General features: G+C 64.2%; 56 protein-coding genes, 1 tRNA gene and 3 pseudogenes (2 of these 60 running past the window's edge). 23 read left to right on the forward strand and 37 right to left on the reverse strand.

Features of this window, described 5'->3' with window-relative positions:
• On the forward strand, positions 1-532 hold the 3' portion of the coding sequence (locus QHC78_RS02960) for a UbiD family decarboxylase (protein ID WP_319742384.1). The gene continues 887 nt to the left of window position 1, outside the view; only the last 532 of its 1,419 coding nucleotides appear in the window; its start codon lies off the left edge, out of view; its stop codon occupies positions 530-532.
• A 165-nt stretch (positions 533-697) separates the two neighbouring features.
• The gene (locus tag QHC78_RS02965; RefSeq protein WP_319742385.1) at positions 698-1,666 is read left to right on the forward strand and encodes a Bug family tripartite tricarboxylate transporter substrate binding protein; all 969 of its coding nucleotides are present in this window, start codon (positions 698-700) and stop codon (positions 1,664-1,666) included.
• A gap of 71 nt (positions 1,667-1,737) precedes the next feature.
• Here QHC78_RS02965 and QHC78_RS02970 read toward each other — a convergent pair whose 3' ends face one another.
• From QHC78_RS02970 to QHC78_RS02995, 6 genes and pseudogenes are all read right to left on the reverse strand, one after another.
• Positions 1,738-2,721: a Bug family tripartite tricarboxylate transporter substrate binding protein gene (locus QHC78_RS02970; RefSeq protein ID WP_319742386.1), complete on the reverse strand. Its 984-nt coding sequence runs from the start codon at positions 2,719-2,721 to the stop codon at positions 1,738-1,740.
• A gap of 87 nt (positions 2,722-2,808) precedes the next feature.
• The gene (locus tag QHC78_RS02975) at positions 2,809-3,840 is read right to left on the reverse strand and encodes an isopenicillin N synthase family dioxygenase (RefSeq protein ID WP_319742387.1); all 1,032 of its coding nucleotides are present in this window, start codon (positions 3,838-3,840) and stop codon (positions 2,809-2,811) included.
• An 81-nt stretch (positions 3,841-3,921) separates the two neighbouring features.
• Positions 3,922-4,305, reverse strand: a complete 384-nt coding sequence (locus tag QHC78_RS02980) for a carboxymuconolactone decarboxylase family protein (protein WP_319742388.1) — start codon at positions 4,303-4,305, stop codon at positions 3,922-3,924.
• Positions 4,306-4,334: 29 nt separating this feature from the next.
• The gene (locus QHC78_RS02985) at positions 4,335-5,018 is read right to left on the reverse strand and encodes a 4-hydroxyphenylacetate 3-hydroxylase C-terminal domain-containing protein (RefSeq protein ID WP_319742737.1); all 684 of its coding nucleotides are present in this window, start codon (positions 5,016-5,018) and stop codon (positions 4,335-4,337) included.
• Positions 5,007-5,846: pseudogene (locus QHC78_RS02990) on the reverse strand (4-hydroxyphenylacetate 3-hydroxylase N-terminal domain-containing protein); the annotation flags it as partial. The pseudogene QHC78_RS02990 and the gene QHC78_RS02985, both read right to left, overlap by 12 nt.
• A gap of 18 nt (positions 5,847-5,864) precedes the next feature.
• Complete coding sequence (locus QHC78_RS02995; protein WP_319742389.1) at positions 5,865-6,341, reverse strand: flavin reductase family protein; 477 nt, start codon at positions 6,339-6,341, stop codon at positions 5,865-5,867.
• A 195-nt stretch (positions 6,342-6,536) separates the two neighbouring features.
• On the opposite strand from QHC78_RS02995, the gene QHC78_RS03000 reads away from it, so the two are divergent.
• A complete protein-coding gene (locus QHC78_RS03000) occupies positions 6,537-7,076 on the forward strand; it encodes a MarR family winged helix-turn-helix transcriptional regulator (protein ID WP_319742390.1) in 540 nt (179 codons plus the stop codon).
• Here QHC78_RS03000 and QHC78_RS03005 read toward each other — a convergent pair.
• From QHC78_RS03005 to QHC78_RS03015, 3 genes are all read right to left on the reverse strand, one after another.
• Positions 7,066-8,244, reverse strand: a complete 1,179-nt coding sequence (locus QHC78_RS03005) for a GGDEF domain-containing protein (RefSeq protein WP_319742391.1) — start codon at positions 8,242-8,244, stop codon at positions 7,066-7,068. The genes QHC78_RS03000 and QHC78_RS03005 overlap by 11 nt on opposite strands.
• A 113-nt stretch (positions 8,245-8,357) precedes the next feature.
• Complete coding sequence (locus tag QHC78_RS03010) at positions 8,358-9,284, reverse strand: creatininase family protein (RefSeq protein ID WP_319742392.1); 927 nt, start codon at positions 9,282-9,284, stop codon at positions 8,358-8,360.
• A gap of 162 nt (positions 9,285-9,446) precedes the next feature.
• The gene (locus tag QHC78_RS03015) at positions 9,447-10,397 is read right to left on the reverse strand and encodes a LysR family transcriptional regulator (protein ID WP_319742393.1); all 951 of its coding nucleotides are present in this window, start codon (positions 10,395-10,397) and stop codon (positions 9,447-9,449) included.
• A gap of 91 nt (positions 10,398-10,488) precedes the next feature.
• Between QHC78_RS03015 and QHC78_RS03020 the strand changes: the two genes are divergently transcribed.
• From QHC78_RS03020 to QHC78_RS03030, 3 genes are all read left to right on the forward strand, one after another.
• A complete protein-coding gene (locus QHC78_RS03020; RefSeq protein WP_319742394.1) occupies positions 10,489-11,511 on the forward strand; it encodes an isopenicillin N synthase family dioxygenase in 1,023 nt (340 codons plus the stop codon).
• Positions 11,512-11,545: 34 nt separating this feature from the next.
• Positions 11,546-12,526, forward strand: coding sequence for a tripartite tricarboxylate transporter substrate binding protein (locus QHC78_RS03025; protein WP_319742395.1), 981 nt, complete (start codon positions 11,546-11,548; stop codon positions 12,524-12,526).
• Between the two features lie 77 nt (positions 12,527-12,603).
• Positions 12,604-12,915: a hypothetical protein gene (locus QHC78_RS03030; RefSeq protein ID WP_319742396.1), complete on the forward strand. Its 312-nt coding sequence runs from the start codon at positions 12,604-12,606 to the stop codon at positions 12,913-12,915.
• An 18-nt stretch (positions 12,916-12,933) separates the two neighbouring features.
• Here the strand turns inward: QHC78_RS03030 and QHC78_RS03035 are convergent, their stop codons facing one another.
• The 5 genes from QHC78_RS03035 to QHC78_RS03055 all read right to left on the reverse strand — a co-directional run bounded on the left by QHC78_RS03035 (position 12,934) and on the right by QHC78_RS03055 (position 20,239).
• Complete coding sequence (locus QHC78_RS03035) at positions 12,934-13,488, reverse strand: cohesin domain-containing protein (RefSeq protein WP_319742397.1); 555 nt, start codon at positions 13,486-13,488, stop codon at positions 12,934-12,936.
• A gap of 124 nt (positions 13,489-13,612) precedes the next feature.
• Complete coding sequence (locus QHC78_RS03040; protein WP_319742398.1) at positions 13,613-15,928, reverse strand: PKD domain-containing protein; 2,316 nt, start codon at positions 15,926-15,928, stop codon at positions 13,613-13,615.
• Positions 15,929-16,722: 794 nt separating this feature from the next.
• Positions 16,723-17,400 (reverse strand): isochorismatase family protein, encoded by a 678-nt coding sequence (locus QHC78_RS03045; protein ID WP_319742399.1) that lies wholly within the window; start codon positions 17,398-17,400, stop codon positions 16,723-16,725.
• Positions 17,401-17,440: 40 nt separating this feature from the next.
• Positions 17,441-18,619 carry an ABC transporter substrate-binding protein gene (locus QHC78_RS03050; RefSeq protein ID WP_319742400.1) on the reverse strand — a complete coding sequence of 393 codons (1,179 nt, stop codon included), beginning with the start codon at positions 18,617-18,619 and terminating at the stop codon, positions 17,441-17,443.
• A gap of 216 nt (positions 18,620-18,835) precedes the next feature.
• Positions 18,836-20,239: an amidase gene (locus QHC78_RS03055; RefSeq protein ID WP_319742401.1), complete on the reverse strand. Its 1,404-nt coding sequence runs from the start codon at positions 20,237-20,239 to the stop codon at positions 18,836-18,838.
• A 105-nt stretch (positions 20,240-20,344) separates the two neighbouring features.
• Here QHC78_RS03055 and QHC78_RS03060 point away from each other — a divergent pair, with 105 nt between their 5' ends.
• The 4 genes from QHC78_RS03060 to QHC78_RS03075 are packed head-to-tail and all read left to right on the forward strand — an operon-like array spanning position 20,345 to position 23,161.
• Positions 20,345-20,659 carry a hypothetical protein gene (locus tag QHC78_RS03060; protein ID WP_319742402.1) on the forward strand — a complete coding sequence of 105 codons (315 nt, stop codon included), beginning with the start codon at positions 20,345-20,347 and terminating at the stop codon, positions 20,657-20,659.
• Complete coding sequence (locus QHC78_RS03065; RefSeq protein WP_319742403.1) at positions 20,652-21,464, forward strand: DODA-type extradiol aromatic ring-opening family dioxygenase; 813 nt, start codon at positions 20,652-20,654, stop codon at positions 21,462-21,464. The genes QHC78_RS03060 and QHC78_RS03065 overlap by 8 nt, the downstream gene beginning before the upstream one ends.
• The gene (locus tag QHC78_RS03070) at positions 21,461-22,354 is read left to right on the forward strand and encodes an ABC transporter substrate-binding protein (protein ID WP_319742404.1); all 894 of its coding nucleotides are present in this window, start codon (positions 21,461-21,463) and stop codon (positions 22,352-22,354) included. Before QHC78_RS03065 ends, QHC78_RS03070 begins: the two co-directional genes overlap by 4 nt.
• 27 nt (positions 22,355-22,381) lie before the next feature.
• Positions 22,382-23,161 (forward strand): SDR family oxidoreductase, encoded by a 780-nt coding sequence (locus tag QHC78_RS03075; protein ID WP_319742405.1) that lies wholly within the window; start codon positions 22,382-22,384, stop codon positions 23,159-23,161.
• Between the two features lie 30 nt (positions 23,162-23,191).
• On the opposite strand, the gene QHC78_RS03080 is transcribed toward QHC78_RS03075, so the two are convergent.
• From QHC78_RS03080 to QHC78_RS03090, 3 genes are all read right to left on the reverse strand, one after another.
• Positions 23,192-23,695 carry a MarR family winged helix-turn-helix transcriptional regulator gene (locus tag QHC78_RS03080; protein WP_319742406.1) on the reverse strand — a complete coding sequence of 168 codons (504 nt, stop codon included), beginning with the start codon at positions 23,693-23,695 and terminating at the stop codon, positions 23,192-23,194.
• 75 nt (positions 23,696-23,770) lie between these two features.
• Positions 23,771-24,808 carry an aromatic ring-hydroxylating dioxygenase subunit alpha gene (locus tag QHC78_RS03085; protein WP_319742407.1) on the reverse strand — a complete coding sequence of 346 codons (1,038 nt, stop codon included), beginning with the start codon at positions 24,806-24,808 and terminating at the stop codon, positions 23,771-23,773.
• 109 nt (positions 24,809-24,917) lie between these two features.
• Positions 24,918-25,898, reverse strand: a complete 981-nt coding sequence (locus tag QHC78_RS03090) for a Bug family tripartite tricarboxylate transporter substrate binding protein (RefSeq protein WP_413816412.1) — start codon at positions 25,896-25,898, stop codon at positions 24,918-24,920.
• Positions 25,899-26,308: 410 nt separating this feature from the next.
• Between QHC78_RS03090 and QHC78_RS03095 the strand changes: the two genes are divergently transcribed.
• A complete protein-coding gene (locus QHC78_RS03095; protein WP_495886034.1) occupies positions 26,309-26,452 on the forward strand; it encodes a peptide-methionine (R)-S-oxide reductase in 144 nt (47 codons plus the stop codon).
• Positions 26,453-26,567: 115 nt separating this feature from the next.
• Here QHC78_RS03095 and QHC78_RS03100 read toward each other — a convergent pair whose 3' ends face one another.
• Positions 26,568-27,272 carry a glutathione S-transferase family protein gene (locus tag QHC78_RS03100; RefSeq protein WP_319742409.1) on the reverse strand — a complete coding sequence of 235 codons (705 nt, stop codon included), beginning with the start codon at positions 27,270-27,272 and terminating at the stop codon, positions 26,568-26,570.
• 163 nt (positions 27,273-27,435) lie between these two features.
• Here QHC78_RS03100 and QHC78_RS03105 point away from each other — a divergent pair, with 163 nt between their 5' ends.
• Together QHC78_RS03105 and QHC78_RS03110 are read left to right on the forward strand one after the other, a co-directional pair.
• Positions 27,436-28,053: a TetR/AcrR family transcriptional regulator gene (locus QHC78_RS03105; protein WP_319742410.1), complete on the forward strand. Its 618-nt coding sequence runs from the start codon at positions 27,436-27,438 to the stop codon at positions 28,051-28,053.
• On the forward strand, positions 28,046-28,753 hold the full coding sequence (locus tag QHC78_RS03110; RefSeq protein WP_319742411.1) for a glutathione binding-like protein: 708 nt from the start codon (positions 28,046-28,048) through the stop codon (positions 28,751-28,753). The genes QHC78_RS03105 and QHC78_RS03110 overlap by 8 nt, the downstream gene beginning before the upstream one ends.
• Before the next feature lie 208 nt (positions 28,754-28,961).
• On the opposite strand, the gene QHC78_RS03115 is transcribed toward QHC78_RS03110, so the two are convergent.
• From QHC78_RS03115 to QHC78_RS03145, 7 genes are all read right to left on the reverse strand, one after another.
• Positions 28,962-29,879: a LysR family transcriptional regulator gene (locus QHC78_RS03115; protein ID WP_296465283.1), complete on the reverse strand. Its 918-nt coding sequence runs from the start codon at positions 29,877-29,879 to the stop codon at positions 28,962-28,964.
• A gap of 118 nt (positions 29,880-29,997) precedes the next feature.
• Entirely contained in the window at positions 29,998-30,666 is a 669-nt protein-coding gene (locus tag QHC78_RS03120) for a phosphatase PAP2 family protein (RefSeq protein ID WP_296465285.1), read from the reverse strand.
• Positions 30,663-31,046 carry a diacylglycerol kinase gene (locus QHC78_RS03125; protein ID WP_296465287.1) on the reverse strand — a complete coding sequence of 128 codons (384 nt, stop codon included), beginning with the start codon at positions 31,044-31,046 and terminating at the stop codon, positions 30,663-30,665. Before QHC78_RS03125 ends, QHC78_RS03120 begins: the two co-directional genes overlap by 4 nt.
• The gene (locus QHC78_RS03130; protein ID WP_296465289.1) at positions 31,043-32,743 is read right to left on the reverse strand and encodes a phosphoethanolamine transferase; all 1,701 of its coding nucleotides are present in this window, start codon (positions 32,741-32,743) and stop codon (positions 31,043-31,045) included. Before QHC78_RS03130 ends, QHC78_RS03125 begins: the two co-directional genes overlap by 4 nt.
• On the reverse strand, positions 32,740-33,489 hold the full coding sequence (locus QHC78_RS03135) for a phosphatase PAP2 family protein (RefSeq protein WP_296465291.1): 750 nt from the start codon (positions 33,487-33,489) through the stop codon (positions 32,740-32,742). Before QHC78_RS03135 ends, QHC78_RS03130 begins: the two co-directional genes overlap by 4 nt.
• A gap of 80 nt (positions 33,490-33,569) precedes the next feature.
• A complete protein-coding gene (locus tag QHC78_RS03140) occupies positions 33,570-34,907 on the reverse strand; it encodes a sensor histidine kinase (protein ID WP_319742412.1) in 1,338 nt (445 codons plus the stop codon).
• Entirely contained in the window at positions 34,904-35,593 is a 690-nt protein-coding gene (locus tag QHC78_RS03145; protein WP_296465328.1) for a response regulator transcription factor, read from the reverse strand. Before QHC78_RS03145 ends, QHC78_RS03140 begins: the two co-directional genes overlap by 4 nt.
• Before the next feature lie 374 nt (positions 35,594-35,967).
• Between QHC78_RS03145 and QHC78_RS03150 the strand changes: the two genes are divergently transcribed.
• Together QHC78_RS03150 and QHC78_RS03155 are read left to right on the forward strand one after the other, a co-directional pair.
• Positions 35,968-36,123: an EamA family transporter gene (locus QHC78_RS03150; protein WP_296465331.1), complete on the forward strand. Its 156-nt coding sequence runs from the start codon at positions 35,968-35,970 to the stop codon at positions 36,121-36,123.
• A gap of 632 nt (positions 36,124-36,755) precedes the next feature.
• A pseudogene (locus tag QHC78_RS03155) lies at positions 36,756-36,926 on the forward strand (LysR family transcriptional regulator); the annotation flags it as partial.
• Between the two features lie 20 nt (positions 36,927-36,946).
• Here QHC78_RS03155 and QHC78_RS21185 read toward each other — a convergent pair.
• Positions 36,947-37,096: pseudogene (locus QHC78_RS21185) on the reverse strand (DUF3742 family protein); the annotation flags it as partial.
• 198 nt (positions 37,097-37,294) lie between these two features.
• On the opposite strand from QHC78_RS21185, the gene QHC78_RS03165 reads away from it, so the two are divergent.
• The 3 genes from QHC78_RS03165 to mobH all read left to right on the forward strand — a co-directional run bounded on the left by QHC78_RS03165 (position 37,295) and on the right by mobH (position 41,031).
• Complete coding sequence (locus QHC78_RS03165) at positions 37,295-38,053, forward strand: type IV toxin-antitoxin system AbiEi family antitoxin domain-containing protein (protein ID WP_164926676.1); 759 nt, start codon at positions 37,295-37,297, stop codon at positions 38,051-38,053.
• Entirely contained in the window at positions 38,046-38,966 is a 921-nt protein-coding gene (locus tag QHC78_RS03170; protein ID WP_319742413.1) for a nucleotidyl transferase AbiEii/AbiGii toxin family protein, read from the forward strand. Before QHC78_RS03165 ends, QHC78_RS03170 begins: the two co-directional genes overlap by 8 nt.
• Positions 38,967-39,168: 202 nt before the next feature.
• A complete protein-coding gene (gene mobH / locus QHC78_RS03175) occupies positions 39,169-41,031 on the forward strand; it encodes a MobH family relaxase (RefSeq protein ID WP_319742414.1) in 1,863 nt (620 codons plus the stop codon).
• A gap of 26 nt (positions 41,032-41,057) precedes the next feature.
• On the opposite strand, the gene QHC78_RS03180 is transcribed toward mobH, so the two are convergent.
• Positions 41,058-41,363 (reverse strand): helix-turn-helix domain-containing protein, encoded by a 306-nt coding sequence (locus QHC78_RS03180; RefSeq protein ID WP_009521874.1) that lies wholly within the window; start codon positions 41,361-41,363, stop codon positions 41,058-41,060.
• Positions 41,364-41,480: 117 nt separating this feature from the next.
• Between QHC78_RS03180 and QHC78_RS03185 the strand changes: the two genes are divergently transcribed.
• Entirely contained in the window at positions 41,481-42,107 is a 627-nt protein-coding gene (locus QHC78_RS03185) for a substrate-binding domain-containing protein (protein ID WP_009521875.1), read from the forward strand.
• Between the two features lie 12 nt (positions 42,108-42,119).
• Here the strand turns inward: QHC78_RS03185 and QHC78_RS03190 are convergent, their stop codons facing one another.
• The 5 genes from QHC78_RS03190 to QHC78_RS03210 form a co-directional block, all read right to left on the reverse strand.
• Positions 42,120-44,042 carry a tyrosine-type recombinase/integrase gene (locus QHC78_RS03190; protein WP_009521876.1) on the reverse strand — a complete coding sequence of 641 codons (1,923 nt, stop codon included), beginning with the start codon at positions 44,040-44,042 and terminating at the stop codon, positions 42,120-42,122.
• 239 nt (positions 44,043-44,281) lie between these two features.
• Positions 44,282-44,355, reverse strand: a tRNA-Gly gene (locus QHC78_RS03195).
• Between the two features lie 114 nt (positions 44,356-44,469).
• Complete coding sequence (locus tag QHC78_RS03200; RefSeq protein ID WP_319742415.1) at positions 44,470-45,234, reverse strand: ABC transporter permease; 765 nt, start codon at positions 45,232-45,234, stop codon at positions 44,470-44,472.
• Between the two features lie 5 nt (positions 45,235-45,239).
• Positions 45,240-46,037, reverse strand: coding sequence for an ABC transporter ATP-binding protein (locus QHC78_RS03205; protein ID WP_319742416.1), 798 nt, complete (start codon positions 46,035-46,037; stop codon positions 45,240-45,242).
• Positions 46,030-47,046, reverse strand: a complete 1,017-nt coding sequence (locus QHC78_RS03210; protein ID WP_319742417.1) for an ABC transporter substrate-binding protein — start codon at positions 47,044-47,046, stop codon at positions 46,030-46,032. The genes QHC78_RS03205 and QHC78_RS03210 overlap by 8 nt, the downstream gene beginning before the upstream one ends.
• A gap of 283 nt (positions 47,047-47,329) precedes the next feature.
• Here QHC78_RS03210 and thiS point away from each other — a divergent pair, with 283 nt between their 5' ends.
• From thiS to QHC78_RS03225, 3 genes are read left to right on the forward strand one after another with little or no spacing between them, the layout of a single operon-like run.
• Entirely contained in the window at positions 47,330-47,530 is a 201-nt protein-coding gene (thiS, locus tag QHC78_RS03215) for a sulfur carrier protein ThiS (protein ID WP_319742418.1), read from the forward strand.
• A 13-nt stretch (positions 47,531-47,543) separates the two neighbouring features.
• On the forward strand, positions 47,544-48,323 hold the full coding sequence (gene trmB, locus QHC78_RS03220; RefSeq protein ID WP_319742419.1) for a tRNA (guanosine(46)-N7)-methyltransferase TrmB: 780 nt from the start codon (positions 47,544-47,546) through the stop codon (positions 48,321-48,323).
• Between the two features lie 58 nt (positions 48,324-48,381).
• On the forward strand, positions 48,382-49,164 hold the full coding sequence (locus tag QHC78_RS03225) for a helix-turn-helix domain-containing protein (RefSeq protein ID WP_319742420.1): 783 nt from the start codon (positions 48,382-48,384) through the stop codon (positions 49,162-49,164).
• On the opposite strand, the gene QHC78_RS03230 is transcribed toward QHC78_RS03225, so the two are convergent.
• Positions 49,101-50,324: a CaiB/BaiF CoA transferase family protein gene (locus QHC78_RS03230; protein ID WP_319742421.1), complete on the reverse strand. Its 1,224-nt coding sequence runs from the start codon at positions 50,322-50,324 to the stop codon at positions 49,101-49,103. The genes QHC78_RS03225 and QHC78_RS03230 overlap by 64 nt on opposite strands.
• A gap of 217 nt (positions 50,325-50,541) precedes the next feature.
• Positions 50,542-51,765 carry an IscS subfamily cysteine desulfurase gene (locus tag QHC78_RS03235; RefSeq protein WP_319742422.1) on the reverse strand — a complete coding sequence of 408 codons (1,224 nt, stop codon included), beginning with the start codon at positions 51,763-51,765 and terminating at the stop codon, positions 50,542-50,544.
• Positions 51,766-51,951: 186 nt separating this feature from the next.
• On the opposite strand from QHC78_RS03235, the gene QHC78_RS03240 reads away from it, so the two are divergent.
• Positions 51,952-52,500, forward strand: coding sequence for a MarR family winged helix-turn-helix transcriptional regulator (locus QHC78_RS03240; protein WP_319742423.1), 549 nt, complete (start codon positions 51,952-51,954; stop codon positions 52,498-52,500).
• Positions 52,501-52,545: 45 nt separating this feature from the next.
• Here QHC78_RS03240 and QHC78_RS03245 read toward each other — a convergent pair whose 3' ends face one another.
• The 3 genes in view from QHC78_RS03245 to QHC78_RS03255 are tightly spaced (at most 13 nt apart) and all read right to left on the reverse strand, a layout consistent with a single transcriptional unit that may run on beyond the window.
• The gene (locus tag QHC78_RS03245; RefSeq protein ID WP_319742424.1) at positions 52,546-53,520 is read right to left on the reverse strand and encodes a branched-chain amino acid ABC transporter permease; all 975 of its coding nucleotides are present in this window, start codon (positions 53,518-53,520) and stop codon (positions 52,546-52,548) included.
• A gap of 13 nt (positions 53,521-53,533) precedes the next feature.
• On the reverse strand, positions 53,534-54,415 hold the full coding sequence (locus QHC78_RS03250) for a branched-chain amino acid ABC transporter permease (RefSeq protein ID WP_319742425.1): 882 nt from the start codon (positions 54,413-54,415) through the stop codon (positions 53,534-53,536).
• A gap of 11 nt (positions 54,416-54,426) precedes the next feature.
• A protein-coding gene (locus QHC78_RS03255) for an ABC transporter ATP-binding protein (protein WP_319742426.1) crosses the window boundary here: on the reverse strand, positions 54,427-54,738 show its 3' end. 402 nt of this gene lie beyond the right edge of the window; only the last 312 of its 714 coding nucleotides appear in the window; its start codon lies off the right edge, out of view; it ends in the stop codon at positions 54,427-54,429.

Consider the following 54,738-nt stretch of genomic DNA (forward strand, 5'->3'; position numbering starts at 1 on the left):
TTTCGCCATCAACGGCTTTGGCCGCGAAACCGTCATGCTGCGCAAGTACGTGATGGAAGCCAGCCTGCTCAAGGTCCTGGAGTCCGCCGTCCCTATCGTCAACGACGTGTGCATGACGGCCGGCGGCCTGCACCGCTTCCATGCCGTCATCAGCCTGCGCAAGGGTTCTCCCCAGCACGATGGCCTGCAGCGCAACGCCATGCTGGCCTCGTTCGGCGCCCTCAAGGATCTCGACCAGGTGATCGCCGTGGACGACGACATCGACATCCACGATCCGTTCGATGTCGAGTATGCGCTGGCAACCCGCATGGAAGCGTCACGCGACCTGCTCGTCATTCCCGACGGACGGGGGCACGAGTACGTACGCGTGGGACGCAACGGCATACGCGCCAAGCTGGCGATAGACGCCACGGTTCCTTTCGAGCAACGCGGACGCTACACCCGGGTGCAGTTCAAGGCCGTCGATATCGACGACCGTGATTTCGTATCGACGGACCCGCGGCAACTGTCGTGGCTCGCCGGGCAGGCATGACATCAGCGGTCCGGGCGCCTGCGCTCCGGGCCCCATCCTAGGAAGCCGGCCGCAGCGCCGGCCAGAACAAGATTCGGCAACTCGCTGGGGTCGAGGCACCGAGGGGCACGCTCGCGCCATAGGCGCGGGAAATAAACGCTAATCAACCGTTCTCAGGGGTCCAGTATGTACAAGTCCGCTTTGGCTCTGCTCTTTTCTTTCGTGCTGGCGTTCGACGCCACCGCGGCATCCGCCGACTGGCCGACACGGCCGGTACGCATCGTCGTGCCCTTTGCCGCCGGCGGCAACACCGACGCCGTCGCTCGCCTGCTGGCCACGAGGCTGCAGGACAGACTCGGCCAGACCTTCGTCGTCGAAAACCGCGCGGGCGCGGGCGGCGTGGTCGCCACCGGGTACGTGGCGGCTGCAGCGCCCGATGGCTATACGCTGCTGATGTCTTCCACCGGGGCCCATGTCATCTCGCCTCACCTGATGGACAAGCTGCCCTACGACCCGCTCAAGGACCTGGTCCCGGTCAGCAACGTGAGCAGCAACGCGCAAGTGCTGCTGGTCAACCAGAAATTGCCGGTCCAGTCGGTGGCCGAACTCATCGCCTTGGCGCGCAAAGAGCCGGGCAAGCTGAACTTCGGTTCGGCCGGGCCTGGCGGCACCACGCATCTGGCCGGCGAACTGTTCAAGTCCATGGCGAAGGTCGAGATGACGCACGTGCCGTTCCGCGGCGGCGCGCCGGCCACGCTGGCGACCGTCGCCGGCGACGTGCAGCTGACGTTTGCCAACCTGTCGGATGCCTTGCCGCAAATGAGATCGGGCAAGCTGCGCGCGCTCGCGGTGACCAGCGCTGAACGCCAGCCGCAGGCGCCCGACGTGCCGACCATCGCCGAATCCGGATTGCCCGGCTACGAGAGCATCGTCTGGAACGGTGTGGTCGCTCCCGCCGGCACCCCTGCCGATATCGTCGCCAAGCTGTCGTCGACCATACAAGAGATCTGCCGCGAAGAGGCGTTCCGCAAGAGCCTGTTCGATATCGGCTCGGTGCCGATCGGCGATACGTCCGCCCATTTCGACCAGTACGTCCGCCAGGAACTGGAGCGCTGGGGCAAGGTCGTCAAGGCATCCGGCGCAAAAGCGATGTAATGCGCCTTCCGGCCGGCGGCGGGACCAAGGGGATGCCCCGCCCCGCTCCGGCCAGCTTTTTCCCGTCAGGTCTACTGAGGCTGCACGCCAAGTTCGGCGAACAGCTTGCCCTTCGCCTCGTAGTTGGCGCGCGCCTCGGAGGCAAAGGATGCACTCTTCATGGGGACCACGGCCGCGCCCTGGTTCCGGGCGGTCGTCTGGTACTCCTCGGTCTCTACCGCCTTCACGCACATATCCTCGAGCTTGGCGATCACGGGCTTGGGCGTTCCCTTGGGCGCATAGACGCCCTGGTAACCGGTAAAGAAGCTGGAATAGCCCAGCTCACGGACTGTCGGTACGTCGGGCAGGGCCGGGTGGCGCCGGTCCCAGAATACTGCCAGGGGCCGTACGTCGTTGCGGCTGGCCACCGACACCACCGAGTTGATCGTAAATTCGAGATCCCCCGCCAGCAGGCGCAGCAGGTTGGGGCCGTCGCCCCGATAGGCGATGTCCTGCACCTCGATGCCGGCCTCGCGCGCCATGGTAAGCATGTTGAGGTGGACGTCGGTATAGGTTCCCGAGTGCCCGTAGTTGAACTTTCCGGGTTTCTTGCGCGCGGCCTCGATCAGATCCTCCAGCCGCTTGTAGGGGGCATCCGCCCGGACCGCCAGCACGAAAGCGTTGACGTTCAACTGGCAAACGAAATCGAACGAGTCGAAGCCGTAGGGCAGATCCTTCTGCGTATACGGCAGATTGGTCATCACGATGGACGGCCCGATCATCAGTGTATAGCCGTCCGGCTGCGCGCGGGCGACCGACGCGGCGCCTATGGCTCCGGAGGCCCCTTCACGATTCATATAGACGAACTGCACGCCCGCGATCTTCCCCATCGCCTGGGCGAACACGCGGAACAGCGTATCCGTTCCGCCGCTGCCGAAGGGGTAGATCAACTGCACGGGGCGGGCAGGATAGGCATCCTGTGCCGCCGCCGGGGCGGTCAATGTGACGAGCAATGCGAGCATTCCTATCCATTTGGCGCTTTTCATGATGCAATCCCCCTCAAGTTGACGAGTCATCGAAGATCTCCCCTGCCCTGCTGGCGGCGGCCCGCCGCATAGTTCACGCTCCGGGCTGCGCTGGCCGGGAGCCTGCGCGCTATGCCGTCAGGCGTCGACGCGCTGCACCTTGGTCGAAGGCCAGATGCGGCCATACAGGTAAGTCAGGATCTCGCCGCAAGTAATGGGGCGATCGCCGGCCACCGAAGTCGCGAACTTCGGCATGGACGCGGCCCGCTCCCGGTCGGGATTGGCAAGCAGCGGCGTAATGACGGCATCGAAATCCGGGGTGGCGAAGAACGGCATCGAATAGCGCTCCAGGCCATAGCGGTTGATGACGCGGTGCGGCGTGGCCGCATACATGCCGTCGGTCCAGACCTTCATCATTTCGCCGATATTGATGACGAAGCTTCCGCGCAAAGGCGGCACGCTGATCCAGTCGCCCGACGGGCTGAGGATCTCCAGGCCGCCGACCTCGTCCTGCGCGAGAAACGTGAAGGCGCCCGAGTCCGTATGCGGACGGGTGCCGAGATGGTCGCCCGACTCGGTCGGCTCCTGGGGCGGGTAGTGCATGATGCGCAGCTGCATCATCGGGCACTGGAAATAGCGCGTGAACGAGTCCGGCGGCAGGTCGAGGCCGACCGCGAACATGCGCAGAAAGGTTTGAGACAGCCCGGACATGTCGCGGTAGTAGTCCAGCATCGCGGTCCGGAGCTCCGGCAGCGAAGGAGGCCATTGGTTGGCCCCGTGCAACGGCTTGCCTGCCAGCACCGCGGGATGGTCCGACGGCAGTTCGGCGTGGATCTGGAACGCCTCGTGCAGGTTTCCCTTGAGGCTGGGATCCGCGCCCATCATCTTGAAAGGCAGGTAGCCGCGGTACTTGTCCGACAGCGCCAGGCGGATGGCCATCTTTTCTTCTATCGGCAAGGCGAAGAAGAAGCGCGCCACATCGAACATGGCATCGATGCGGCTGACAGGCATGCCGTGGTTGACTACATAGAAGAACCCTATCGTGTGCGAGGCCTCGGCAATACGGTGGGCGATGTCCCGGTACACGGCTGCATCGCCCGATTGCAGGGCCGAAAGATCGATGATCGGGACTTCGTGGGTAGACACTTTCTTGAATTCGGGTAAAGCCATATCCATCCCCATCGAAATGCGGGCCGGTGCCCGGCTGGTTGCTAAAGATGCGTCGGAGCGACTGGAGCGCCGTGCCTCCCCTCAGGCGGACGCCGATCGCGCGGCGGCCACTTCCCTGGCCAGCCTCATGCTCGTCATGGCGGCCGGAAAGCCGCAATAGACCGCCGCCTGAAGGAACACCTCGGCCACCTCCTCCATGGAAAGCCCGTTGTTGAGCGCACCCTCGATATGGGTCTTCAGCTCGGTCGAGCGATTCAGGGCGGTGAGCATCGCGATGGTTGCGATGCTCCGTTCGCGCAACCCCAGCTGGGGGCGCGACCAGATGTCTCCCCAGGCGAACTCCGTCAGCAACTGCTGCAGATCGGCGTTCAGCGCGCCCCGCGAGGCTTCCACCCGCTGGCTCACGGGCGCCTCTCCCAGTACCTGCTTGCGCATGGCAAGGCCTTTCTTGAACCGCTCTTCCATGGTTTTCTCCCTGTTGGCCGATACGCCGCTCAAGCCGCGGCGCGGCTGGCCGGCTCGGCTATACCCGCGAGCGCGCGGTCGACCAGCGTGGTCGCGGCATCGAAGTCGTATGCTCGGAACATGTTCTGCTTGACGAGGAACGACGCCCCGCCGTAGAACTTTTCGTACTGCTGGTGGCGGCCGGCGAATTCCGTGCCGACGAGATCCCACGCCATCTTTAGCAACGCCACGCGGTCGCGCGCGGGATGCCCCGGCGAAGCGATGTAGCGCTCCAGATCCCTGCCCGCGTCGGGGTGGTCGAAATCCGACAGCGAAGGCGGCAACATGATCATCGAACCGCCGGAAAGCTCTCGCAGCATATCGACCATGCGGGCATTGAGTTCAGACTGCAGGGACATCACCGAGTAGAGGGCCGTCTTGGCCGGCCACACCGCTCCCTCGGCGTCGATGGTCGCTCGCGTCTCCTGGGCGTCGATCATCAGGTCGACGATGGTTGCGAGTGCGGCGAGCTCGCCCAGCTGGACCCGCACCGGCGGCATCGCGCCGACCCCGGTGATCTCGGTTACCCGCTTGGCAAGCCCCAGCAGGAACCGCAGCTTGGTCGCATAGCGCACCTGGGCCTGGTAGTTGCCATAGGAATGCGCGGGCGTCTGCCACCACTGGTTCCAGCACACCTCCAGGTTCCGGTAGACGAAGACGTGCTCCCAGGGCACGAATACATCGTCCAGCACCAGCAGGGCATCCGTCTCGTCGAAGCGGGACGACAGCGGATAGTCGCGAGGGTCGCCGGCATGGGCGAACGAGCGCCGGCTTTAGACCTTCAGCCCCGGCGCGTTCATGGGAATCACGACGCCGAAGGCGTGATTCTCGTCGCCGGGCTGGAGCGGATGAATGCAACTGACATACACGTAGTCGGACAGCACCGCCCCGGTTGCCAGTTGCTGCGCACCCTTCAGCACGATGCCGCCATCCCGCTCGGCGACGACGCCCGCGTACAAGGTAGGGTCGGACTGCTGATGCGCCGGCTTGCTGCGGTCGATCTGGGGCGGGACGATGGCATACGACACATACAAATGCCGGTCGCGGGCGAACTCGAAGAACCGCTGCACGTTGCTGGCATAGTCTTCGCCGCCCGCGGCGAACACCGACGGCTTGGCGGCAAAGCCCGACAGGAAACCGGCCACGTGGTCGGGCGTGCGGCCCATGAGGCCGAACGTAGACTCGGCCCACGCGGCCGACATGCCGCGGGCACGGCGAAGATCGTCGACCGAACGGGGAACGTGATAGCAGCACAGCGCGCGCCGGCCCGACCCGTCGATCTCGTAGGTCATCCGCTGGCGGTGCTCCGGGTGGGCGGCCAGGTCATACAAAGACGCGATCGATGCGACCGCCCCCTTGAACGCCGGATGCGCCGCCACGTCGCGCACGACCTCGCCGTTGTAGTAGATGGTCCTGCCATCGGCTCGGATCGCGTTCAGGTAGTCCGCGCCGGAACGCAGGCCGGCAGGCGCGGCGGACGGCCGCAGTACAGGCATGGTCATGCTGTTCTCCGAATGATGCTATCGCTCTTGAGGGGGGGACTGGGTGGACGCCGACAACGAGCCATAGTGGCCATCGGCATAGAGCAGGGGCGGCTGGGTAGCCGCCAGCGCGACGCGCTGGACCGAGCCGATCACCACGGCATGCGTATCCATGACCAGCATCTGCTCGACCGAGCATAGGAAGACCGCCAGGGCATCCCTCATGACGGGCACGCCATCCGCCATGTCCCACACCTGTTGATCGAACATGTGTTGGGAACACCTGCCCGCACGGGAAAACTCGCGGGCAACGGGCTCGTGACGGTCGGCCAGCACGTTGACCGCCATCTGTCTGCCGGCGCAGATCAGCCGGTAGGTGGCGCCATGCAGGTTGACGCAGGCCAGCAGCCTTGGGGGCGTGGCGGTCAACGAGCAGACCGCCGTGGCAGTCAAGCCCATGCGTTCGCCCTCGTGGCCGGCCGTAATAATCGTGACGCCGGCGGCGAGCCGCCTCATACCCTGCCTGAAATCTCCTGCATCGCAACCCATTCGCGGCCTCGCAGATAGAGTGGCCCGTCACGTCCGAGCCCATGCCTACATCCTAGAGTCACGCAAATATATTTGTCAACTAGTATAGTTAACTAATATAAATCCCGGGCAGGGGCAGCTGTTTACAATGCCTGCCAAGGCTCTTGATAGGGAGGTCGTTACGTGCCAGACACCATAGACGCCAGGAAACTGGAGAAGCGCCGCCAGGCCACGGTCCGGTCGCGGGCGAAGAAAGACAAGCACGTCTATTTCCAGGGTGTCGCCAATGCACGCTATGTGCTGCGCAAGGTCTTCCGCATGGTCGAGGAGCGCGCGCGCCGCGCCCATATCGATCCTCTGGCACACCAGGCGCTCATCCAGATCTACGGCAGTCCCGGCAAAAGCCTGCGCGTCAAGGACGTCGCCGACCGGCTGGACATCTCCCAGGCATTCGCCTCCAGCCTGGTGCGCGTTCTCGTGGATGGTGGATTTGCCGCCCGCAGCCGGGAAGGCGAAGACAAGCGCGAGACGCAGGTAACCGTCACCGAGCAAGGCATCGCGCTGCTGACCGGTATCGATAGCGCGGTGCAGGCCGACGTCGACGCCTTCACCGAAGGCCTCAGCGAAGAAGAAAAAGAGCAGGCGCTTTCGATCCTGCTCTTTTATGTCGGGACCTCGATCGAATCGTCGGACGGTACCGACGGGCGCGACCTCATGCGATGACCGACGCCGCGCCGCCAGCCACCTCGACGCGGTTGCGCCCGAGCCGCTTGGCCTCGTAAAGCAGCGCATCCACACGGGCGACGAAGCCGTCCATCGACTCCCAGGGCGCCCGTTCCGCCACGCCGAAGCTCGCGGTAATGCGCACGCTCTCGGGCAGGCCCGCGTACCTCTGGGTCTCTATGGCTATACGAATCCTTTGCGCAACCCGGTAGGCATCTACCGCGCGCGTGCCCGGAAGCAGGATCAGGAACTCTTCCCCGCCGGCGCGGCTGCCTGCGTCGCCTGCACGCAGCGTGTGCCGGATCAACCTAGCCGTCTGCCTGAGCACCTGGTCGCCGGCGGCGTGGCCATACCGGTCATTGATTTGCTTGAAATGATCGATGTCGCAGGCAATGAGGCTCACAGGCCCGTCCGTCCCGCGCCGCCCAAGCTCCGCGGCATACTCGTCGAAGCCGCGCCGGTTCAACAATCCGGTCAGATGATCTTCGTTGCGCTCGCGGTTCAGATCATCGATCTTGTCCATGGCGGCGGCCAGTATCAGGACCACCGCCAGCGCGATCCCGAACAGCACGAGCGTCATATGCAGCGCTATCCAGAAGCTCGACGTGCCGAAGGCCCGTGCTCCCATCCCCACATGGATCTGGCCCAGCGTCAGCCAGGTCCTGGGAAAGAAACTCAGCGCGAAGGCCAGGAACAGCCAGAACAGCACCTTGTCGACCGGGCGGCCTTTGAGCAAGGGGGACAGCCGCACGGCAGACAGCAGCAACACGGCAGCTGATCCGAAGTTCAACACGCAGATCCTCGCGACCAGATCGTTCGAGACGTAGTAGAAGTAGTACATCCCGCCCACGATCACGAAAAAGGCCGCCAGCTTGAAGGCGGCGCCCTGCCGCGCGCCGACACGGCCAAGCACCCCTTCAGCCAGGAAGATGACGCATCCGGCATACAGGGCCCCGGAAATGATGGCGTTCCAACCTACATCGGGCGGGATGCCGAGGATCTGGACCACGGATGCCAGCGCGAACAACAGAAAGGACAGCGCCAGTACCTTGAGGTGGCGGGCGCGCGCGTTATGGTGCGCCAGGGCCAGAAAGCTCAGCGCGAACAGCCCCGCGATGCTGGGGCTGCCGAGGGTCAGTATCTGTACGGCGGAAAGGTTGGACAACATGCCATCGGCCCCGGGCTGCGTCGTCGCCGCCGGAACCCTGGCGGCAACGCTGGATTCCGCGATTATGGCATTCCGGGTCGCCGGGCCGTCCCTGGCACCGCCCGCCGCCCGCTTCAGCGGCCGGACTTCAGGCGCCGTTCGATGGCATCGGCAATCGCCTGCGCGGAAGCGGTGAGCGCCGCGGCTCCTCGGGCGGCATCGGCCGCGGCGGGATCGCCGAAGTAGCCCAGCGGCGTCTTGCGCTTGGCGTTCTCGTAGCCCTTGCGCCACTCGGCCAGATCGGCCGGGCCGTAGTCGGTGGACTTGAGGTCGCGCCGGACGGACTCGCGCACCAGCCAGGGGTAGGCTGCCATCATGGTCGAGGTTTCCGGGTCGCCCGCGTGGACATCCACGAATTTGCCGGGCGCACCGCCGTCTGGCGCCTGGAGGGTGATGGCGCGGTCGGCCGGATCGATCCCCAGCCGCTTGGCCAGCACCTCGGTGGTCACGAAGCTGATGTCCAGGCCGGTGCCCTGGATGCCCGCCCGCGCTCCTTCGAAAATCGTCTTGTTATGCAGCGCATCGCCATGTCCCGAAACCAGGAATACATGCTTGAAGCCCTCCTTGGACATGCTGGCAAAGACGTCCTGCATGACGGCAATCATGGTCGGGGGCTTGACGTCGTAAGACGCCGGGAAGCTGCCCGACACCACGTTCACGCCCCAATAGTACGGCGGAACGATCAGCGCCCGGATGCCCTTTTCCTCAAGGATCTTGCGGACCTCGCGCAGGCGCGCCGAGGGCACGTATACGTCCGTACCGGTAGGCAAGTGCGGCCCGTGCTGCTCGATCACTCCGAATGCCCACAGGAGCACCGCGCCGTCCTTCGCCGCCTGGGCTACTTCCGGCCATGTCATCTCCGCGATCGTGCCGGAGAAGACGCCCGAGCGGGCACGCTCGGCGTCTGCCTGTCCCGGCATCTGGGCACAGGCAGACAGCGTCAGCACCAGCGCCCCGGCTAATAAACGAAGGCCGGCAGACTTGCGGAAGTTCGGGATCATATCGTTGCTCGCAGTGGGGGTTTATCGGCAGGCGCCATCGAGTGTGCGCCATACAATCGATGATGCAATAGGCAATCGATTATAAGAACGAGACCCCCGCGGCGACGGTCCGGAATAACCCCTAAGTTGCTTGAGCACGGGATGTCCCGCGCAGAGGCACCGTCACGACGTATCGCGGTCCAGCTCTTGTGCCAATGTCCGCACCAGGTCGGCTCCCCACCGCTGGGCACTGGAAGAACGGGTCGAATGCAGGTAAAGCAGTCCTATGGTCACGGGCGCGATCGGAAACGGGGGCGCCCTCAACTGCAAGCGATAGCCACCCTCCGCAAAAACGCCGCGCGCCAGCGTGGCCAACAATTGCGAACGCTCGAGGATGGCCGGGACCTGCAGGTAGTTGGGAACGATGCAGCGCACTTCACGCCTATGGCCCAGCGCATGCAGCGCCGCGTCCACGACGCCGACCTCGCTTTCCTTGGCGGTCACCCGCAAATGAGCGGCAGCCAGGTAGGCCTGCATATCGAGCGGCCCATCGCCACCGTCGGCGGCCGAGGCCACGACAAAGGGGTCCGACAACAGCTCGTCGCACAACACCATGGGATGGTCGAGTACGGGATTGCCGATAAGCGCCAGGTCGATGGAGCCGTCCAGCAACATGCTTTCGGCGGTATAGCGATCCACGGTGTGGATCATCAGGCGCACTTGGGAAGTCGTGCGCTCGAGGGCCTCCCATATGCGCGGAGAAAAAATCCTCTGGGTGTAGTCCGACATGCCGACACGCAGATTCAAGGCGTCGCGCGCCGGATCGAACGCACGCTTCCTGACCTGCAGCGAATCGATCAAATCCACGGCCTGCCTGATCCGGGGATAAAGCCGCTGGGCTTCCGCAGTGGGCCACATTTCGCCCTCGCGCACGATGAAGAGATCGTCCGCCATCAGTTCCCTGAGCTTGGACAGCGAATGGCTCAAGGCGGAGGGGGTCCGGCCCAGCCGGCGCGCCGCATGGGACACGCGCCGGTCTTCATAGACGGCCAGGAACGTGAGGAGATGCTGGATCTCGACACCGAACGGCCGTCCGGCCTCATGCGCGGGTGGGGGATGTCCAAAACTGTTCATGCAGGCACTGAGCAATATTCATACCAAAAATCGAACAGCATGCGGTCGCGCCATTATATTGAGGCGCACGACATTTCCCGGGACCAACCCCATGGATGCACTGGATGCCTCGGCGCGCAGCGAAGAAGAAGAACGATATCTGATGGACCATCCGGACTCCGACGAGGAGATCCCGGTCGTCGACATCGCCGACTACCTGGCCGGCCGGCCCGGCGCGCGTGAACGCGCCGCCGCCCAATTGCGCGACGCGAGCGAGAACGTCGGCTTCCTGTACCTGACCGGGCATGGCGTGGATCCGGTGCTGTTCCCCCGCATGTTCGACGCGGCCGCCCGGTTCCATGCCCTCCCTCTCGCCATCAAGCAGGCGATTGCGCTCAACGAGCACAACGCCGGATACCTGGGCATGAGCGAGACGCTCAGCGCAGTCTCGTCCATCATCAAGCACAAGCCCAACAGGAACGCCGCATTCCTGATGAACCGCGAACGCAGTCCGGACGATCCCGAAGTCCAGGCCGGCACGCGGTTCCACGGCCTGAACCAGTGGCCGGACGAGTCGGCCATCCCGGGTTTCCGGGCCACCCTGCTCGAGTACTACGCGGCCATGGAGTCCCTCGCCCGGCACATGATGCCGCTATGGGCGGTCGCGCTGGGGCTGCCGCCGGGCTTCTTCGATGCAGCCTTCGAAAAACCGCACATCATCATGCGGGTGTCGCACTACCCGCCACATCCCGATCGGCAGGAAGGGCAATACGGGCTGGCGCCGCACACCGACAACAGTCTCATGACCCTGCTTGCCCAGGCCAACGTGCCGGGACTCGCCGTACGCATGCCCTCCGGGCATTGGCGTCTCGCTCCCCTGACGCCGGGCGCGCTCATCGTCAACACGGGCAACCTGATGGTGCGATGGACCAACGGCCGGTTCCTGTCCACCAAGCACCGCGTCATCAACACGGGAGACACCGACCGCTATGCGTTCCCGGTATTCGTCGGGCCCAATGCCTCCACCGTGATCCGGACATTGCCCACCTGTCTCGACAAGACAGGTGGTACCGAGTATCCGCCCGTGCGCTACCAGGAACTGCTCGAGTGGTACTTCCAGAAGGGCAATCGCTAGCGCTCCCTCCCCCCATCTCTTCGAAGGAAGAAGCATGAGCCGCACCTCCGCGTTCTCCCTCCTGGCCTGTCTGCTCATCGCGCTGGCCGGCCGCTCCGCGCTCGCGGCATGGCCCGAGCGGCCCGTCACGCTGGTGGTGCCCTGGCCGGCCGGCGGCGCCACAGACATCCTGGCCCGGACGATCGCGCCGCTGCTGTCCGCCGAGCTGGGACAACCGGTCATCGTCGTCAATCGCGCCGGCGCCACCGGCAACCTGGGCGCCGAGGCTGTCCTGCAACAGCCGGCAGACGGCTACAACATATTCTTCGGCGCAGCGTCCCACCTGATGAACGCGGCGCTGTACGCCTACAACAAGCAGCCGCTGCGCTACGACATCATCGGCGACTTCAAATACGCCGCCGTAATCACCGACTCGCGGATGGTACTGGTGGTCAATCCCGGCGTCCCGGCCAATACCCTCGCAGAATTCGTGCAGCTGGCCAAGTCCCGGCCGGGCGGGCTCAGCTACTCCAGCAGCGGGACGGGCTCTATCCAGCACCTCAGCGCCGAGCTGCTGCTGCAGACGACCGGCATCCGGATGCTCCATGTCCCCTACAAGGGCATCGCGCCTTCGGTCAACGACCTGGTGGCAGGCGTTGTCGACGCTAGCGTCGAAAGCCTGACTGCAGTCCTCCCCTTGATCAAGAGCGGCAAACTGAAGGCCGTCGCGGCGCTGACCGAGCATCCCCTCCCCTCGTTGCCTGAGGTCCCTACCGCGGCCTCCCAGGGCTATGCGGGGCTATGGGTATCCGGCCCACAATTTGTCGGCGTGCCCAAGGCCACGCCCGACGCGGTGGTGGATAGGCTGAGCGAGGTGTTCGGACACGTCCTGACCAGGCCCGAGGTAGTGGCCAGGCTCGACGCGGCCGGCATCGTGGTGCACTACCTGCCGCGAGAGCCCGCCAATTCCATGATCCGCAGCGAGAGCGCGAAATGGGGACGGCTCATCCGGGAAGCGAACGTGCGGATCGACTGAGCCGGCGGGCAGCATTCTCTTGGGACGCGACCCACGGCTCTGCTACCCTATCGCGCGATGCCTCCGCAAGAACCGCCATGCGCCTACGCTATGCTGCCGCCGCTTCGGTACTAATCCTTCTCGCGCTCCAGGCCTGGGCAAAACACGAGGGCTGGTTCACTCTGCCCGATACCGCCTTGCAGGCGCTGCTACTGGGCCTGCCCGTGACATTCCTTCCGCTGTACTTGGAAGGACTGCGCGAAGGCAGACTCGTCATGCCGCCCAGCGTAATCCACCGCCGCAAGACACCCCTTCTCTTCTGGTTCGTGGCCGTGTTCCAGGCCATTGCCATCGCGGCACTGCTGGTCTACCTGGGCGCAGGACTGCTGCGCAGCCTGGGAGCGGATTGAGCTTACGCCCCGGGGGGCCTATTCGCGCGCCGGGGCGGCCGGCGGTATCCGTACCTGTACAGGCTGCGCCCGGCCCGATGCGTCGACCACCTGCAGCGTCACGATGCCGCCGGGAGGACGCATCCGCCGCGCCCGCTCGACCAGTTCCGGACTCGTGGATACGATGCCGCGGGCCGCGATGCGCGCAGACGGGATTGCCGAGGCGAATGACACTTCCCCCTCATGCTCTTCTGTGCCGGGCGGGATCGCCTGGGCGTCCGGCTTCAGGATCTCGGTCGGCTTGCTGATCAACTTGGTCGTTCGGCCTACGGCACCCAGCGCCTTGAAGCGGATATTACCCAGCGGCACCGTGCCTATGGGCTCGTTGAGCGACGTACCGTTGACCATGACGACATGCAGGACGTTGCCCTCTTTACGCCATTGAACGGCCGGAGTAACCCGGCCGGACGCTACCGGCTCGATACCCAGGATCTCCAGTGCCGCCGGGTCGTAGGTGACCGTGGCCTGCGCCGCGCCGACCGGGTTCGTACCGGCAAACACGGCCAGCTGTATGGTGCCTTCGGTGCCCGGCACCACAGCTACGGACGGCTCGACAAAAAACGCATCGCCGAGAAATTGTGCGTACGCGGGACCGCTGAGGACGGCCGCAAACAGACCCGCCGCCAAGGACCGAAAAGTAAACGAGCTCATACGCATGTTATTCGACCTCGAGGAGGAAACGCTTGGTCACGCCCGGCGTGAGATCGGACCCGGAGAGCGCGTCGCCGGATACTACAGTCGCCCCGCTGAAGGTGATGAAATAGGTGCCGACCTGGTCCGGAGCGGCCAGGCCGCGCATCAACACCTCGTTCAAGCCTCCCCCCAAGGGTAGCGTGGTCGATACACTGCGCACCGGCTGGTTACTCGTCAACACCGAGCGGCCGTTGATCACGACCTCGAAAATGTCGTCCAGCAAGTTTCCGTTGTCCCCCATCGTGATGCCCACCTGCGCCGGGGTGCAGAAAACCTTCTCGCTCACCTCCGCGGTCTTGCCGCACATCGGCCACATCCCCCGCAGCGTGATCTGGCTTTGCAGCACGGCAGGCGCACTGGGGCAAGTGTAGTTGGCGGTCCCGTCGGCATTGAAGCTGTAGCTGCCCTGGTCGGAAGGCAGCGGCAGCATGACCCGCTGGGCCGGCATGTTCGCTCTGCCGGTCGGAATAATGGCGCACTGCTGGGTCACGAACTCCGAGAAGGCACCCATCAGCCCCGACGCATCGAGCGCCCGGTACGCCGCCTCTTCCAGGCTTTCCAATAACGAGACGTACATATCTTCCGCATACTTCGCGAAAAAATCCGCCAGCAGGCGAGCGCCAGTATTGTTGCGCAGGATTGCCGCTACTATCCGCTTGCCAATGATCTGCCCGACGACAAGCTCGGTGAGCCCGCTGGAGAACATCCCGCACAGGTGCTGGAGGCCGACAAACGTCACTTCCGGTTTGACCAAGGCGTTTTCGCCACGGTCCAGGAACGTGGGAGTCACCGTAAGGTAGAGCCGGGGATCGATAGGCTTGACGATCTCGCCCAGCGTCGAGGCCGTCGAGACGATCGCACTCATGGGAACGCAGAACTTGACGAACGCTGCCACTGCTCCCACCTCGATCGCCGGACCATCAGCCGGAATGATCGCTCCACCGACAAAAATGGCAGCACTCACGGCGCTGCAGGCAGCCTCGGTAATGGACGCCGCGTTGCCGAGCTGTTCCGCGCCCCGCTTCAGTCTGCAGAGCTCGGGCAGGATGATGTCGCATATCTGCTCCGGCGTGGCTACTGCTGCCGCCGAAACCGCCGTGCTTTTTCCGTTTACCTCGCCTGCCACGCCCTGGCTCGCCGCAAGGAACTCCCTCATGCCGTTGGCAAGCAGCGCCTTCTGGAACAGCCTGGCCAACGTGTCTCCATTAGGCCCGGCCAGCGTCCGCTCCAACTCCAGGCGGGCATTACCGAAGGCATCGCGCCCGGCAGCCGCCAGCGTGCGCAATTGCGCGACGCTTTCGGTGCTCAATCGGCCCGGGTCGGCGACGATGGCGTCGTGCTGTGCCTGCAGCAAACGATCGATCTGATCGAAGAATGCACGGATATCGTCGGCCGCCGGCGCGGTAGGCTCGGCTGCGGCCAACAGGTCCAGCGATAGCCTGTCACTCGGCACGCCGTTGACCGACACCACGACTTCCGCCGCGGCGTTACGAATCAGGCCGGCAGGTACCAGGAACGACGCGTAGCCCGGTAACGCCCGGAACACTTGCGGCGAAGCCACGCCGTCCACCGTGATCGATACATCGGCATTCGGGTCGAGCAACATGGGCGATACCATAGCCACCACCGCCCCGGGATAGGCCTGGGGCCGCAGCAGCGCCGACGGCAGCGCCTGCCTCGCCGCGGCGGCCTGCATGGCGAGATTTCGGTCGATCTCGTCGACCTTCCCGTCCAGGTCGATGTCGGCATGCGCCACGCGGATATCTTCGGGGCCGACCACTCCTTCGATGTACTGCGCGATGCGCATGGCGTCAACCAATCCTGGCCGATCGTTGCCTGTCACATTGCCGAGTCCGGAAGGAATGCCGAACGCCTCGAAAGGCGAAGCGCCGGCGTCCACCACGACCACCGCCGCACTCGCCTCGGCCACCGCCTGGCCGCCGGAATAGGCCTGCACCGTGACGGTTACCGGCCCGGACGCAGCGAACGAGGCCGACACTTCCTGCCCGGTGGCCTGCTGACCATCGCTGAACGTCCACCGGTACTGCTCTATCCGGATCCCGTCCGTGACGGCCGACGCGCGAAAGCCGACCGGCTGGCCGACCGACGTCATGCTGCGCGCTGCTTGCGCCTCTATGACGGCCCTGGCGTTCTCGACCGGGGGCGGCTCTCCTCCCCCCGGGCTGCTGTCTTCACCACTGCCGCATGCGGCCAGCGCGAGAACGAGCGCTCCCCCTAACGCGGCGCATAAACGGCGCGCGTTCGTACCGATTTCGTGCATCGGAATCCCCCCTGCCAAGTGCCTTTTTTGCGCCAAGTTTGGCAACGCCTGCTCACAATTTCAATGCAACATCTCGTCATAGTTGCAACTAAACGCATCGGCTGTTTAAGTGCGGATTCATCGATCCATCGAGCTTTCCCGGGAGGAACTTTGGAGGCTGACCGAATACGGGGAAAAGGGCAGCCTGTTACGGGAACACGAAACACATAGATACACCCCACGGAGTCCACCGCCGTGCCCCGCGGCCGCAACGGCTCCGACTGTGCAGCGGATCAAGGCGCCGCTCAACCGGCGTCTTCCTGGGCATAAGCTGCCGATGCCCGGCGGAGCAGGTCGCGCGCTGGAACCGCTTCCGGAGCAACTCCCACGTATAGGTCGATCGCCCCGCTGCGCAGGCGCGATTCCACGACGGATAGAGCCCTTCGATGATGTGCAGATGAATGTGGGGTATCGACGACGGAATGTGGCCAGTGTGGCAGGCAGCAGCGCGACATGCCCGACGCTCGAGATGCACGCCACTACCGTGCCATGGACTTCTCCTTGCAATTGGCCCCAGCATTTCTTCGGCGTCTTCGGGCTGGGGCTTCGAACGCGGTGACAACGACATCCAGCTCACCGCGGCCGACGGCCGCAGCTGGGGCCGGCTGATCGGGGGCAAGCCAAAATCCCTGGCTTACTTGAGCTTCCATTGTTTCGACGGGGACCTGCCGGTGACCATCCGCCCGAAGACTCGCTGTACCTCTGGGGTCCGGACGTGCCACCGTACTTCGTGGCCAACACCGAGGCCTGATGCATCAGGCAGGCGGCGCCAACGCCGCCTGTACCGACTCCACCTTCGATACCCAGCCGAAGAACGTCTCGATATTGAATTCAGTCGCGGCCTGCATGTAGCTGGGGCCGACCGCCATGCAGGCATCGCTCACCATCACGCCAAAATAGCCCGCGTGATAAGCCGAGCGCAAGGTGGATTCGACGCCCACGTTGCTGGAGATGCCGCACACGAACAGTGTGCGCACATCGCGCGCCCGCAGCAAGTGATCCAACCGGGTCCCGGTGAAACCGTTGTCGATATGCTTGGAGATGATGATCTCATCGTTGCTCGGACGAAGCACCTCGATGAAGTCGTAATCCCAGGTGCCATGGACCAGTATCCTTCCCTGCTCGGCCGGCGTAGCCCGCATATAGCGCAGTGCGTTGGACTTGTGCCACAGCGGCGTCTCCGGACCTGGCGCCTCGCGCAGATCGGCAGAGAAGCCGTTCTGCAGAAACACCACCGGCATGCCGGCTGCGCGCGCCATATCGCGCAAGGACCGGATCTTCTCGACCACGGCGGGCACCCGGCTGAGGTCGAAACCGATCCGGTCGATATAGCCGCCCGGCGAGCAGAACGCGTTCTGCATATCGTTGATCACCAGCGCCGACCGCTTCGGGTCGAACGCCAATGGCTGGGGCCGCGCGTCGAGCCGGGTCATGCCGTCATCTGCCCATCCAGGCTCCAGGCGAGGATCCACCTCAGATGGCCTTGCACTCGCCCGCGAAGGAATCCTGATATTTTTCCAGCAGCAAACCCTGGGACTTGTTGGTGAGCTTGCCATCCGCGCCACGCACAATCTGGCGGGTGTAGAAGTCCATGATGGGATGGTTGTTGGTGTTGTACGAAAAATTGCTGCGCACCGAATCGAACTTCACCGTGCGCAGGGTCTTCGCCACCGCCGCCTTGTCGTCCAGCTTGCCGCCCAGCGCGCGCACCGCGGCATCGATGTTCATGATTACATCGTAGGCGTGGGCCGCGTAGAAAGTCGGGTTGCGGCCATAGGCCTTGCGGAACTCGGCGACGAACTTCTTGTTGGCCGGCGTATCCAGTTCGTAGATATAGGGCGAAGCATTGAACACGCCCAGCATCGGGTCGCCCACAGCCGCCACCATGTCTTCATCTGCCGACGGCGCCGCCGTCACCATCTTGATGTCTTTGGACAAGCCGGCGGCCACGAACTGCTTGATGAAGTTGATGCCCATCGCGCCCGGCAGCAGGAAGTACACCCCTTGCGGCTTGTCCGCGCGCAGTTGCGCGATCTCGGCGGAGTAATCGATCTGGCCGACCTTGGTATAGACCTCGCCGACGATCTCACCCTTGTAGCGGCGCTTGAAGCCTGCAATCGCATCCTTGCCCGCCGGGTAATTCGGCGCGATCACCACCACACGCTTGAAGCCTTGCTCGTTCGCGACCACGCCGCCCGGCTCGTGCAGCATCTGGTTCTCGAAAGCCGTACCCAGGTAATAGGGCGAGCACTTCTCGCCTGCCAAGGGCGTAGGGCCGGCATTGTTAGACAGGTACGGCACCTTGGCGGCGATCAGGGCCGGTGCCACCGCCAGCGCCACGTTCGAGCTGATGGGGCCGGTGAAGAAATCGATCTGGTCGCGCTGGATCCAGCGGTTGACCAGTTGGCGGGCCTGGTCGGGGTTGCCGGTCATATCGGTCTGGAGAAACTCGGCCGGGAAACCGCCCAGCTTGTTGCCGAGCATCTTGATCGCCAGATTGAAGGCGTCCTTCGCTTCGGCGCCATTCGCGGAAAACGGTCCCGACATGTCGAGTGCCATGCCCACCTTGATCGGCTCGGCGACGGCAGCACCACCCCAGGCGCCCAGGCACAGAACGGCGGCCGCGGAAACGACGAAAGATCGGAACTTCATGAATGCACTCCGGAGCAAGATGGAAAACAGACCAGGCCATGCACGGGATTGGGGCATGAGCATGGCTGGCAGCTGGGGATGCAAGACGCATGCCAATCCGGGGCATCGACCGGGTTACTGCCGCAGCCGCGCGGCTTCGAACCAAGTGGAAGCGCTGCCATTGCACGCGCGGCGCCGTCCGGCATGGAGGCCGCCTGAAGGCTTAGATCCGGGGACTCACCGTTTCAAATCCAACACGCCTTCGAGTTCCTGCGCCAATGCCAATAGCCTGACATCGGCCCCGGGCTTCATTGTCAGCTGCACGCCGATGCCCTCTCCCGCGGAACGACCGGGCACGGGCAACGAGATCGAGGGTGCGCCGACCGCATTGGCGAAGGTCGCATAGACTGCCGCGCTGCGAGGCCCCGCCTCGGCGCCGGCGATGCGGGCCGGGAAAGGTGCATCAAAGGCCCAGGTGAAGCTGGGCGATGCGGGGCTGACCAGCATATCGGCCGATTCCCAGATCAGGTTCGAAGCCGCGCGCAGCTCCACCAAGGTACGCATGGCTTCGTAGAAGACCGTGGCCGGCATGGCCGCGCCGCGCTCGGCCAGCGCGCGCATCGGTGGAGACAGCAGTGCCGTGTCCAGCCCCAGCTTCGTCACGGCGCCATGCACGCCGATTGCGATCAGCGCGCTCCACACGGCTTCCACCGCGGCCAGCTCGTACGGTGCGTCGCCCCACCGCACCCGGTGGCCGGAGGCGGAAAGCCGGGCGGCCACCGCTTCCAGCTCGGCTGTAATAGCCGCCTCTTGCAAAGGCGCGGGCCTGAGCATCAGCACGTCCAGGCGCGACTGGCCGGCCAAGGCGTCGAGCCGGCCGCGCGGGTCTTGCCCCAATTCACGCAGGCGCTGGCCATCCATGCCCGGCGCCGCGATGGTGGCGGCCAGCAGCGCGCAGTCGGCGACCGAGCGCGCAATCGGACCGATGACCTGGAAATCCAGCGACGTCGAAGGAAAGCCGTTCGAGGCCAGCACGGTGACACGCGATGGCTTGAATCCTACTGTACCGGTATAGGCCGCGGGCCGGCGAATCGAACCGCCGGCATCCGTGGCAAGGGCAAAAGGCGTCATCCCCAGCGCCACGCTGGCTGCCGCGCCGCCGCTCGAGCCACCCGGGGTCAAGGCCGCGTCGAAGGGATGGCGCGTGGGCCCGTAAACCGCGTTGTCGGTGATCGCGGCCAACGCGAACTCGGGCACATTGGTCTTGCCCACCAGCACGGCGCCGGCCTGGCGCAGGCAGGCGACCGCGGCATCGTCCGTGTCCGGCCGGAAATCGCGCAGCGTTGCCGAGCCCCAGGTGGCGGGCCAGCCGCGTACCCACAGGTTGTCTTTCACCGTCAACGGCAGTCCGTCGAGCGGCCCCAATGACTGGCCGGCGGCGCGGCGCTTGTCTGCCTCGTGGGCGGCGTCCAGCAAGGCCGAGGACGACTCCAGGTGCACGATGGCATTGACGCGCGGGTTGTGGCGGCCGATGGCGTCCAGCGCGGCTTCCATCAAGTGAGCGGCTTTCAGCGTGCCGGTGCGCATCAGCGCCAGCGCTTCGCAGGCGGTTGGGTAGAGGTTGGGATCGAGGGCGGGCATGGTGATGGACGGTGCGTGTAAAAGGCTGGAGGGCTTCGTTGACACTATATCGCAAGTAAATTAAATTGCTATCTAACTAATTTGCGCAGGCGTAACGAGACCCCGATGAGCGTCCTTGCCATCCAACAGTTGATCTATGACCTCAAGCGCGACAAGAAGCTCGCCGTGCGCTGGGCCGCCAACCGCGAAGACGCGGTGCAAGGCTATGAGCTGAGCGCCGAAGAGGCCCGGGCCGTGGTTCAGGCCGACCTCGCCGCGCTTTACGGCATGGGCGTGCACCCGCTGTTGCTGGCACCGTTCTCGCGCATGGCGAAACTTACGCGCGAGCAATACGCCGCTGCGCTCGCGCCGCTGAAAGGCAGCCGCCCGTTCACTAGTACCTACGAGCTTGCTTCGCGCAAGAAGGACAGCCATGAGTAATCTGCACTTTGCCGGCGCGATGAGCCACGCGCCAGGCATCGCCGCCTTCCGGGACGCGGCCTCGCCCGCGCAGCGGCAGGCCTTCTTCGGCGGCACAGACGCGCTGCGCGAAGCCGCGGGCAAGGCCCGGCTGGACGCGCTGGTTGTCATTGCCCCCGACCACTTCTCGAACTTCTTCATCGACAATATGCCCGCCTGCTGCGTGTCGATGAACGAAAGCTATATGGGCCCGGTCGAAAACTGGCTGGGCATGGATAAGTACCAGATCAAGGGCGACGCCGAGCTGGCGCGCCTGATCATGCACCACGCCTATGCCGCCGGCATCGAGCCGGCGTCCTCGGCCAAGACCGATCTCGAGCACAGCGTCATCGTGCCGCTCAGTCTCATTACGCCGAAGTTCGATGTGCCGGTCGTCTGGGTCATGATGAACTGCCAGGTGCCGCCGCTCATGTCCCTGCGCCGCTGCTACGAACTGGGCAAGGCCATCCGCGCCGCCATCGAGGCCTCGGGCAAGCGCGTGGGCGTGCTGGGCAGCGGCGGGCTCTCCCACGCGCCGGGGGCGCCCGAGGCCGACACGCTGGACCCGGATTTCGACCGCTACTTCCTCGATCTGCTCGACCGCAATGCGGTGGACAAAATCCTGGCCATCCCCCCCGAGCGGCTCGACGCCGCCGGTTTCGGATCCTGGGAGATCCGCCTCTGGGTGGCTGCTCTTGGCGCGGCGCACGACCGCAGGCCGCGTACCCTGGCCTACGAACCCATCGTCGAATGGGACACCGGCTGCGCCGTGGCCATCTACGAATGAACACGGAGCTGATCCGCCTGGCCCTGGGCCTGCGCTCCACTGCGCAAAGCCTGGGCATGATCGGCCGCGACACCGGCGCCTTCGAGCGCCACGGCGTAGACCTGCACATCGTGCGCGAAGAAACCGCGGGTCCCGAAGGCGCCCGCATGCTGCTCGAGGGCGAGTGCGATGCCGCCGAGTTCGGCGCAGTGCCCGTGGTGCAGAATGCCTTCGAGGGTAAAGACCCGGTCATCGTGCTCGCGGCCGAGCAGATCAATGCACTGCATGTCTTTGGCGCGCGCGGCGTGATCCAGCCGCAGGACTTGATCGGCCGCTCCGTAGGCGTACTGACGGCCGCAGGCCAGACCGGTGTCAGCGCGCGCCAGATGCTGGCCCGCTGGCAACTGGACGGCCAGGTCGAGCTGGAGGAACTGAAGAGCTACCCGGCAATCTATGCGGCGCTGCGCGAAGGGCGCATTGCCGCCGGCGTGCTGTCGGCCGACTACGGCATTGCCGGCAGCGAAGCCTACGGCTTCTCGCTCCTGGCCGACCTGGGCCGGGAACTGGGCTACCAGGCGCCCGTCCTGGCCGTGACCCGCCGCACCATCGCCCAGCGGCCCCAAGCCGTGCAGCGGCTGGTGGCCGCCTACGTAGACGCGATCGCACGGTTCAAGGCGGACGCCGAAGGCGTAGCGCCCATCATCGAGCGTCACCTCGGTTTCGTCGACCGCGCCCAGGCGCTGGCCATCCAGCGCTTCTATGCACCGCGCTTCCAGGCCAAGCCCTACCCCTCGGAAGCCGCGATCCAGCGCATTATCGATATGTTCGCCCCCCAATACCCCCGCTGCGCCCCGGTCACCGTGGCGCAGGTCTACGACCCCAGCTTTCTGCGGCAGGTCTGTCCGCAATAAGGCAAGTCGCCGCTTCGGAGAATACGCATGGCATTCGATCTTACCGGCCGCACGGCCCTCGTCACCGCGTCCAGCAAAGGCATAGGCAAAGCCTGTGCCCTTCAACTGGCCTCCCAGGGCGCCAACGTGGTGATGTGCGCCCGCGGCGCGGACCTGCTGGCCCAGGCTACAGAGGAAGTGCGTGCCGCCGCCCGAGGCGGCGCAGTCTGGTCCATGCCGGCCGACCTTACCTCGCACGACGACATCCTGCGGCTGGCCGATGCCATCGACGCGAAACACGGCGGCGTGGACGTGCTGGTCGCCATTGGCGGTTCGCCCAAGCGCGGCGGCTTCGACGAGATCGACGAGGACGACCTGCGCGCCGCCTTCGAAATGTCGGTCATCGCCATTACCCGCCTGCTCAAGCGCCTGCTGCCCGGCATGCGCGCACGGGGCTGGGGCCGCATCGTCACCGTGCAATCGCGCTCGGTACGCGAACCCATTCCCGACCTGGTCACCTCGGCCGCCACCCGCCCGGGCGTGCATGGGCTGTTCAAGTATCTGTCGAAGGAAGTAGCGGCCGACGGCGTGCTGCTGAACACCATCGTGCCGGGCCGCATCATGACCGATCGCTTCCGCGGGGGCCAGGCCCATGCCGGCGACCAAGCCGCCGAATACACCAAGAACAAGCTCAGCGGCATACCGGTGGGCCGTTTCGGAGAACCGGAAGACATCGCGGCCGCCGTAGGCTTCCTGTGCAGCAACGAGGCGTCTTACATCAACGGGGTCGCGCTGCCTGTGGACGGCGGCGTCATCAACGGCCTGTAAAAGCACAAAAGCCCGTCAACGGGCTTTTGTTTATTCCTCCTCATCGACCAAGCGCGGCACGAAGCGCCCATTGTCGATGTTCTGGCGCACCTTGCGCAAGATCTGCCGCAAGACCTCCAGCTGTTCCTTGGTAACCCCCTTCAGTGCGAAGCGGTTCAACTCCTTCAGGATGGGCAGGATCCGGGCGCCGACCTTGCGCCCTTTATCCGTCAGGAAGATGCGCATGCGGCGGCGGTCTTCGGCGTCTTTCTCGATACGCACGAAGCCGTACTCCTCCATATCCCGCAAGGCCTTGACCGTCGTGGGCTGCGTCATGCCCACGCGGTTGCTCAGCTCCTTCTGGGTCAGCCCGTCCTCCTCGAACAGCACCCGCAGGAAAAACCACATCCCATAGGGAAAGCCTTCGTAAGCCAGCGCCTCGGTCAGATGTTTCTTCAAGCGCCGCTCGGTAATCGTGATCATGAAGCCGACGCTGTCGTCGAGCTTGTATTCCAGTACCTGGCGAGCCAGGTCGGCCTTTTTCGTTTTCGCCATTCAATTCCTTGAGCACCTAACGTGGGCGCCCCGCCGGCCCTTGGCGTGGGGCTCCCACTTCCTTGCAGGAATTTACTACGTGCGGGCGGAAATGGCCTGTGCCTCCTGCTCGGCAAGCTTGCGTTCGATCATCCGCCGGAAACGGATCGCCCCGGCATCGAAGGAAATATCGATCTCAGGCGCGTCGGGGTTATCAAGAATGGCCTGCTGCTGCATGGCCAGCACCTCCGCATCTTCAGCCAGGGTCAGCGCCATCTGCGCACGCAGAGATTCGCCCACGGCCGGGTCGTCCAGGCCGAAATTACGCACTTCGGTCCAGAACAGGTGCGAAGAGGTTTCGGTTTCCGGCGTGATGCAATTCAGGTTCCAACGCCGGAAGGCGTGGTCGCGCCGGCCCTCGAGCGCACCGGTGCCCACCGCCGCGCCGCCGACGTCCAGCCACACATAGCACGGCGCCGCTGCACGGGCGATCTGCCAGCGGTCGATATTCCCGGTGAAACCGCCGAGCTTGACGAACATGGGCGGCGGGGGGACGTCTTGCATCCAGCGCGAAACGATGACTGCATCGCCTTCCCGAACGGTCTGCACCGGCGTGCGGGCAACATCGATCGTGCCGATGGTGCGGGCATGCACATAGGCGATGTGGCTGAGATCGAGCAGGTTGTCGATCGCCAGCAGGTAATTGCAGTCCAGGTGCAGGGTCTCGCCCAACGCGGCCCAGCCCGGCTGCTCGGTAACGCTGAAGTCGGGAATAAGGCTTTCGTCGGCCCGTTCCGGATCGCCCATCCAGAGCCAGACCAGCTGCCATTTTTCGACGGCCACATAGGCCTTCACGCGAGCATTGGCAGACAGCTTTTCCTGCCCCGGCGCATAGACGCAGCAGCCACGACGGTCGAACTCCAGTCCATGGTAGGCGCACTGCACGCGATCCTCCACCAGCTTTCCGATCGACAGCGGCACGTGGCGGTGGCAGCAGCGGTCTTCGATCGCGGCCACCTGCCCGTCCAGCGTGCGGTACATGACGATGGGCTCGTTCAGGATCTTCCGCCGCAACAAGGAACGGCCCACTTCGCCGCCGCGCGCGGCGGCATACCATTGGTTCCTGAGAAACATGCGCATCCCCGACTATTAATTAGCAATCTATATAATTGGCAATATTAAAAGCCGGTAGCCGTGCTGTCAAAGCAGATCAGCCGGCTCTCCGGCCCGTACCCGGCCCGCGCTATTGCGCGGTGATACCCAGCTTCCTGATGGCCCCGCCCACCACTTCGTATTCGCGCAGATTGGCCTTGGCCAAGTCTTCCGGCGTGCCGCCCGCGGGATAGGCGCCGTATACGGCAAGCTTCTCCACCACATCCTTTTCTTTCAGGACCTGGTTCATGTGGCGATTGATCAGCTCCACCACCTCGGCGGGCGTACCCTTGGGAGCCATGAACCCGCTCCAGGAAGCCGTCACGCTGACGTTCTTGTAGCCCTGCTCCCGCAAGGTCGGCACATCGGGCGCGATCGCGGCACGCTCCGGATCGGTAATCGCCAACTGGTTGAGCTTGCCCGCCTTCACGTACTGCGCCACCGAGCCCAGCGTTACCCAAGCCGTTTGCACGTGGCCCGCCACCACGTCGGTGACTGCCGGCGCCACGCCCTTGTAGGGCACCAACTGGGTCTTCACGCCGGCCTCTTCGTTCAAAAGTTCGGCCGCCACGTGCATAGGCGAGCCTACGCCCGGTGCGCCGTAGGCGATCTGCTTGCCGGCCTTGGCAGCGTCGATCATGTCCTTCACCGTCTTGAATCCGGTGCGGGCATTGGCGACCAGCACCAGCGGCTGCCAGGAGGTTTGGATGATGGGGGTGAAGCCGTTCACCACGTCGTAGCTGGACGACGCCGGCAAGTTCAACGCCACCGGCGCGGTACTGAATGGCGCGGGAGTAAACAACAAGGTATAGCCGTCCGGCGCCTGACGGCTGACATAGATATTGCCGACCGTACCGGTGGCACCCGCCCTGTTCTCGACGATCACCGGCTGCTTGAAGCGCGCACTGAGCTTTTCTGCGAACAGGCGCGCGATGCCGTCGGTATCGCTGCCCGGCGGATAGGCCACCACCACTGTGACCGGCTTGCTGGGATAGGCTGCAGCGGCCGCGGCAGCCTGCGCACCGCCAAGGGCGAGGCCGGCCAGCGCACATGTGAGGATAAGGCGGCCCATACGGCCGGAATGACACGAAAATACCTTGTGCTGTTTCATAACGCCTCGCAAGAGAAAAGGTGTCGGGCAGAGTTCTTAGCTAAAAATATTGATAGCTAAGTATTTATTTATCCTGCACCAGTTACCGCGAGATTCCAAGCGTTTTTTGGGTCTTTTCGCGCGGGCGCCTTGCGTTTTTTCCTGGTTCCCCATCGCGGTGCAGAAACGGCACTCATCCGCACTCTGGTGAACAACGATGGTGCGATGCATCGCCGACTGACGAGACGCGGGCAGCTATGCCGGCCACGCCAACATATGGACGAATCAGGACCATATTGAGACCACACGGCACTGCGCGAACGCTACGATGAACGTCCAACTCATGGAATGGTCAGGACCGAGGTGAGAGATCCGTCCACGGCGACAGCCATCTGGGCCACGTCTTCCCGGATGGTCCAGCAGACCGCGGGGGCCTGCGCTACTGCATCAATTCCGCATCGCTGCGGTTCATCCATCGCGACGACATGCAACGTGAAGGCTACGGCGAGTATCTCGATCAAGTTGAAGAGGCTTGACATGCCGGGCACAGCACTCGCAGGCCAATCTTCCGCCGGCCATCCCATCTTTGCGCGCTGGCCGGCGCGGATGGCGAGCGGTAGGGCTCAAACAGAAATCATCCGAACGGCTTATTCACGGCACCGGCGGAAAATTCGAGGGAAACAGCGCACGCTGGGTCTCCTCATCATTCACCTTCTTGAATTCGATATCGGCTCCCACCCGCCGCGCGCGGGCAACCGCCGGCCTGGCATCAATCGCTTGAAACCACCGCTTGATGTTGGGATAAGGCGCCAGGGGGTCCTCAGCGCCTTTCATCACCCGGGACGCCCTGTCCAGCCAGCCCCAGGCAGAGATGTCGGCAATGGTGTATTCATTGCCGACAATGAACTCCCGGCCGGCCAGATGGTTGTCCAGTACCTGGTAATGACGCTCGGCTTCGCGGCGGTAGCGGTTCACGGCATAGTCCAGGCCGGCAGGCGCCGCATACTGGAAATGCACCGCCTGCCCCGAGAAAGGCCCCAGGCCGCTGGCCAGAAACAGCAGCCATGACAACAGCTGGGGGCGGTCCTGGGGCTGGCCGAGCAGGCGCCCGACCTTCTCGGCCAGGTAGATCAGGATAGCCGTGGAATCGAACACCGTCGCCGGCTGCCCACCGGGCCCATCCAGATCCACGATTGCGGGAACCTTGCCGTTGGGATTGATTTTGCGGAACGCCGGGTCATGCTGCTGGCCCTTGCTGGTATCTACCGGCACCACCTCGTAATCGAGCCCGGTCTCTTCAAGAAAAAGCGAGATCTTGGCGGGATTGGGCGTCGGATGATAATAAAAACGGATCATTTGCAATGTCTCCTCTTTGGCAATATCGACAATGGCGACAGGCGCCGGACGCCTGGCGACCAGAAGCGGATCAGTGCGGCCTTGTGTTTTAAATCAATCGATCTAAAATGGTCAAGTCATAGATAAACACCTGAGTAGTGCCAGGCCGCCTGGCCACCGCAATATGGGCCGACCAAGAGAATTTGATGAACCTGAAGCCCTGGCTGCCGCGATCGACTGCTTCTGGGAACACGGCTACGAGGCCACCTCGATCAGGGAACTGGCCGACCGGATGGGCCTGACCGGCGCCAGCCTGTACAACGCCTTCGGCGACAAGCGCAGCCTGTACCGCAGGGCGCTCGATCATTACGTCGACACCACTTTTGCGGATCGCGTGCGCCGGCTCGAAGGCAGGCTGCCCCCGCTACAGGCAATCAGCGCATTTTTTGCGGAAATCATTCAGCGTTCGCTGGACGATAAGCTGCGCAGAGGATGCATGCTGGTGAACTCGGCGCTGGAAGTCGCGCCCCATGATCCGGAATTCCGCCAAATCGTGACCGGGGTGCTTGAACATATCGAGGGCTTCTTCCGTCGATGCGTCCAGGCTGGCCAACTGGACGGAACCATCACCACGTCCCAATCCGCCGCAGACCTGGGCCGGATGCTGCTGGCTGTGCACGTCGGATTACGCGTCATTGCAAGAACCCAGCCCGAACGCGCCCTGCTCGAGGGAATGGTTCGCCCCGCGCTGGCCAGTCTTGACCCCAAACAAGTTGCACACAGGAAACCGCACCATGATTGAGCTCTACTACTGGCCCACGCCCAATGGCCACAAGATCACGATGTTCCTCGAAGAGGCCGGCCTGGATTACCGGATCCACCCCGTCGACATCAGCGCGGGCGACCAGTTCAAGCCGGAATTTCTGGCCTTCTCGCCCAACAACCGCATGCCGGCCATCATCGACACCTCGCCGTCGGATGGCGGCGAGCCCATCACGGTCTTCGAATCGGGAGCCATTTTGCAGTACCTGGCCGAAAAAACCGGCCGGTTCCTGCCGGTCGACGTGCGCGGGCGCAAGACGGTGATGGAATGGGTGTTCTGGCAGGTTGGCGGGCTGGGCCCCATGGCTGGCCAGAATCATCATTTCGGCATCTACGCACCCGAGAAAATCCAGTATGCGATCGACCGCTACGTCAAAGAAACCAACCGGCTGTACGGCGTGCTGGACCACCGCCTGGCTGGCCGCGCCTTTATTGCCGGCGATGAGTACACCATCGCCGATATGGCGGCGTACCCCTGGATCGTGCCATGGCAGCGCCAGCAACAGGACCTGCAGGCTTTTCCCAACCTGCACCGGTGGTTCCGCCAAGTGCAAGAGCGCCCTGCCACACTTCGCGCCTATAAGAAGGGCGAACCCTACGCGAACCGACCGGCGGTCACTGAAGAAGGCAAGAAATTGCTGTTCGGACAGACGGCGCGAAGCGTACAAGCACGTGCTTGATCCCCGCGCGACCGGATGCCGCCTTGGCGTTCGGTATTGGAGCGGGCGAAGGGAACTATCCCCGGCATCCAACCCGTTGATTGATAACGGGTTTTTCCCATTCGCTACACGGGATAAGGCCAGATATTGTACCAGTCTGGCGTGCTAGTCAACGCAGCGCTTCCATCATCGTCCGGTGACGGCTACCCACAGCCATCGAGGTTCAACGTCAGTCGGTGATCGGTGGCAGGCCATCATCTGGCGGCGGGCTCATGCCCTTCACCCGCCCGATGAACCGCTTCATCGGTTCGGAGGGTTCGCCCTGCCGGCGCAGTAAGTAGGTGGTCAGCGTGGGCGGCGCGCCCGCCAGCGACCGAATCGCAATGTCCTGGCGTTGCCAAGTCTGCACCTGCGAACCGATGCAAAAGCCGATGCCGTAGCCGGCTCCCACCAGCGTCAGCATCACACCCAGGCTCGTCACGCGATCCGCCACCTTGGGCGCGACAGCAGCGCCTCCGAGCACCGCCTCGATCTGGTGGTGGCAGCCTGAAGCTGCCTCGGGATGGCACAGCACCAGCGGGAACTTCAAAGCGTCGTCCAGCTTGACCTGCGCGTGCGCCAGCAGCGGGTGGCGCGTCGGCACGATCACCGACAGCGGATCGCTCCAGGCCGGCTCGGCGACCAACCCATCGTTGACCGCATCCGACAGCGCAAAGCCGATGTCCAGCAGGTCGTTGTGCAGCCCCTTGAGCTGCTGCGAGAACGGCAACTCGAAGACCCGAATCCCCAACTCGGGCTCTTCCTCGCGGCTTCGCGCAAGTAAGGTGGCGACGCGTGGTTGAGCCAGGCTGTCGCAGATAGCAATGCGCAAATAGCTCTGGTAGCCTTGTGCCGCCCCTTTTGTGGCCTGGATGGCCTGATCCAGCGTCGTCAGCACGCGCCGGCACTCCACTAACAGCACTTGGCCGGCCCAGGTTAAGCGTGTCTGGCGGTTGCTGCGGTCGAATAGCGCCACGCCCAGTGCCTTTTCTAGGTCGCGCATCGCACGCGACAGCGGCGACTGGTCGATGCCCAACCGCTCGGCGGCACGTGCCAGGTGCAGTTCCTCAGCCACCGCCACAAAGTAGCGGAGCAATCTCAGTTCCATGACGGCCTCCTTGTTCGTTGTTCTGGCTCGGCCGTTCCGACCCGTTTCATTCGATCCATGCAGCAATCCCTTCGATGCCATGCCCGTCTCTACGAGGTGTCCGCGGTGCTTCGACAGTTCATGGTGTTCGTGAGAGGTCCGGTCGATCGCAGTCCACCGCGATGCAAAGGCAGGACCAGGCAACAGCCTCCAGCAGGCTTGCCATCACGTCCGACGGATAGTGGGCTCCAAGGTACACGCGGCCGAACCCCACCACCAAGGCCATCGGCACTGCAAGAACCACAGACGCCCCGCGCCAACCGGACGATGTTGTTTCGCGCCAGGTCAGATGAATGAGCATGGCCGCCACGGCGGCGGCTGCGATCGTGTGACCACTGGGAAATGCATAGCCATGAGCGGATACCAACGCATCCACCTGGGGTCGGGGCCGTTGAAAGACATTTTTGGCTAGCAGGTTCAGGAGCATGGCGCCTGGACCCATGATGAGCAGGAGGCAGAACTGGCGCCAGCGGCGCCGATAGATCTGCGTCGCGAGGATCACGATGACGAGGCTGGCGATGACCTTATCGTGGACACGGTTCACCCAAAGCAATACGGATGTCAGCACCTCCATGCGCAGCGTACTCAGCACCTCCATCCAGTAGAGTTCCAGGGCGCCGTGTTCGTGCTCGATCACCGCTTCATGCGCCAGCAAGAAGAAGAGTCCCGTGGCAAGAATGGTGACAGAGAATGGAAGCCGCGCCCAGCCAGGTTTGCGCAACCAGCGAAGCTCAAGACGGCTGATCATGAGAATCGCGCCCACAGTGCCAGGCACCAAACTAATCCGCACAGCACGAGCGCAATCAGCACAGCCGCGCTACCCATGTCCTTTGCGCGCTTGGACAGTTCGTGCTGCTCATAGGAAATCCGGTCGATTGCGGCCTCGATGCCCGAGTTGAGCAACTCGACGATCAGCACCAGAAGGAGCGAGCCAATCAGCAGCGCAAGTTCCCTCCAATCACCAGCCACCCAAAGAGCCAGTGGTGCGAGCACGAAGGCGAGCAGCACTTCCTGGCGAAATGCACTCTCCCCCATGAAGGCGGCCCTGAGTCCTTCCGCCGAGTGGGCCAGGGCATAGCCGATTCGTTCGAGCCCCGTGCGGCCCTTGTGCGGGTTGACGGCCCTCATGGCGCACTCCGCTGCCGCCGGCAGGCGCCGATCAGGTCCCGGTCAGCGACGTAGCGTTCCGTTTCGATGCGAAAGAGCCCCAGCACCGAATGGAACAGATTGTCGTGATGCGCCGGCTGGCTCGCGCGTCGGCGCAAGCAGGCCTCATCGATGCCGTCCCAGCCACGCGCGCCGGTTCCGCCAAACCACCAGACCATTGGCACGGCCAGTTGCTCCTGCGGTGCAATCGCATAGGGCATGCCGTGCAGATAGAGCCCCTTTTCCCCGAGTGACTCGCCATGGTCGGAAACGTAGATCAGGCCGACATCGAACCGCGCCTCTTGCGTAGCAAGCAGGTCTATGATCGATGCGACGATGTGATCGGTGTAGAGGATGGCGTTGTCGTAGGCATTGACGATCTCGTCCCTGCTGCAGTCTCGCAGTTCTGCCTTCTTGCACTCTGGTTTGAATTGGGCGAACTCTTGAGGGTAGCGCTTCGCGTAGGCAGGACCGTGATTACCCAATTGATGCAGGACAACCACGGTATCCTGCGCCGGCCCCTTGCTGGCGACATCAATGATTTCGCGCAGGCCTTCCACGAGAACCCCATCGAAACAGCGGTTGCCCGGACAAAGGGGCGAGTCGATGCTGCTGGAGGACACATCCTTGAACTCGACGCCCGCGCACACATTCTTGCAGCCGCTTTGGTTATCGAGCCAGACGACACGCATGCCGGCGCGAGCCAGCAATTGGATGAGCGACTCGCTTGCCCGGATGCGCGCCTCGTCGTAGTCGGCACGTCCTTGGGACGAGAACATGCAGGGCAGCGACACCTCCGTCGAAGTTCCGCACGCGCTCGTCTGCGGGAAGTTGATGATGGAGCGCTTGGAGAGTTCTGGATTTGTCGGTCGCGGGTAGCCGTTGAGGGAGAAGTTCATCGCCCGCGCGGTTTCACCGACGACCAGAACCAGCAGCCGCGGCTTCTGGCCAACCGCAGCGCTCGCAGTCCTGATCGGCATCAACGGTTCAGCAGTCCGCGCAGCATCTCTCAGATCGTCGGCGAGTACGCGAATCGTTGAATAGATGACGTTCGCAGGAGTGATTCGATAACGCAGCCCCTTCTGGTTCCGCATGGTTGACGAAAAGTCCTGGAATCCGAGCAGAAGTGCACCGATCCCTACTACGCTTACACCAACCACCGTGAGCACTCTCACACCCAGCGCCCTGCGCCACGAATGTTGGCGCAGCGGGATACGCCAGATTGCGACCGCAGCCACGCTGGCGAAGCACACATTCGCGATAAACCATGGCGTAATAAGTTCCGAGGCCTCTCGCACGTCGGTGCGCAGTGCATTGCGCAGCATCGACGGATCGAGTACCACGCCATACTGCCGCATCATGTGCTGTGCAATCAGGGCGCTCAATACGAACAAGGTCAACACTGGCCGCACCGTGAAGCGCGTGCTCAGAATCAGGGCCGGCACAGCGTGCAGCCAAGCAATGAGCATCGCGGTGGAGAAGACGAACTGCCAAGTCTTCGGATCGTCGAAACTCCGGCCGGCCAGCGCGATTTGCCAGAAAGGCAGGTTCGCAAACACCACCAGCAGGCCGATGACCACAAGCACCAAGCGCTCGACAGACCATTGCTTCGGGGGTGTTGCAGCGATCTCTTGTCTGACGTCAGCTTCGATCCGGCCTTGCGATGTCAGGCCGCTCATTGCTGACCCTCTGCTGAGACAGAGTTCGTATACGAGGGGGAAGCTCGGCCCGGGGCCATCAGCGGGCTGAACACCAGTGCCGCCATCCACAGGTCGATCGCTGCCGCCCACAAGTTGTGGCTCATGAAATGAGCCCCTTTAGCGACCTGCAGAATGCTGAAAGAAGCGCCGACGCCAAGCCCCAGCCAAAGGCCTGCTCGGCACAGCCTGGGGCGACGCAGCACTGCCCCGGCGAATGCGACCGCGACTATCGAGAAGCCGCCAGCCGCATGTCCACCCGGAAAGCAGCGACCTGCCTCCACGCGGGACACGAACCAAGTCGCGCTGTATTCGGCGGCACCGCCATAGGCCTTCAGGCTCCATGGGCAGGCGTGGCTGTTGATGTTCTTGAGCAGCGTGACGACGACTGGCCCGAGCGCCATGGCCAGAACCAGTGTCCAGACCAGCCTGCGATGCCGGGCAAATCCTGGAATCCTCGGAGCGGCAATCGCGACGGCGAGCAGCAGCATCCAACAGACCAGGACGACAGACTTGCCGACGCGATGGCCCAGCAGTTCGATCCAGCCATTGGTGCCGACCAGAAATCGGTGCTGCGCGGCATCGTAGAAATAGCTGCTCAGCGCGGCATCGAGTCCAGAGTATCTGAACAGCAGCGCGCACGCTGCAAGCCCCACAGGCAGCAACACGCCGACACGGAGCCAGAAATGGCTATGGGGCGGCCATGTGCCGCAATCTGATCGGAACATCGGAAGACTCCTTTTTCAAAGTCTTCAGCAGTGTATTGACAGGGTCGTGAGGCTCCCGTCGATACCTCGTCAAAGTTCCGTCAAATCGCCTGGGCTTCTTTAAAAGAAATCGAGAACTGCGTCCCTCTAGGGACTGCTGCAGTGACGCTCAGATGCCATCCATTGGCCTCGGCGACCTGCCGCGCAATGGCCAGGCCAAGCCCGCGCTCGAAGTCGCTCGCCGAGTGATTGGCGTCCTGAGCGGCGGGTGCGTCGGCGAGCCGCCCGCGGTAGTAGCGATCGAACACGAAGGCGCGTTCCTCTTCAGGTATGCCCGGCCCGTCGTCGGCGACGATCAGTTGCGTTTCCGCATAGCTGACCCGCAATTTGGCTGGAGCGGCATGCTCCGCCGCGTTGCGAAACAGGTTGCGCAGGATCGCCATCAACGCCTGCCGGTCCACGACTGCAACCACCTTCTTGCCGACTTCGTTGGATAGGGTCAGTGCCCGCTTCTCCGGCAGATCTCCAAGGCTTGCCCACGCATCGTCAATGCAATCAGCCAGCAGGACAGGTTCGGCCGGCGACGCCTGACCCGTTCGCAGGGCACGCATCGACTCCAGCGCGCCGGTGATCGCATCGATCGCGATGAGAGCTCTTTGAAGGCGCTGTGACGGCGTGACTCCCCTGGAGGCTTGTGACGACGCATGATCGCCATCGCGCAGGCCCTGGCTCTGCAGCATCTCAAGGTCCGTGCGGAGTGCTGTAAGCGGTGTACGAATCTCGTGGTGGATGTCGGTCAAACGCTCGTTCTCCCGAGCCAATCCCAGCTCCCAACGGGCTTGAACACGCTGGAAGGCCTTGAGAACACGTTGTTCTTCATCGGCAGGAGGCGCCTCTCCGGGCTCGGATGCCGGAGCCCAGTGGTCAAGCAATTGAGCGACCTTCTCCAACGGCGCGATCAGCACGGCGGCGACATACCTGGCAATCCACGCCGCCAGTCCGATGAAGACCAATGCCAGCGCGAAAACTTGTACGGCAAAGGCGCGTACCTTGTCTTCGTTGCGGACGGCGTTGTAGCGAACATATAGACGTCCCTCCGCCACCGGCATCACCATGATGTGATATTCCGCCCCTGGCGAGCTGTCCCGATGCGGGCCGTCCGTCAGGTCTTTCATCTCCGCCGGCAGTGGGCGAGGCACGGAACCGCCCTTGCCAACCCACCACGCCTCGTAGCTTTTCGGCAATAGGCTGTTGCTTATTGCGGCGGGGCCGCTCTCCGCGAGTCGAAGGGCCAAGCGATGGGTCTCGGCCAGGACAAGTTCGTCAACGAGTTCATCTTCCTGTTCATGTAGGGACAGCACTGCGATGCCGCCCTGGATGAGGGTGAACAGGGCGACCAGAGAGACCAGTGCGGCCATGACGCGTCGGCGCAAGCTCATGCTTCGTCCGCCGTTTGCAATCGCCAGCCAAGACCGTGGCGGGTTTCCACGCCATTGAACCCCTCTTGACTGAGCGCCCTGCGCAACAAGTGGATCTGGCTTCGCAGTGCGTCGCTGTCAGGCGGGCCGTCCGGCCAGAGGGCTTCCTCAAGCTCCGCTCGCGATACCAACCGACCGGGGTCTCGCATCAGCACTTCGAGGATTTTAAGGCAACGCGGCGAAAGGTGGACAACCTTGTCGCCAACAAACGCTTGCTGCGCTCGCAGGTCCAGCCTGAGCGGTCCTGCGCGAAGCGGGCCACTCGACATCGCACCAGTCGCTCTACGATGTAGGGCATGGACTCGTAGGGAAAGCTCCGCCAGCGAGAACGGCTTGACCAAGTAGTCGTCCGCGCCAGCCTCGAAACAGGCTTGTTTGCTAGACATGGCTTCCCGCGCGGTGAGCACCAGCACCGGGAGGGTTAGTCCCAGTTGGTGACGTAGTTGCTGCAGGACTTGCTGACCATCGAGCCGCGGGAGCCCCAAATCGAGCACCAGCACATCGAAGGTCTGCTGCCCCAACTGCACCAAGGCGGCCTTTCCATCGTAAGCGATGTCAACCGTATACCCTTGCGCTTCCAAATATTCGACGACGTTTTGCGCGATCGTCTGCTCGTCTTCGACGACGAGAACATGACACCTCGACATAGGCAGGAGTTTCCTCGCGGCAGTTAGCATGGGTATGCGTTTGAAGTTCTCACCCAAGGGTCCGGCAAATCTTTCTGAAGTCTCGTTGGCCTCGCCGGCTGGAGAGTTGCACGTTTCTACTTTGCTTGTCTGCAACAGGTTCAACATGGCTGAATCCGGCGACTGGCTAGTTTGCGCGCTGCTGTCTGCGATATTCGCGGCTGCGATAGCGGTCTGGCCAAGACTGGAGTACAGGGAATCGACACTGACCTGGTTACCCTAGTATGCACTGTTTTCATAGGTGTCCTTCTATCGCTGTTTGTGCTATTTACCGGCAAATGGAGTAATCCGCTCCAACGCTCCAACTGCCTAATAGATCGTTATTGTTTCTCTTTTTGTCGGCCGTTGCTACCGGCGCATCCTGGGTTTGCTGCTTCAGGACACTGCAAGTCGGTCCAGTTTCACTCGTGGCGCCCATCGATAAATTGAGCATCGTGCTGGTAATCGCGTTCGCTATCTTGTTTCTCGGGGAGCGTCCATCGCTGCGTTAATGGCTGGCAGTTTGCATCACCGGCGCGGGCGTCGTCATGCTCGCGCTTAAGAAGTAGCCCCACGTCAAGCCAAACCGGGTAGTGTCCCGCTCGCCACGACCCACCTTTCCGCTGCGGCGGTCCATCCGTAGCTCCTGCGCTGATGGTACGGCTGGTCAGGCCTTACCGGGCTGCGACGGTCGGCCGGCCACGTTGCTGATCGCACTACCACGCCAGAGGGTGAGAACGGGCCGCGTCGGTAGCGTGCAGGAGGAACACGGGACTCAGTGGAACTGCCGACGCCTCGACTGGCCGGCGTGTCCCGCACGCTGACGAAGCCGTTGTGGCCAAGGGCGGGGGCGTCGCGGTACGCCTGTTGGCCGGGGCACCCCACATCGTACTTACTGCGCCCCTGCACGTCATTGACCGAAACCCAAGAACGCTTCGCACAGCGCGCGCGCTCCACATCCTGATGTTGTGGCATGAGGCTGACGCGGCGAAACTCACGACACCTCGCCGTCGGCCGAGACGTGGGCGAAATGCATCTGAGCATCACCCTCGGGACGGTTCGCATTCCGATACAGACGTGATTCTTCCGCGCCGGTTCGGCTCCCTACGATCATGTGGACTGATCACATCAATAGGGAGCAAACATGAACTTACGCCATCTTCGCTGCTTCATCGCCGTGGCCGAGGAACTGCACTTCGGCCGAGCCGCTCGGCGGCTCCACATAGAATAGTCTCCACTGTCACGCACGATTCGCAAGCTGGAGATGAATCTGGGCGTGACATTGCTCAGGCGCACGCCGCGCGGCGCCAGCCTGCCGGCTACACGCTGCTCGCGGCGCAGGTATCCACGCCAGGCACGGCCAGCCCCCCGGCCCAGCCGGTGGCTCCAGCGCCCGTTGTGCGTGTTGGTGGTCATGCTCATATGCCTCGGCTTCAGTGGTGCCTCACCTCGCGGAGCGGCCGGTCGTGGCCTGCCCTCCAGCATAGACCGCGATCAGGAGGGCGGGTTGCGGCCGGCAGAGCCGGGTTGGCTCGGGTCGCAGATCGATTAGATTCTGCACGATAAATCAAGCCTTATGCTACTTTCCATGCACGTTCTTGCAATCGCTCTAGGGGTCGATTGGATTCTGTGTTATTTTTATAACATGGATGGAAATTCTCGGCACCAGGTAATCAAGCGACTATGGATGGAAATTCTCGGCACCAGGTAATCAAGCGACTGCAGGCGGGACTCCCCCGCGGGGCGCCGTTCGACCTTGCCACCCTGAGCCAGTTCGGGGTGTCGCCCCAGCTCGCCGCCCACTATGCCGACGGCGGGTGGCTCGTGCGCCTGGCCCATGGCGTCTATGCCTTCCCGAACGATGAGTTCGGGGTCTACGGTGCGCTGAAGTTCCTGCAACAGCGCGTGCCCGGCCTGCACGTCGGCGGCAAGAGCGCCCTGGCCCTGCAGGGCGTGCGGCACAACCTGGGCAGCCGGGAGACGCTGGTGCTGTGGGGCGACGGTCGTTTCGCGTTGCCCGCCTGGTTCACCTCGCGCTTTCCGGCCCGCTATGTCCACGCCCGCCTGTTCGACTGGCCGGATACGGCGCTGGCCAGCAAGACTCTGACCACGCCGCCTGGCCTGCCCGAGGATCTGCGGGTGGCTGCCTCCGAGCGTGCCGTTCTGGAGCTGCTGTACGAAGCCGGTGTCAAGCAGAGCCTCGAAGAGGCCCGCAACATCTTTGATGGACTGCGTTCCCCCCGCAAGGACTTGCTCGGGCAACTGCTGTCCTGCTGCGCCAGCGTGAAGGCCGTGCGCCTGTTCCTCACCTGGGCGCGCGAGACCAGCCTCGTGGATGTCGACGCCCTGCTGGAGCAGTACCCGGTTCGCACCGGCAGCAACACGCGCTGGATGAGCCGGCTCGATGACGGCACCCTGCTGAGCCTGAGACCTCATGGATAAGACCTACGCGGATACCGTTCGCCTGCTGCTGGCCGTCGCGCCCGACGTGTTCGCCAACGACATCTTCGCCATGAAGGGCGGCACGGCCATCAACCTCTTCGTGCGGGACATGCCGCGCCTGTCGGTGGACATCGACGTGGTGTACCTCCCGTGGCAGACGCCGCGCGACGAAGCGCTGCAAGCCATCAACCAGGAGCTGGCCGCCATCGCCACGCGCCTTGCACCACTGGGCGTGCAGACACGCCTGGTTCGGGCCAAGGACCTGGGGGACACCAAGCTGATCGTCGAGAACGACGCCCACCAGGTGAAGATCGAGGTCAACGTCGTGTTTCGAGGCAGCGTGCTGCCCGTCGAGCGGCGGCCTCTGAGCGCCAAGACCAGCGATCTGTTCGGCGTCGAGTTCGAGTTGCCGGTTCTGGCACCGGACGAGTTGTACGCCAGCAAGCTGGTGGCCGCGCTGGATCGGCAGCACCCCCGCGACCTGTTCGACGTGTGGCAGCTCTACGAATCGGGCGACATCAGCGACGGCATGGTCGAGTGCTTCGTGATCTATCTGGCGGGCCACAACCGGCCGCCCCACGAAATGCTGTTCGGCAACGACAAGGATATCGCCGGCGAGTACGAGCGGGCCTTTGTCGGCATGACCGAAGTGGACTGCTCGCTGGAGACACTGCTCGACGCTCGCGCCAGGCTGCGGCGCGAACTGCCACAGCGACTGAGCACCGCGCACAAGCAGTTTCTGAGCGGGCTGGCGCGCGCAGAACCGGACTGGTCGCTGGTGCAGTGCCAGCACGCCGCGCAACTGCCGGCACTGCGCTGGAAGCTCGCCAATCTCGAAACCTTCCGCAAGCGCCGTCCCGACGACTTCACAGCGCAATCCGCCGCCCTCGACACCGGCTTGGGCCAGAGCTGACGAACATCCCGCAGCGCCCCACTTGCCGGGATTGCCCCATGCCGCATTCATCGTGGCACCCGCGCAGCAGCGGCCCTATACCCAAAGGCTTCCGACAAAGGCCAAAGGGCTGGGAAGGGGCAAAGGAAGGGCGCCAAGGGGAAAGGCCCTATCCTGAAAAGGCCAAAAGGCTCCCCCGACCGGCCACCATCCGGGGTTCGCCATGCTCTCGCTGTTCCAACGTAAACGGCCGCCACCGTCCTCTCGCGCGGGGCCGACACCCACACCTCTCGCCGATCCCGGCAAAGGGCTGATGCGGCCGGAGCCGGCCGCATCTCTGCTGGCAACGCCGCGCCGGCAGCGGCTGCTGGAACACATCTGGCAGCGCACCTCGCTGTCACGCCGACAGTTCGCCACGCTCTACCTCGGCCCACTGGAGCGCTACGCCGAGCTGGTCCAGCAATTCCCGGCGTCTGAAAGCCATCACCATGCCTACCCGGGCGGCATGCTGGACCACGGCTTGGAGATCGTCGCCTACGCGCTGAAACTGCGGCAGTCGCACCTGCTGCCCGCCGGCACCACGCCGGAGGCGCAAGCCGCCCAGGCCGAAGCCTGGACGGCAGGCACCGCATATGCGGCGCTGCTGCACGACGTCGGCAAGGTCGCCGTCGATCTGCACGTGGAGTACGCGGACGGCACCGTCTGGCATCCCTGGCACGGCCCGTTGCGGCGGCCGTATCGCTTCCGCTATCGCAAGGAGCGCGAATACCGGCTGCACAGCGCCGCCACCGGACTGCTCTACGTCCGGCTGCTCGATCCAGGCATCTTCGACTGGCTCGCCGACTACCCCGACCTGTGGGCTGCGCTTCTGTACGTGCTGGCCGGCCAGTACGAGCACGCCGGCACTCTTGGCGAACTGGTGGTGCAGGCCGACCAGGCCTCGGTGGCCCAGGAACTCGGCGGCGATCCCAGCAAGGCACTGGCCGCGCCCAAGCACGCCCTGCAGCGCAAGCTGCTCGATGGCCTGCGCTTCCTGCTGCGGGAGGAATTCAAGCTGAACCAGCCCCAGGCCTCGGACGGCTGGCTGACCCAGGACGCACTCTGGCTGGTGAGCAAGACCGTCTCGGACAAACTGCGCGCGCATTTGCTGCAGCAAGGCATCGACGGCATCCCGGCCAGCAACACGGCGGTGTTCAACGTGCTGCAGGACCACGGCATCGCCTTGCCCACGCCGAACGGCAAGGCGATCTGGAAGGCCACGGTCGCGAGCGATGCCGGCTGGTCGCACAGCTTCACGTTCCTGAAGCTCTCGCCCGCACTGATCTGGGAGGCGGCCGAACGGCCCGCGCCGTTCGCCGGCCAGGTGCGGGTCGAGCAGGAGGACGTAGCGCAGCCGGAACCCCCTGCGCCTGGTGCGGCTCAGCTGGGGCCTGCGCCGAGCGCTGCGCCGCTGGTCCTGTCCACGGCTGCGGACAACGGCGTGGGTGCGCTGCTAGATCTGCTGGACATGGCACCTGCCGCGTCGGCGCCACTCTCGACGCCGCCCGAGCCCGTCGCCGACGCGCGGGCAGATGCCGAAGGAGATTCCTTGGCCAGCGCGCCGCCGCCGCCGACAACACCAGCTTTGACACCCCGCCCACAGGCCGAGCCCTCCGGCGAAGACTTCATGGCCTGGCTGACCCAGGGCGTGGGATCGCGCAGGCTCATCATCAACGACGCCAAGGCTCTGGTGCATACCGTCGCTGGCACGGCCTACCTGGTCAGCCCCGGCGTGTTCCAGCGCTACGCGCAGGAACATCCGCAGGTCGCGGCCGTCGCCAAGCAGGAGAAGCTGGAGGCGTGGCAGTGGGTGCAGAAGCGCTTCGAGAAGTTGGGGGCGCACCGCAAGCAGGCCAGCGGTCTGAATATCTGGACCTGCGACGTGACCGGCCCGCGCAAATCGCGCCGGCTGCACGGCTACCTGCTGGCGCGGCCCGAGGCGCTATTCGGGGAAGTGCCGCCCGATAACCCTTACCTGCGTCTCGCCACCAAGCCCCCAAAGCGCGAAAATCCCGCAGTTCAAAACGATAACGACGAGCAGGGATAGGTAGGCGGCCACGCCCCGGGCCGGCTTCAGTCCTCTGACTTGGAGGGAGCCGGTTCGGCCAGCTTGGCTTCGGTCAGGGCCATCAGGTGGGCAGAACTGCATTTCAGCGCACGGGCGATCTTGAGGATCAAGGGGAGCGTGGGTGTGTGCTCGCCGCGCTCGATTTTTCCTACGTGCGAGCGCTCGATGCCTGCCAGGTGAGCCAGCGTTTCCTGGGCGATGCCCTGGCTGGTTCTCTCATCGCGAACGGCGGCCCCAAACGCGATGGCTGGTTCTGCTTCGTAGGTGGTCGTGCCGGTGGGTCGGCCTCTCTGAATCGGGCGCTTCTGCATCAGCAAAAGCGTCGAGCATTGCCCGTAGATAAACCACGTTAAACTTAACTCAAAAGCGCGATTGCACGTTTGATGCCTTCGCCCCCACGAGTCTGTGCCTTGGGAGGAAGCAGTACCGTGACATCAAGCGACGCCTCCACCGCGATCCGCGTGGCCGTGCTCGGCGAGTGGGTGCCTTCGCAGCTCGCCGACGTCCTGGCGCTGCAGCGCGCCGAAGAGCCTGAAACCGCGGCCGCTCTGGTCGAATGTGCGGGCAGCACGCCGGTAAGTGAGGTGTCGAGAGACGGGTTCGACTTCGCGTTGTCAACCGTGGATGTGGCCTGGCCAGGCTGGGTGTGCGAACCGCTGTGGCATGACACGCTGGCCGTCGCGGTCGCCAAGCGTTCGCACCTGCTGATTCATCGCGAAGTGCCGTGCCATGAACTACAGAAGCAGCCTCTCATCTGCGCGCAATCGACTGCGGACGAACCTTGGCAGGCCCTGGTGCATCGACTGGTCGGGGACGCACCAACGATGCACGAGCAGGTGGTCAGCACCTTCGACATGGCGATGACGCTGGTCGCTGCGGGGTACGGCATCGCCATCGCACCCGCCGCGCGGCTGGCCGGCTACCAGTGCAGAGGCGTCGCGGTGCGGCCGCTGGCCGGTGCTCCGCCTATCGTGATGGCCTACCTGGTGCACACGTGTGCGGCCCTGACCGAACCGCAGGAGCGGTTCGCGCGCCGCGTCCGCTCCGTGTCCTGAAGGCCAACCGCCTCAAGGTTCCATCAGGTCTTCGGCGGCATCGGCCGTGATGGCGTCCTGCACCAGGCGCTGCACGCTGCGCCGTACCTGCACCGGGATGTCGGAGTCCTCATGATCGTCCGCAGCGATGCTCTGCGCCGCGACCAGGCGCGCGGCCAGGTGTAGGTTTTTTGGGTTGACCGCCTCGATGGCGGCTCGCCCCCCGAGCGCGTCATAGGGCTGCAAGAGCGCGTGGTAGATGGCCCAGGTATTCAGCCCCCGAGGCACCTGCTTCAGCACGGACTGCACGAGCCTGCGCTTGAGCGGGTCGAGCTGCCAGTCCGGCACGCGCTGCCCACGGTTGCCCATGTGGATCGACAGCAGGTTGCCGGCCTGGATCTCGTAGGTGATCCAGCGGCGCGACTTGCCCGCGAGCTTGGCGTAGTCCGCCACCGAAAGGTTGTGCGGCGCTTCGAAGGTCTCCAGCACCTGCAGGCGTTCGCGCTGCACCTCCGACAGCCGCGGCCGCGCGTACTCGGGCATCCGCACGGCCGACAACCGCTGCACCGATGCCGGCGCTGCGGGCATGTCGGGCGTCGGCGCGGTCACGATCAACTGCGGCGCGGTAAGGTCGACCACCGGCGGCTGCACGGCCGCCTGGCCGGCGATGGTCGGCAGGCCCTGCAGCGTGATGGTCAGGTGGCGGCTGGCGACCTCGACCTGGTTCTGCTCGAACAGGTCCAGGCGATCGGCCCAATCCTGCATCATCACGCGGCGCTGCTCAACGTACTCGGCATGGTTGTAGGTCGCGCTGATCTTGTCCGGGTCGGCGTGCGAGAGCTGGGCATCCACCCACTTCTTCGGGTAGCCGAGTTCGTTGAGCGCGGTCGAAATTGTGGCGCGGATGCCGTGCCCCGTGAGCTGGTCCTCGTAGCCCATGCGCTTAAGCGCCCCGTTGAATGTGTTCTCGCTAACGGGATGCTTTAGGCACCAGTCGCCCGGAATGAGGTAGACCTGCGCCGGCTTGCACTGGTCCAGCAGATGGCGAACGATCTCCTGGGCCTGCACCGGCAGCGGCACGATGTAGGGCGGGATGTCTACCAGGCGCTTGCGTTTCTTCTTGGTGAGCAATGCGCGCTGCTTGAGCCTGGCCACCGGGATGATCCACAGGCCTTGTTCGAGGTCGAACTGGTCGGGCGTGGCGAAGCGCAGCTCGCCGGTGCGCACGCCAGTCAGCATCAATAGCCGCAGGCCCAACTGCGTGTTCAGGCGGCCGCGGTACTTGCGCAGCGTCTGCAGCATGATCGGCAGCTCGGGCATGCGCAGGAACGGGTTGTGATCGACCGGCGGCAGCGGCAACGCGACGACCTCCAAGTCCTTGGACGGGTTGTCGTGCATGTTCGGGATCGCCACCGTGGCATAGGTGAACAGCTGCGTGAACCACGTCCTGAGCTTCTCGGCCACCGACAGCGAGCCGCGTTTTTCTACCTTGCCGATGATGTCCAGCAGGTGCGCGCGCGTGATGTCGTAGATGGTCAGGTGACGCAGCACCGGAAACACATCTTTCTTGAAGACGCGGGCGATCTGCTCCAGGCTGGTCTGCCGTCCTTCCTCCAGCGACAGCCTGCGATGTGCCAGCCACTGGTCGTAGACCGCCTGGAACGTGTGTTCGCCCGCCAGCACGATGGCATGGCGCTTGCGCTTGCGTTCGCTGTGCGGATTGACGCCCTTGGCGAGCAGGTTGCGGGCTTCATCGCGAAGCTCGCGCGCCTCCTTCAGGGAGAGCGCCGGGTAGCTGCCGAAGGACATGCGATCGCGCTTGCCGCCCCAGGTGAAGCGGAAGTGCCAGGCCTTGGCGCCGTTGGCGGAGACGAAGAGGGAGAGGCCGTCCGAATCGGCCAGCGTGTACGTATTGCCGGTCGCCTTGGCTTGGCGAACCATGAGGTCTGAGAGCATGAGCCCAACTCCTGAGAATCGAGTTGGCTGCATGGTCCTGTCCGACCCCGCGCTGCTCCAGCAACTATGCGGAAGCGGGAAGCTCCGCTTTCCGATGTACCACTTGATGTACCGTTTTGTACCGGCAGTCAGTGGTTTTCGCTGGAAGTCACTGGATTCAGCGATGGCAAAAAAGCTGAATGGTGACAATCACTTGCGACGTTCCTCGGTCTTTTCTGGAAGTCCCTGGAAAGTCGAAGTGGAGCGGGCGAAGGGAATCGAACCCTCGTATGCAGCTTGGGAAGCTGCCGTTCTACCATTGAACTACGCCCGCGCAGGCGGCAATTCTACGCGTTTTCCTCGCGGCTTAGCAAACGCCGCGGCGCCGTGATCCGGCCGCGGGGCGATGCTGCCGCCCGGGCCGGACCGCGCCTGGCCGGCGCCTCCTTTAAAGGGTCACTTTGCTTGCCGACTCGTGCCAGGGAATCAGCATCTTGCGCAGCGAACCGACCGCGAAGTAAAGCGAAAAACCGATGGCTGCCAAAAGCAGCACCACGGCGAACAGCGTATCGACCTCGAGTTCCTGCAGCTTGATCGTGGCGAGATAGCCGAGACCGCGCGTGCCTGCCACGAACTCTCCGACGACGGCGCCTATGATGGCCAGCACGATGGCCATTTCCATGCCGGTCAGGATGTACGGCAGCGAACTGGGAATCACGAGCAGGCGGAAGCGCCGCGATTGGCGCGCGCGGCCCACGGTGAACACCTCGGACAGGCCCCGGTCGACCGATTTCGCCCCCAGGTAGCTGTTGGCAAAGACGGGAAAGAACGCCAGCACGGCCGACACGATGATCTTGGATTCCAGCCCGAAGCCGAACCACAGTATGAACAGCGGGATCAGCGCGACCTTGGGCGTCACCTGCAACGCGATCACGAACGGCTTGAAGATGGTGTCGAGGATGGCGACGCGGCCCAGCAGCTGGCCGATGATGGTGCCGAATACCACGGCGAAAAGAAAGCCGCCGAGGCATTCGGTCAGCGTAATGCCCAGGTGATAGTACGTGTCGGAGGTCCCCAGCAGCCGAACCAGGGCGACCACCACCAGCTCCGGCGCCGGCAGCACCAGCGGCGAGACCTCGAAGAAGTGTACGTATCCCTTCCAGATCAGGAAGAACGCCAGCACGGCGGATACCTGTAGAGCGATTCGTTTCATGGCGGCTACAGCTCCAGTTTTTTCCGGATGTCGCTGCACAGCTTGGCGAACTCGGGCGAACCCAGGACGTCGGTACGGGGACGCGGCAGGTCCACGGGAAATTCCGCCACCACGCGTCCGGGGCGCGCGGACATGACGATGACCCGGTCCGCCAGGTGTACCGCCTCGCTGATGGAGTGGGTAATCAACAGCGCGGCGAACCGCTGCGCGGTCCAGATGCGTTCAGTGTCTGCCGTAATCTGCTCGCGCGTGAGCGCATCCAGCGCGCCGAAGGGTTCGTCCAGCAGCAACAGTTCAGGATCGGTGAACAGGGCACGCGCGACTGACGCGCGCTGCTTCATGCCGCCGGATAGTTCGGCCGGCCGCCGCTGCTCGAAGCCGGTCAGGCCGACCAGGCTGCACAGCGAGCGGGCGCGTTCGATATCCGCGGCCGCGGCCCGGCCCAGCATGAGACGGGGCAGCATGATGTTCTGCTCGACGCTGAGCCATGGCAGAAGGCGGTGGTCCTGGAACGCCACGCCCATGCGCGGGGCTTCACCGCCCCTTCCCCAGTCGACCCGGCCCTGCGTCGGCTGCTCCAGGCCGCACAGGATGCGCAGGAGGGTCGACTTGCCGCAACCCGAGGGCCCGACGATGGCAACGAATTCGCCCGCCCCGATGGACTGGCGTATGCCTTCGAGCGCATGCACGGTGCCCGACTTGGTCTCGAAACGTTTCGAGATGCCATCGAGGCGTACGACAGGCTCGCGCTCGGCGAACGCCGCCGATGCGTCCGCCGCCACGCTCGCCGCGCGTTCAGCCATTGGCGGCCTCCCAGATTTCGTTGGTGTAGAGCGGCTTGGTAGTGGGCTGCTTGAGCAGGCCGGCCTGGCGCAGCAGGGACTCGCCTTCGGCCCACTGCGACTCGACGTTGCGCAGCACATGCTTGGGGTCGGCCGTCATCCACAGTTCGCGGTTAGCGCGCATGTCGGCCAGCGCAATCGGCGTATTGTCCGATCCGGGAATGTCGAACTTGCCGCGCATCAGCGCTACCGCCTTTGCCAGCGCGGCGTCGTCCATAGCAATCAGCTCCTGGGCCGAGCGGTAGGCGGCGCGCAAGAACGCCACGAAGGCATCCTTGTTGGCGGCCAGCACCGAGTCCTCGGCCACGTAGACCTGGCCGGGCACGCCGTCATCCATGCGCATGGTCTCGACGGGATAATTCGCGGCGGTCAGGCGTATGGCCGCGCTGGTATTGCCGAGGAAGGCATGCACGCGTTTGGACTCGATCATGCCGAAGGAGGCGGCAGAGTCCGCGACGCGTTCCCGCCGCACCGATTTGGCATCGACCTTGGAGCGCAGCAGCATGAGGTCGAGCGTGGCCTCCATCGAGCCCCCCGCCGACTGCACGCCCACGGTCTTGCCCGCCAGGTCCTGAGGCTTCAGGATGGGCGCGTCCTTGGACGAGATCACCGCGAAGGGCGAACGCTGTGCGATGGTGGCGAAGGCGATGACCGGCGCCTGGTTGTTGACCCTGGCCATCATATAATTGCCGCCGCCCGTGCGGCCGGTCTGCACCTGTTTGGCTGCCGTCAGCTGCACCACTTGGGCGGCCCCACGGCCCGCTTCCACTTTCAGGTCCACGCCTTCCTTGGCGAAGATCCCGGCGGCCGAGGCATACAAGATGGGCGAGAAGGCCAGCGAGAACGACGAGGGCGTGAGGAAGGTCAGTTTGCCCTTCTCCTGGGCGTGCACGACCGGCATGAGGCCCGGAAACGGCAAAAGCGTGGCGGCAGCGGCAGCCGCGCTGCCGAGAAATTCACGACGTTTCATGAAATGCTCCAGTTGCGGCCGCACGCGCAGTCGTGACGGCCTGGCCAAGACCCGGCGCGAACCCGGGTGGAGAGGGATAGGGAGATACTGGCCTTAGCCAGTTGTGCCATATATAAAACGTTGGTTTACATATGGCAAAGAGGGATAGTAGGTCACGTTTGGAAACGGGTCTATCGGGTTAACCCGGAATCCGTCAGCGCCTCGACTCGAGGACCCGGCCATCCGTTACCGACCTGACCTGGAACTGTCGGCAACAACGGCCTGGACGGACTAAAATCGCGCCATGAATATCGTATTGAACGGGGAATCCCGCAGCATCGAAGCGCCTCTGTCGGTGGCCGATCTCATCCAGATGCTCGGATACGCTGGCAAGCGCGTCGCCGTCGAGCGCAACGGCGAGATAGTGCCCCGCAGCGCCCATCAGCAAACTCTTATCGCGCACGACGACCGGATCGAGATCGTCGTAGCCGTCGGTGGAGGCTAGGATCACGATGAATATGAACACTCCCTCCCCCGCCCTGCCACCCCAGCCTGCGGACCCGCTCGCTACGGGCCGCGAGTTCGCCGGGCCGGCGCGCACGGCCACCCACATCCGCAGCTTCGTCAACCGGCGGGGCCACATCACGCTTAGCCAGAAAGAAGCGCTCGAAACGCTGGCCGATCGCTGGACGCTTCCCTATACGGACCGCCACATCTCGTTCGCCCAGGTGTTCGGCCGCGAAGCGGCGACCGTGCTCGAGATCGGCTTCGGCATGGGCGAAACCACCGAGAAAATCGCACTGGCCCAGCCTGAACGCAACTTCCTGGGCGTGGAGGTCTTCAATGCCGGCGTGGGAGCCATGCTGCGCCGCATCGAGAGTTCCGGGCTGCGCAATGTCCGCATCATCCAGCACGACGCGGTAGAAGTCCTGCGCGACATGGTGCCGCCCGCCTCGCTGGCCGCCGTGCATATTTATTTTCCCGACCCGTGGCCCAAGAAGCGGCATCACAAGCGGCGGCTGATCCAGCCCCCGTTCGTCGAACTGCTGGCGAGCCGCCTTGCGCCCGGTGGCTATCTGCACTGCGCCACCGATTGGCAGGCCTACGCCGAACAAATGCTGGAAGTGCTCAATGGCCAAGCCTATCTGGTCAATACCTGCGAGGGCTATGCCGAGCGTCCCGCCTGGCGGCCCCAGACAAAATTCGAAACACGCGGCCTGCGCCTGGGCCATGGCGTCTGGGACCTCATCTTCGAAAAACCGCCGTTCTCCCGCTTCAGCCCGCGCGCGGATGTCTGAACCGGCCTGCCCGCTACTGCCTGTCCGCCCCTGAGCGGGCGGAAACGCAAAACCGCCGATGATACGGTCCATTTCGCGCGCACTCGCGGTATTGCGCGCCATGAACGGGCGCATGCACTCCACACTGGCGGAGCTGCACCGGGATACCGGCCTGCCCAAGCCCACGGTCTTCCGCATCCTCGAGACGCTCCGCGCCGAGGGCTACGTGCGTGACGTCGACGGGCGCGGCAGCTATCAGCTGACGGGCAAGGTCAGGGAGCTGAGCGACGGCTGCTCGGAACGGCTCCGGATCGTCGATGCCGCCATTCCCTGCATGATCCAGGCTACCCGGCGAGTGAAGTGGCCGCTGGGCCTGTCCACGCTCGACGGCAATCGCATGGCGGTGCGCTACAGCACCATGCCCTATAGCCCGCTTGCCTACCTGCCCACGACCTATGGCCGCCGACACCCCATGACGCAGTCCTGCGTGGGACTGGCCTATCTGGCATTCTGCTCGGACCCGGAGCGCCGCTTCCTGTTGCCCGAAGGGGCCTCCGCGGCGCTGGAGGAGCGGCTGCATGCAACGCGGGCGCGCGGCTACGCGGTGCGATTGCCGTCCAGCCCCGGCGACAGTGCGACTTGCGCGGTACCCGTAGCCGACGAAGGTGAACTGCTGGCCGTGCTGAGCATGACGACCTTCGGCGGCATCATGACGGCGGACTTCCAGGAGCGCCACGTGCCGGTGCTGTGGCAAACCGCCACGGAGATCCTCGCGGCCTATCGCGAGCTCCGCCGCGATCAAACTGAGTTGGAACCCAGTATCCCGGCAGCCGAGAACGCCTCGATCTCTTCGGGCGCATAACCGGCCTCGGCGAGAATCTCCCGGCCGTGCTCGCCAAGCCGCGGGGCCGGTCGCGCCGATACGCCGCCGCGCGCGCTCATTTGCGTCGGATCGGCAAGGTCCCATATCCGCCCTTCGCTCGGGTGCTCGACCGCCTTCAGCAGGCCGGCGGCCTGCACCTGCGGATCGGTGCGCAAGCTGTCCAGGGTGTTGTAGGGCATGGCCGGGATGTCGGCTTCCTTGAGCAGCGCCAGCCATTCGGCGGTCGTGCGCTTGGCCATCTCCTGGGCGCGAATGGCGAAGTATTCGCGGCTGTGGGCGGCCCTCGCCTGCTTCGTGCAGAAGCGCGGGTCGGTCTGCATCTCAGGCCGCCCCATGACACGCATCAAGGCAAAGGCCTGGGCATCGGTATTGGTCGTCAGGCACACATAGCCGTCCAGCGTCTTGACCGGCTTGGCCTGCGGGTCGATCAGGCGCAGGTCGCCCGGCTGGGAAAGCGGCGGATCGAAGGTCGCGCCGTAAAGATGTTCGCTCAGCACCAGCGCGGCCATGTTCTCGAACATGGGCACTTCTATGCGCTGGCCGGTACCGGTGCGTTCGCGCTGGAACAGCGCCATCATGACCGCATTGAGCGCCATCAGGCCTACCGTCCGGTCCGCCACCACATAGGGCACATAGCGGGGCTCGCCGGTGGCCATCTCGGCCAGCGCCGCTACGCCGGCACCGCCCTGGATGATGGAGTCGTACGCGGGCGTGTCGCGGTAGGGGCCGGGGCCGAAACCGACCATCGCGCAATAGACCAGCCGGGGATTGCGCTCGGCGACCGTCTCGTAGTCCAGTCCCAGCCGTTGCACCGCCTGGGGGCGCATGTTGATCAGCAAGACGTCGGTCCGCGCCACCAGCCGCATAACGGCCTCGCGGCCCTCCGGCCGCTTCAAATCGAGCACGATGCTGCGCTTGCCGCGGTTCAGGTGGAGGAACTTGCCCGACATGCCGGGCGTGGGCGACGGACCGGCGATCCACCGGATCACGTCGCCATCGGCCGCTTCGACCTTGATCACGTCGGCGCCATGGTCGGCCATGATCTTGGATGCATACGGCCCCACCACGGCAGAGGTGAGATCGAGCACGCGAATACCGGTCAGTGCGCCCTGGGCGCGGGTTGGAGAAGCGTCTGGCATGGCGGTAGAAGCCGATCGAACGGCGGGAGAACTCGGATGCATGCAGCATAGCCGCGGCCGCTGCCCGGCGTGCCAGGAATCTCGGGACGTTTCGACAGACGAAACGGGCGGACCGGCGGTGCTCCCGCCACGGCCAAAAGGAAACCGGCCGCACAAGGCGGCCGGCGATGGGACGCGAGAGCCGCGGACGAGGCCGCGGCCTATCTGGGCTAGACGCTCAGTGCGCGGCCCACTGGATAGAGTTCAGGTCTATGCCTTCCTGGTACATCTCCCAGAGCGGGCTGAGTTCGCGCAGCTTGCCGACCTTGTTCTTGATCAGGTCGACCACGAAGTCCACTTCCTGCTCGGTGGTGAAGCGGCCCAGCGTAAAGCGGATGGAACTGTGGGCGAGCTCGTCGCTGCGGCCCAGCGCGCGCAACACAAAGGAAGGCTCGAGCGAGGCCGACGTGCAGGCCGACCCGGACGATACCGCGACGTCCTTGATGGCCATGATGAGCGATTCGCCTTCGACGAAGTTGAAGCTCATGTTGAGGTTGTGCGGCACCCGGTGCTCGAGGCTGCCGTTGACATAGACCTCGGGAATCTCCAGCAGGCCGGCCAGCAGCCTGTCGCGCAGCTTGCCCACGCGAGCGGACTCCAGCGGCATTTCCAGCTTGGCGAGGCGGAAGGCTTCGCCCATGCCGACGATCTGGTGCGTAGGCAGCGTGCCGGAGCGCATGCCGCGCTCGTGGCCACCGCCGTGCATCTGGGCCTCGATGCGCACGCGCGGCTTGCGGCGCACATACAGCGCGCCTATGCCCTTGGGACCGTACAGCTTGTGCGCGGTGACGGTGAGCAGGTCCACCGGGAACGCCTGCACGTCGATGGGAATCTTGCCGGCGCCCTGCACCGCGTCGCAGTGGAACAGCACGCCGCGTTCGCGGCAGAGCTTGCCTATGGCTTCCACGTCCTGGATCACGCCGATCTCGTTGTTGACCAGCATCACCGACACCAGGATGGTGTCCGGACGGATGGCGTCGGCCAGCCGGTCCAGCGGCAGCAGGCCGTCTTCGTTGACGTCGAGGTAGGTGGCCTCGAAGCCCTGGCGTTCGAGTTCCCGGAACGTATCCAGCACCGCCTTGTGCTCGGTCTTGACCGTAATGATGTGTTTGCCGCGCTCGGCATAGAAATGGGCGGCGCCCTTGATGGCGAGGTTGTTCCCTTCCGTGGCGCCGGAGGTCCAGACGATTTCGCGCGGATCGGCGTTGAGCAGGGCTGCCACGTGACCACGCGCCGTTTCGACGGCTTCCTCGGCCTCCCAGCCGTAGGCATGGCTGCGCGAGGCGGGATTGCCGAACTTCTCGTACAGGTAGGGCACCATGGCGTCGACCACACGGGGGTCCACCGGCGTCGTGGCGCTGTAGTCCATGTAGACGGGCAGGCGCATCTGGGTTGGGGGCATGTTTCGCTCCTGGAGCTAGCTAATACAGTATTGACCACAATAGTAGCCCGGCTCGTCCCGCAATAAGTTAATACCCCGGCTGGCAGCATTGAAAAACGTAGTTTTTGGCCTCCATTTGCCTCGAATTCCCCCTGGCCTTGCCCCATAATAGTGACCACCTTCAATCCAGCCCGCACGCCGGCCTCGATGAGCACCGCTTCCGCCAAGTCCAAGCCCCCCCTGACCATCACCCAGCCCGCTTGCCTCGTCGACGGCAGCGACGCGCAATTCCGCCAGCTCATCCACGCCATGGTCGCCTTCTCGGCGCGCCTGCTGTCCGTGCGCGACGGTTTCGGCACGCTCATGGGCATCACGGGCATCCAGTACTCGATACTGGTGTCGATCGCCCACCAGAAGCCCCATACCAAGGTCACGATCAACAAGGTCGCGAGCCACTTGCACCTGAGCGGTCCTTTCGTGACCATCGAGACGGGCAAGCTGCACAAGATGGGTCTGGTCGAGAAGACCACCAACCCCAAGGACAAGCGCGAAGTCCTGCTGGCCATCACGCCGGAGGGCAGGAAACTGTTCGAGCAGATCGCGCCCGATCAGCAAAAGATCAACGACGTGCTGTTCGAAGGGATTACCGCGCGCGAGTTCAAGACGCTGTGCTCGATCTTCGAGCGCATGGTGGACAATGGCGACAGGGCGTCGATGGACATCATCCATTTGATCGCCCGCCAGAGCAAGGCGTGAGCGCCGGGTCCCGGCGGGCAGCATCGCCGGGGCCGCCAAAGAGGATCAAAGCCTGCCGGCGCGCGGCCAGCGTTCCGCCAAAAACCCGAGTATGCCGCTGCGGAACGACAGCACGCATATCATGAATATGGCGCCGGTCACCATGGTGACGGACTCGCCCAGGGTACTGAACCACTCGATGCCCGAGACCTGGGTCAGGAACGCCCCGATGTCCCCCAGCTTGTTTTCCAGGGTAACAACCAGCAGCGCGCCGATGACCGGACCGGCCAGGGTTCCCACGCCCCCGATGAGCGTCATGAGCACCACGGTGCCGGACATGGTCCAGTGCACATCGGTCAGCGTGGCAAAGCCCAGCACCAGCGCCTTCAGCGATCCGGCCAGACCGGCAAGCGCGGCCGACAGCATGAACACCAGCAGCTTGTAGCGGTCGACGTCGTAGCCCAGGGAGGTTGCCCGGGGCTCGTTCTCCTTGATGGCGGCCAGCACCTGGCCGAACGGGGAATGGACGGTGCGGACGATCATCAGGAAAGCAGCGGCGAATATGGCCAGCGCCACGTAGTACATGCGCATATCGTCGGCCAGCGAGAACAGGCCCAGCAATTCCCCTCGGGGAATGCCCTGCAAGCCGTCCTCGCCGTGCGTGAACGGCATCTGCAGCCAGAAGAAGAACAGCATCTGCGCCAGCGCGAGGGTGATCATCGCGAAGTAAATGCCTTGCCGCCGGATGGCCAGCACGCCTGCGCCCAGGCCTATCAATGCGCCGGTCGCGGTACCCAGGAGCAGCCCTACTTCCGGCGTCACGCCCCAGGCCTTCATGGCGTGGCCGGCCACATAGGCCGCGCCGCCGAAGAACGCCGCATGGCCGAGCGACAGCAGCCCGGCATAGCCCAACACCAGGTTCAATGCGCAGGCAAACAACGCGAAGCACATCACCTTCAGCACGAAGATGGGGTAGATGCCCACGAGCGGAGCCACTGCGAAGCACGCGAACAGCAAACCGTACGAAACCTTCTTGTTCATCGTCATCCCCGCATCACTTGCCCTTGCCGAACAGGCCCGAGGGGCGCAGCAGCAGGACGATGACCATCACCACGAATACCACCGTGGCCGAGGCCTCCGGATAGATCACCTTGGCCAGGCCCTCGACCAGCCCCAATCCGAGTCCGGTCAGGATCGAGCCCATGATGGACCCCATGCCGCCGATCACCACCACGGCGAACACCACGATGATGAGGTTCTGCCCCATCAGCGGGGACACCGGCATCAATGGCGCCGCCAGCACGCCCGCGAATCCAGCCAGGCCGGTACCGAAGCCGTAGACCAGCGTCACGATCAAGGGCACGTTGATCCCGAAAGCCTCGACCATCTTGGGATTCTCGGTCGCGGCCCGCAGTGTGGCCCCCAGGCGGGTCTTTTCGATCAGGAACCAGGTCGCCAGGCAAACGGCCAGCGACGCGGCGATGACCCAGGCGCGGTAGTGCGGCATGACCATGAAGCCGAGGTTGGAGACGCCGGACAATGCCGCTGGCGGCGAGTACGGCAGCCCCGACACGCCGTAGAAGGAGCGGAACACACCTTCCAGCACCGAGGCCAGGCCCAGGGTGAGCAGGAATCCGTATAACGGATCGAAACGGTACAGGCGGCGGAGCATGGTGCGTTCGACCACGATGCCGAACACCCCCACCAGCACCGGGGCCACGACCAGCATCACCCAGTAATCGAGCTGGAAGTAGTTCATCCCCATCCAGGTGAAGACCGCCCCCAGCATGAACAGCGCGCCGTGCGAGAAATTGATGATGTTCAGCAGTCCGGCTATGACGGCCAGGCCGAGGCTGAGCACCGCGTAGAACGATCCGTTCACCAGTCCCAGCAGGAGCTGGATCATGATGACCGGCAGGGGAATGGCCACATCCATATTGACTCTCTTCAGACGCCGAGCAGCTCGGTGAGGACCGGCATCTTTTCCTGCAGCTGCGGGGCGGAAAAATGCTCGACGATCTGCCCGTGCTCCATCAGGTAAAAGGTATCGGCCAGGGGCGCGGCGAAATGGAAGTTCTGCTCCACCATCACGACGGTGTAGCCCTTCTTCTTGAGCAGCCGGATCATGTCGGCAAGCGCCTGAACTATGACGGGGGCCAGGCCCTCAGAGATCTCGTCCAGCAGCAGCAGGTTGGCGCCGGCCCGAAGAATACGCGCCACGGCCAGCATCTGCTGCTCGCCGCCAGACAGCTTGGTACC

The sequence above is a fragment of the Pigmentiphaga sp. genome, from assembly GCF_033795525.1.
Classification (GTDB): domain Bacteria; phylum Pseudomonadota; class Gammaproteobacteria; order Burkholderiales; family Burkholderiaceae_B; genus Pigmentiphaga.

Bases quoted from the DNA above. Each gene is read 5' to 3' on its own strand.
- QHC78_RS02965 (WP_319742385.1), top strand. From the start codon at position 698: ATGTACAAGTCCGCTTTGGCTCTGCTCTTTTCTTTCGTGCTGGCGTTC.
- QHC78_RS02970 (WP_319742386.1), bottom strand. From the start codon at position 2,721: ATGACTCGTCAACTTGAGGGGGATTGCATCATGAAAAGCGCCAAATGG.
- QHC78_RS02975 (WP_319742387.1), bottom strand. From the start codon at position 3,840: ATGGCTTTACCCGAATTCAAGAAAGTGTCTACCCACGAAGTCCCGATC.
- QHC78_RS02980 (WP_319742388.1), bottom strand. From the start codon at position 4,305: ATGGAAGAGCGGTTCAAGAAAGGCCTTGCCATGCGCAAGCAGGTACTG.
- QHC78_RS02995 (WP_319742389.1), bottom strand. From the start codon at position 6,341: ATGAGGCGGCTCGCCGCCGGCGTCACGATTATTACGGCCGGCCACGAG.
- QHC78_RS03005 (WP_319742391.1), bottom strand. From the start codon at position 8,244: ATGTTGTCCAACCTTTCCGCCGTACAGATACTGACCCTCGGCAGCCCC.
- QHC78_RS03010 (WP_319742392.1), bottom strand. From the start codon at position 9,284: ATGATCCCGAACTTCCGCAAGTCTGCCGGCCTTCGTTTATTAGCCGGG.
- QHC78_RS03015 (WP_319742393.1), bottom strand. From the start codon at position 10,397: ATGAACAGTTTTGGACATCCCCCACCCGCGCATGAGGCCGGACGGCCG.
- QHC78_RS03020 (WP_319742394.1), top strand. From the start codon at position 10,489: ATGGATGCACTGGATGCCTCGGCGCGCAGCGAAGAAGAAGAACGATAT.
- QHC78_RS03025 (WP_319742395.1), top strand. From the start codon at position 11,546: ATGAGCCGCACCTCCGCGTTCTCCCTCCTGGCCTGTCTGCTCATCGCG.
- QHC78_RS03030 (WP_319742396.1), top strand. From the start codon at position 12,604: ATGCGCCTACGCTATGCTGCCGCCGCTTCGGTACTAATCCTTCTCGCG.
- QHC78_RS03040 (WP_319742398.1), bottom strand. From the start codon at position 15,928: ATGCACGAAATCGGTACGAACGCGCGCCGTTTATGCGCCGCGTTAGGG.
- QHC78_RS03045 (WP_319742399.1), bottom strand. From the start codon at position 17,400: ATGACCCGGCTCGACGCGCGGCCCCAGCCATTGGCGTTCGACCCGAAG.
- QHC78_RS03050 (WP_319742400.1), bottom strand. From the start codon at position 18,619: ATGAAGTTCCGATCTTTCGTCGTTTCCGCGGCCGCCGTTCTGTGCCTG.
- QHC78_RS03055 (WP_319742401.1), bottom strand. From the start codon at position 20,239: ATGCCCGCCCTCGATCCCAACCTCTACCCAACCGCCTGCGAAGCGCTG.
- QHC78_RS03060 (WP_319742402.1), top strand. From the start codon at position 20,345: ATGAGCGTCCTTGCCATCCAACAGTTGATCTATGACCTCAAGCGCGAC.
- QHC78_RS03065 (WP_319742403.1), top strand. From the start codon at position 20,652: ATGAGTAATCTGCACTTTGCCGGCGCGATGAGCCACGCGCCAGGCATC.
- QHC78_RS03070 (WP_319742404.1), top strand. From the start codon at position 21,461: ATGAACACGGAGCTGATCCGCCTGGCCCTGGGCCTGCGCTCCACTGCG.
- QHC78_RS03075 (WP_319742405.1), top strand. From the start codon at position 22,382: ATGGCATTCGATCTTACCGGCCGCACGGCCCTCGTCACCGCGTCCAGC.
- QHC78_RS03080 (WP_319742406.1), bottom strand. From the start codon at position 23,695: ATGGCGAAAACGAAAAAGGCCGACCTGGCTCGCCAGGTACTGGAATAC.
- QHC78_RS03085 (WP_319742407.1), bottom strand. From the start codon at position 24,808: ATGTTTCTCAGGAACCAATGGTATGCCGCCGCGCGCGGCGGCGAAGTG.
- QHC78_RS03090 (WP_413816412.1), bottom strand. From the start codon at position 25,898: ATGGGCCGCCTTATCCTCACATGTGCGCTGGCCGGCCTCGCCCTTGGC.
- QHC78_RS03100 (WP_319742409.1), bottom strand. From the start codon at position 27,272: ATGATCCGTTTTTATTATCATCCGACGCCCAATCCCGCCAAGATCTCG.
- QHC78_RS03105 (WP_319742410.1), top strand. From the start codon at position 27,436: ATGGGCCGACCAAGAGAATTTGATGAACCTGAAGCCCTGGCTGCCGCG.
- QHC78_RS03110 (WP_319742411.1), top strand. From the start codon at position 28,046: ATGATTGAGCTCTACTACTGGCCCACGCCCAATGGCCACAAGATCACG.
- QHC78_RS03115 (WP_296465283.1), bottom strand. From the start codon at position 29,879: ATGGAACTGAGATTGCTCCGCTACTTTGTGGCGGTGGCTGAGGAACTG.
- QHC78_RS03120 (WP_296465285.1), bottom strand. From the start codon at position 30,666: ATGATCAGCCGTCTTGAGCTTCGCTGGTTGCGCAAACCTGGCTGGGCG.
- QHC78_RS03125 (WP_296465287.1), bottom strand. From the start codon at position 31,046: ATGAGGGCCGTCAACCCGCACAAGGGCCGCACGGGGCTCGAACGAATC.
- QHC78_RS03130 (WP_296465289.1), bottom strand. From the start codon at position 32,743: ATGAGCGGCCTGACATCGCAAGGCCGGATCGAAGCTGACGTCAGACAA.
- QHC78_RS03135 (WP_296465291.1), bottom strand. From the start codon at position 33,489: ATGTTCCGATCAGATTGCGGCACATGGCCGCCCCATAGCCATTTCTGG.
- QHC78_RS03140 (WP_319742412.1), bottom strand. From the start codon at position 34,907: ATGAGCTTGCGCCGACGCGTCATGGCCGCACTGGTCTCTCTGGTCGCC.
- QHC78_RS03145 (WP_296465328.1), bottom strand. From the start codon at position 35,593: ATGTCGAGGTGTCATGTTCTCGTCGTCGAAGACGAGCAGACGATCGCG.
- QHC78_RS03165 (WP_164926676.1), top strand. From the start codon at position 37,295: ATGGATGGAAATTCTCGGCACCAGGTAATCAAGCGACTGCAGGCGGGA.
- QHC78_RS03170 (WP_319742413.1), top strand. From the start codon at position 38,046: ATGGATAAGACCTACGCGGATACCGTTCGCCTGCTGCTGGCCGTCGCG.
- mobH (WP_319742414.1), top strand. From the start codon at position 39,169: ATGCTCTCGCTGTTCCAACGTAAACGGCCGCCACCGTCCTCTCGCGCG.
- QHC78_RS03180 (WP_009521874.1), bottom strand. From the start codon at position 41,363: ATGCAGAAGCGCCCGATTCAGAGAGGCCGACCCACCGGCACGACCACC.
- QHC78_RS03190 (WP_009521876.1), bottom strand. From the start codon at position 44,042: ATGCTCTCAGACCTCATGGTTCGCCAAGCCAAGGCGACCGGCAATACG.
- QHC78_RS03200 (WP_319742415.1), bottom strand. From the start codon at position 45,234: ATGAAACGAATCGCTCTACAGGTATCCGCCGTGCTGGCGTTCTTCCTG.
- QHC78_RS03205 (WP_319742416.1), bottom strand. From the start codon at position 46,037: ATGGCTGAACGCGCGGCGAGCGTGGCGGCGGACGCATCGGCGGCGTTC.
- QHC78_RS03210 (WP_319742417.1), bottom strand. From the start codon at position 47,046: ATGAAACGTCGTGAATTTCTCGGCAGCGCGGCTGCCGCTGCCGCCACG.
- thiS (WP_319742418.1), top strand. From the start codon at position 47,330: ATGAATATCGTATTGAACGGGGAATCCCGCAGCATCGAAGCGCCTCTG.
- trmB (WP_319742419.1), top strand. From the start codon at position 47,544: ATGAACACTCCCTCCCCCGCCCTGCCACCCCAGCCTGCGGACCCGCTC.
- QHC78_RS03225 (WP_319742420.1), top strand. From the start codon at position 48,382: ATGATACGGTCCATTTCGCGCGCACTCGCGGTATTGCGCGCCATGAAC.
- QHC78_RS03230 (WP_319742421.1), bottom strand. From the start codon at position 50,324: ATGCCAGACGCTTCTCCAACCCGCGCCCAGGGCGCACTGACCGGTATT.
- QHC78_RS03235 (WP_319742422.1), bottom strand. From the start codon at position 51,765: ATGCCCCCAACCCAGATGCGCCTGCCCGTCTACATGGACTACAGCGCC.
- QHC78_RS03240 (WP_319742423.1), top strand. From the start codon at position 51,952: ATGAGCACCGCTTCCGCCAAGTCCAAGCCCCCCCTGACCATCACCCAG.
- QHC78_RS03245 (WP_319742424.1), bottom strand. From the start codon at position 53,520: ATGAACAAGAAGGTTTCGTACGGTTTGCTGTTCGCGTGCTTCGCAGTG.
- QHC78_RS03250 (WP_319742425.1), bottom strand. From the start codon at position 54,415: ATGGATGTGGCCATTCCCCTGCCGGTCATCATGATCCAGCTCCTGCTG.